Genomic DNA, 57,671 nt, shown 5'->3' on the forward strand with positions numbered 1-57,671 from the left:
GATACTAATAGATCGAGGACTTAACCTTTATTCTAATGTGAAGTTTGAACATTGTTATCTAGTTTTGAGAGAACATTCTCTCCATCAGGTTTGGTGGCGATAGCGAAGAGGTCACACCCGTTCCCATACCGAACACGGAAGTTAAGCTCTTCAGCGCCGATGGTAGTTGGGGGTCTCCCCCTGTGAGAGTAGGACGCCGCCAAGCTTTTTGTTTATATCCTTCCAATGGAAGAAGTTACTTTATCATTCCGCAGTAGCTCAGTGGTAGAGCTATCGGCTGTTAACCGATCGGTCGTAGGTTCGAGTCCTACCTGCGGAGCCATGCTTCCATAGCTCAGTAGGTAGAGCACTTCCATGGTAAGGAAGAGGTCAGCGGTTCGAGCCCGCTTGGAAGCTTTCCTCTAAATTATAATGATGAATGTTTAAGGTTTCTCGATGATGAGAAGGCTTTTTTTGTTTGTTTTAAAAATGTTGAGCTTGCTCAGTGACAAGTAGACTCATGAAAATGGAATAAATCGATTGATAAGGAAGCTTTGTATCAATTTTCTACGCATTCCTTCTTTTTGTTCTTGATTCCTTAGTTCCTTTCTTATATTCTTACTAAAGTGATGATATCCTCTCTAACAAAAGACTCTGTACGTTCCTCTTTTTCCCCGAAAGTGAAGCATTTTTTATTTTCCTTTCTTCATCCCAGGTTTGATTGATCTTCTTTTCCGTGTACGGTATGTATATAAAAAGGAGTAGATGGTTTGAAAGATTTATTTGTAAAGCAAGAATGGTTTGGGCATGTGCGTCAGGATGTGCTTGCGGGTATTTTAGTGGCTCTCGCTTTAATTCCTGAGGCGATTGCGTTTTCGATTATTGCGGGCGTTGATCCGAAGATTGGGTTGTATGCTTCGTTTTGTATTGCCATTGTGATTTCGTTTGTTGGTGGACGACCTGGTATGATTTCGGCCGCTACAGGGGCTATGGCTCTAGTTATGGTTAATTTGGTAGCCGATCACGGACTGCAGTATTTGTTTGCGGCTACAATTTTAACAGGTCTGATTCAAATAGTGTTTGGACTTTGCCGAGTGTCTCGTCTGATGAAATTTATTCCGAGATCCGTGATGGTTGGTTTTGTGAATGCGTTGGCTATTATGATCTTTATGGCTCAGCTTCCGCATTTCGTTGGGGAATCGATGGCTATGTATATCATGACGGGTGGTGCTTTGCTAATCATTTATTTATTGCCGATGGTGATAAAAGTGATACCTTCTCCTCTCATTGCCATTATTGTCATGACGATCCTTGCTGTATTTGGACATATTGATGTGAGAACGGTTGGAGATATGGGAGAGCTTCCTAGTTCTTTGCCTGCTTTTCTGATTCCTCAAGTACCGTTTAGCTGGGAGACACTTGCTATCATTTTTCCTTATTCTTTAGCGCTAGCGATGGTTGGTTTACTTGAGTCTCTTTTAACTGCACAGATTGTTGATGATATGACGGAGACGTCTAGTCGTAAGAACAAGGAAGCGAGAGGTCAAGGGATTGCCAATGTGGTTGCAGGATTCTTTGGTGGTATGGCTGGTTGCGCGATGATTGGTCAATCAGTGATTAACACGAAGGCAGGCGGGCGTGGCCGTCTTTCTACCTTTGTGGCAGGTGCATTTCTAATGGTACTGATTTTTGTACTCGGAGATGTGGTGGTTCAAATTCCAATGGCTGCTCTTGTGGCTGTGATGATCATGGTCTCCGTTGGGACATTCGATTGGAGTTCCTTTCAGCAGCTAAAAAAGAATCCGAAAACAGATTCTATTGTGATGATTGTCACGGTGGTGACGGTGGTGTTAACTCATGATTTATCAAAAGGTGTTTTTGCAGGTGTGCTGCTTAGTGCGGTATTCTTTGTGGCCAAAATATCGAAGCTTCATATTACCTCTACAGAAAGACAAGCAGGGACTTGGGTTTATCGAATTAAAGGGCAAATTTTCTTTGCTTCTGTCACTGATTTCATCCAAGCGTTCGATCAGAAAAAAGATCTACAAGCTGTTGTCATTGATTTGTCTGAAGCGCGTATATGGGATGAATCTGGCGTGGCAGCGATAGAACGTGTAAAGGAAAAGTATCAGGCAGCTGGTGTACAGGTAGACGTAATTGGAATGGATACATCAAGTCAAAAGCTTGTGAATCAGGTAAATGGTTCATAATAAGTTCTTTCTGTTTGTTACAATAGAAAAGGTAAGAAAGTGAAGGATGGGGGTGGCCGGCATGCTTGTGCGTTTGAACCAAGTGCTCGGCCGGATGATGCCGCTTATTACGCCCATTAGTGTGTTACTTGGTGTTTTATTAGCGGCTTATTTAAAGGATTTTACGTTTATGGTGCCTTGGGTATTTGCCATTATGACATTTTCAGGGAGCTTATCGTCTACTTTTTCATCTTTAAAACATACGGTGATGCATCCATTGCCTTTGATTTTATCGTTTATGATTTTGCATGTGCTGATGCCTCTTTATGCATGGTCAGCGGGGCATTTGATCTTTGCGGGTGATTCCATGACGATCACCGGTTTGACGCTTGCGATGGTGATTCCGACAGGTGTGTCTAGTTTAATATGGGCGGCGATGTATAAAGGAAATGTCGGGTTAACATTATCTATTATTTTAATTGATACATTGCTTTCGCCATTGATTGTGCCAGTAAGCTTGTCACTCTTCGTTGGTACACAGGTCCATATGGACATGTTTGCAATCATGAAAGGGCTGTTCGGTATGGTGGTGCTGCCCTCTATTTTAGGGATGCTCGTTCGTCAGTATGCAAAGCCATCGGTGACGAAAACATTGAGTCAGACCTTGGCTCCCTTTTCAAAATTAGGCTTGTTTGTTGTCGTATCGATTAACAGTTCTGTTGTCGCCCCATATTTGCGTGAACTGGATGCTGCATTTTTTAGCAAAGCAGCGACTGTCTTTTTCATTGCGATGAGTGGGTATGCTTTTGCGTGGTTGATTGGAAAGGTAATGAAATGTACTCAAGGAGAGATTGTGGCCATTGTGTATACAGGCGGCATGAGAAATATTAGTGCGGGAGCTGTGCTTGCTATTAGCTTTTTCCCGCCTGCTGTTGCGGTCCCTGTTGTGATTGGTATGCTGTTTCAGCAAGTACTTGCTGCCTTGTTTGGTTTCTTACTCAATCGCTTTGAGCTGAAAGCACCTGCTGTGACTAAATCTTTATCATGAAAAGACCTCCATCCTATGAGATGGAGGTCTTTTTTCGAATTAATAGATGAGATATTTCTTCCGTTTCTTTTCGAATGATTTGAGGTCATGATGATAGTGCTTCATGATGTGTTTGACAGAGTTACCTTGATTGATTTCTTCTTTGATCCAACCATTTCCGATGAGTTTATCAAAGCTGCCAGTTTGAAGGAACTGAAAGTCTTTTGGATATAAATCATGTATGGCTTTGATGATGGATAACCCTGTTTTTACCGCTTCGAATGAAGAGCGGTCTGTGACGTATAGCTGCACACCGTGTGATAGCTTCCCTGCATGTTTAGAAAAAGTGGGGGTGAATGATACAGGTCTAAATTTTACACCCTTTAGTTTTAATTGATTTAAATGATCTGCTAGCTCATTGCTATTGATATATGGAGCGCCAATGAGCTCGAACGGTTTTGTTGTTCCTCTTCCTTCAGAGACATTTGTGCCTTCAATTAATCCTGTGGCGGGATAGACAAAGGTACTATCCACTGTCGGCATATTAGGTGAAGGAAGGACGAATGGCAGCTTCGTGTCTTCAAACGTCATGGAACGCTTCCAATTTTTCATTTTGATGACTGTGACATCAGCATTGATATGAAACTCTTTGTTAAAGAATGTTGCTAGTTCACCAGTTGTCATCCCATGTCTTAATGGTATTGGATAGAGCCCTACAAAAGAAGCGTGCTCAGGTTCTAAGACAGGGCCTTCTACTTTTAGTCCGCCAATGGGGTTTGGACGGTCTAGGACAACAAAGGGAATGTTGTTTTCTTTCGCAGCCTCCATCGCATAGGCCATCGTGTAAATATAGGTGTAATAACGAGCGCCAACATCTTGGATATCAAACAGCAAGACATCTACATTTTTAAGCATGTCAGGCGTTGGTTTTCTTGTTTTTCCATAGAGAGAGTATACAGGAAGACCTGTTTTTTCATCGGTATAGGATTCGACGCCTTCTCCTGCTTGTGCATCTCCGCGCACACCATGTTCAGGTCCATATAGAGCAGTAAGCTTGATATTTGGATGCTCAAATAGGAGATCGACACTGCTTTTCATATTTGCATCAATACCAGTTGGGTTCGTAATGAGGCCGATCCTTTTCCCTTTTAACCATGAAAGATTGCCTGAGAGCAGTGTTTCAATCCCTGTTTTGACTGTTGCTTTTTTTCCTTTTGTATCTGTTCGTTCTTGGTTTGCGGGGGAGGCGGCAGTCAATGTACTCATTATGAGAATGCTTGCGAGTATGAAGCTTGCTGTTTTTTTCAAGAGAATCCCTCCTATTTGATCTGTTTCCCTTTCAAGTTAAGTCCATAGCCGAATGGATACAGGATTTGATTTTGATGAGTGACAGATGGGATATCTACAGGCAGTTTGCCTTTAGGTGATGCAGTGCCAAATATGACTTCTAACCCAGCAGGAATATTTGGCTGGTTAAATTGTCCGTTTGAGTAGCCTTTAAAACCGTAAACAGCTAGTAAGGCATCCGCCTCCTCAAAATTTGCTGCATCGTAAGGGTTTCTTAGGCTCATGATGACCATTTTTTTGTTTTGTGCTGCAGCTTCTTTCATGACAGCACGCGGGAAAGCCGTCGCCCATTTTTTCGGGTCCTGTACATTGTCATCAATTACACCATCATTCACAGCTGGGTCATTTTGGACAACGTAAGAGCCAGTAATCACATATTCAGCACCTTGTATGAGTTTGGCTGTTTCTTTGGTGAAGGTCTTTTCCGCAAAAGCATATGATTGGATACGTACAGGCTTGATCTTTTTTTGTTTGATCAGAGAGTCAATTGTGACAGACATAGCTTTTGTCTGATCTTCGTAAGGTGCCATGACCAAGATTTTGTCATTCTTTTTAGGCTTGAAAGGGAGGGTCTTATTGTTGTTTTTAAGCAGGGTGATCCCTTCACGTGCCATTTTTTGTTCTGCGTTCCGGTGCGACTTTTTCCCAACGACTTGAGTGGCTTTTTTGATTTTTTTCTCAAGGATGATGGGTTTTTTGGAAGAGATGATGCCTCGTTTGATCTTCAATTGAAGGATTTTTTCAACAGATTCGTTGATTTGAGACATCGGAATTTCTTTCTTTACAATTGCCTGTTTTACAGCATTGAACACATTCTCAAGGTTTTTCTCTGTTTTAAGAGAAGTGACTGGTGCTGGCATGAGGGCGATGTCGACGCCAGCCTTAATGGCCATCACTACAGCTTCCTCCTGTCCAAAGTTATCTGCAATCGCTTTCATATTTAGGGCATCTGTTACAACAACTCCTTGAAAGCCCATCTCTTCTTTTAATAAGTTTGTGATGACTTTTTTTGATAAGGTTGCTGGAACCATGATGTCCTCGCCATCTTTTTTGCTTTTATACGTTGTATCATCAATAGCAGGAAATTGAACATGAGCGGTCATGACCATATCTGCACCAGCGTTGATCGCTTGTTGAAACGGATAAAGCTCCACCTTTTTAAGACGATCTAGATCATGTTCTACGAGCGGCAAGCCGTAGTGACTATCGACGGCTGTATCACCATGTCCCGGGAAATGCTTAAGTGTCGAAATGGTCTTTTCCTTTTGAAGTCCCTTCATGGTTTGAAGACCAAGCCTTGTGACAAGAGCAGGATCGGAGCTAAAGGAACGGACACCGATGACGGGGTTGTTTGGGTTATTATTCACATCTAGAACAGGAGAGAAGTTTGTATTGATCCCTAGTGCGTTTAATTCTTTACCGATGATTTTTCCTGTGTCGTATGCGTTTTTCTTGCTTCTTGAGGCACCAATCGACATATTTCCTGGGAAATGTGTTCCCTTTTGTAATCTTGTGACGATTCCACCTTCTTGATCAATTGAAATGAGTAATGGAATCTTTGGTGATGCTTTTTGAAATTCATGGGTGAGTTTGACGGTTTGTTTCGTATCAACGACATTCTCCGCAAATAAGATGACACCGCCCAGATGATATTTTTCTACAAGATGGGATACTTCTTTATTCATCTTTGTTAAGCCTGTAGGTGCGGATTCATCTTTTGTCTGCCAATTACGAAAGTCTGGCATAAGCATTTGACCTATCTTTTCATCCAAAGACATGTTTTGTACCATTTGTTTTGCGGTTGGAAAAGGCGCAGAGCTAACCTTTTCCGTTGGAAGGGAAGAGGTTAGTAGAGCTAAAACCAAAGCAGCGGGGAAAAGTGCTTTTAACATCGAATTCCTCCTTTTACTTAAAAGATTCGTAGATGGCGGTCATGATGCTTCCGTAAGTGCCAGTTGGGAAAAGGTCACCTTCAAATTGATTTGGGTTGGTTTCAGGTGAAACGACAGGCGAATGTTTCTTATTTGTCAGCAAGACGATACCTAGATTATGTTTTGGATCAATCAAAGTCATGGTTCCGGTCCAGCCAGTATGTCCATAGGCTTCGTTACTAGCATATTTTCCAAACATCCATTCCATGTCAGTATGACCGTTTTTACGCCAGCCTAGCCCGTATGTTGGGTTTGTATCAGAAGAGGCTGTAAAGAGATCGATAGAAGCTTGATCAAAGATGGTGGTTTTTCCATAGCCTCCTTTGTTCAGCATGAGCTGGAGCAGCACGGCCATATCGGATATGTTAGAGAAAAGTCCAGCATGACCAGAAATTCCTGCCATTGAGTAATATGCTTTCTCATCGTGGACTTCGCCTAGCAGGGTGTACCTGCGAATGTTTTCAAAATCAATGACACCATCTCGCGAATTACCTAAACGTTCGGTTGCTGCAAAATGCTTCGGTTTGAATCCTTTTTGCAGTGGATTGAACATTGTGTGTTTGAGACCTAGCGGCCGATAGATTGTCGACTCTACATATTGATCAAGAGGCATACCTGTTTTTTTCTCAATGATCATGCCTAACAGCATGTAATCAATGTCACTATAAATGTGCTGGGTGCCTGGTTTGTATTGTAGAGGCACCTTCGGCAGCCATTTCATCGTTGTCTTTCTATCTTGAGAGTAAAAGGTGCCGGCTGCTTCTTTGCTATAAAATAAGACACTGGAAGGGAGTCCGGCAGAATGGGTCAGAAGATCTTTTACACGGAGCTGATCTTTGCCGGTTACCTTTGCATCTGGTTCATCTTTAAAATCTGGCAGGATGGCTTGTATTTTTTCGTTCACATTCAGTTTTTTCTCGTAGACAAGCTTTTGCAGGGCATAGTTGGTCGCATACATTTTGGTATTGGATGCTAAGTCGAACAGAGTATTCTTTTTCATTTTCTTATAGGATTTGAGTTCCGTTGTGCCTTCGTATTTTTGTCTGTAGCCATAGGCTTTTTGATGAACGATTTTTCCGTCTTTGATAATGATGAGTGCAGCTCCTGGAAAACCTGCTTTGATATCGTTTTGAATCATGTGATCAACCTTCCTAAGCTGCCTAGAAGAAAAACCAACTTGTTCCGGTCGTTTTGCCTTTTTTAAGACGGGATATTCTTCAGGTGCTGTTTTAGACAAAGACGATACAGGATGGGAGCTAGTTGCAAATGTTTGTGCTGGTAATCCAAGGAGCATGAGCAGACTTGTTATTAAGAGAAAGTATTTCTTCAAGAGTTAGACCTCCTATTGCTTATTTTTCCTCAAATTCAACAGCCATATCATCATGAAAACCAAATAAGTATGTGAAAATAAATCCAGCGACATATGCAATGAAGAGTCCGATTAAGTAAAGAAGCATTTGATGTGTGTGAACAATAAAGGTTAATGGAAGACCTGATACACCAATCGCTTTGGTTGCAATTTGAAAGTAGGCTTGAAATGCGCCGCCGATTCCAGCGCCAAGACAAGCGGTGAGAAATGGTCGTCCCAGCGGGAGTGTGACACCGAAAATGAGTGGTTCACCAATGCCGAGCATCCCTGAAGGAAGTCCACCGGCGATAGCTCTTTTGAGTTTTTTCTTTTTTGTTTTCATATAAATGGCGAATGCTGCACCTACCTGTCCGGCACCGCCCATAGCGAGAATCGGCAAAAGCGGGTCATCTCCTATGGAATTGATGAGTTCCATATGAATCGGTGTCAGTCCTTGGTGAAGTCCTGTTACAACAAGTGGAAGGAAGGTCGCACCAAGAACAAATCCAGCGAAGATTCCGCCCATATTTAATAGATAAGTTAATCCTGAGGTAATGGCATCCGATATAAATCCGCCGACTGGCATGAAGACAACGTACGTAAAAATGCCTGTAATAAGTAGTGTGATGGTTGGTGTGACGATGATATCAAGTGATTGCGGGACGAAGCGTCTGATTCTTGTTTCCACAAGTGCCATAAAGATGGCGGCTAGAAGAACACCGATAAGTCCGCCTCTGCCTGGTAGAATATTTGTGCCAAATAGCATAATCTCTGCGGAGGCTGGGTTAATAATGAGGATTCCAGCTAATGCGCCTAATGCAGGAGAGCCCCCAAACTCCTTTGCGGCATTTGTTCCAACTAATATACCGAGATAAGCGAACAACCCTGAACCAATAACGGTTAAAATGATCGCCGCTTGGGATTTTCCATCAAGCCAGCCCGCTTGCACGATTGCTTTTGTAATCCCAGTAATAAGACCTGATGCAACAAGTGCTGGAATGATAGGAATAAAAATGCTGGCAATTCGTCGTAAGAACAGCTTGAACGGTGTGCGGTTCTTTTGTGAAATGACTTGCTTGTTTTTTTGTGCTTCGTTGTTTAAATCATAGGAGCCAGAGGCATTTAGCAGTTGTTCAAATGCACTTGATACTTGGTTGACAACACCAGTACCTAAGATAATTTGCAGCGTTTCTGCCTCAACGACTCCAATGACGCCATCGAGTTCTTTGATTGCATTGATCTGAACTTGTTCATTGTCAATCGGTGTAATTCGGAGACGCGTCATACAATGTGTATGGGAAGAAATGTTTTCAGAACCACCACAGAGAGAAAGAATGTCTTTCGCCAACTGCTGATATTTCGTTTGATGACTCATGTTGAATCCCCCTTTGTTTTTCGTTTCATGGAGCGGATGGCATGTCTTGTTTTGTCAATATATTGCGCTGTCTCTTCATATTGACGGGAAGCTAAGCTGAGGAACAAGACATCAATTAAGTAGAGCTGTGCCATTCTAGAGGAAGTGGCTGCACTGCGAAAAGGTGCTTCATTGGAACCGGACGTCGATAGATGAACGTCACATAAGGCAGAAACGCTTGTTTGACCTGGATGCGTCAAGGCAATGGTTTTCACTTGATTGTCTTTTGCGAGCTGAAGGGCTTGAATGATGTCTAATGTTTCTCCTGAAAAGGATATACCGAACACGATGTCATTCTTTCCTGCATTTGCGATGACCGTTGATGCGATGTGCATGTCAGTGAAGGCAGTCGCTGCATAATTGATTCTGAGAAATTTCTGCTGGGCATCCGCTGCGACGATGCCGGATGCACCGACGCCGATAAAATGGATTTGGTTTGCATGCAGCAGTAATTGAACAGCCTTTTCTAACGCATCTGCATTTAAAATAGAAGCAGTGTCCTTAATCGATTGAATCGAGTTTCCTGCTGTTTTTTGAATAATGGATTGAATCGGTTCATCTTGTTCGATATCACGGTAGCCTTGTTTATCGCTATGCATCAAGTCGCCTGCGATTCGCATTTTTAAATCGTGATAGCCATCCAGCCCGAGAGATTTACAAAGGCGGATGACTGCAGAGCTGCTTGCACCGGCTGCCTGACTGATCTCGTGTACTGTGCTTTTAATGACTTTGTCAGGATGGGCAAGGATATAGTCTGCAATGATTTTTTCAGATTGGGGGAGCTTTGCTTTCATTGTGTGTAGTAGGGTGAGTCCACCTGCTGACATGAGCTCTGCCTCCTTTAGGATTGATGATGTGCGATGGCTTTGTCGATATGACCATTCGTTTTGTTGAGTAAATCCTTGGCTGCTTTCTTGTCTGTGTTTGTTTGGAGCATGACGATGGCAGTTTTGACTTCTAAGTCTGCCGAATCAAGCGTTTTCACGGCTTGTTCGTAGGAAGCGTTTGTCACATGTTGAATGATGGTGATGGCGCGTTCTTTTAATTTATGATTGCTGACTTTTACATCAACCATCAAGTTTTCATATACTTTCCCTTGTCTGATCATGACAGAGGTGGAAAGCATATTTAAAATCATTTTATGAGCGGATGCGGCTTTCATTCGTGTTGACCCTGTGATAGCTTCTGGTCCTACAACGACTTCAATGGCGCAGTCTGCCAGTTCGCTAATTTTTGCCTGTTCATTACAGCTGAGGGCTACTGTTTTTGCGCCGATGGATTTAGCATAGTTTAAAGCGCCAATGATGTAGGGTGTCCTGCCGCTTGCGGCGATACCGACGACTGTATCTTTTGATGTTAGGTGAATGTGTACTAAATCCTGTTTGCCAGCTTCTTCACTGTCTTCCACATCTTCGGCAGCATGTGAAAAAGCAGAGTCTCCGCCTGCCATGATGCCGACAATCACATCAGGTGAGACGCTATAGGTAGGAGGACATTCGACAGCATCCATCACGCCAAGTCTGCCGCTTGTCCCGGCCCCTAAATAAACGAGTCTGCCCCCATTTGAAATGGATTCATAGGCGAAGTCACTTGCTGTTTTGACATGTGGTAGGACACGGTTCACAGCTTGAGCGACCTTCATATCTTCTTCATTGATCATCTGGAGTATTTCAAGCGGATCTGCTTGTGATATTCCTATTGTGTTAGGATTTCTTGATTCTGTTGTCAAAGAACGCAATTGAGATGGCTGCATGCGACATTCCTCCTTATTTCTTCATTTTCAGTATATTCAGTATGATATGAAATTTCAACATTATATTTAAATACTGAAATTATATTTCAAACAAAAAGTAGTGCTAATTGAAGGTAAATAGTTAGAAAATAAAAAAAATAAAAATCCCCTTTACAAAAGGGGGACAACCTGTATATAATAACTTTTGTCAGCTTCACGGAAACAGTCAAACTTGACAAATTGGCCCGTTGGTCAAGCGGTTAAGACACCGCCCTTTCACGGCGGTAACACGGGTTCGAATCCCGTACGGGTCACCATGATGTGGAGGATTAGCTCAGCTGGGAGAGCATCTGCCTTACAAGCAGAGGGTCGGCGGTTCGAGCCCGTCATCCTCCACCATATGCCGGTGTAGCTCAACTGGTAGAGCAACTGACTTGTAATCAGTAGGTTGGGGGTTCAAGTCCTCTTGCCGGCACTGTTTTTTCTTTATCAATTCCATATGTGGAGGGGTAGCGAAGTGGCTAAACGCGGCGGACTGTAAATCCGCTCCCTCCGGGTTCGGCGGTTCGAATCCGCCCCCCTCCACCATTTTTGGGCTATAGCCAAGCGGTAAGGCAACGGACTTTGACTCCGTCATGCGTTGGTTCGAATCCAGCTAGCCCAGTTAAGACACCTTTTTTAAAAAGGTGTCTTTTTTTTATGTTGGCAGGCGGAATGTATAACTATTCAAAATATTGTTGAGTTGAGTCAGAAGGCATCAAGAAAGTAAACTATAAGCATGAACGGAAAGGGGATGTACATATGGGAGATCAAAAGAAGGTCACGATTATCGGGGTGCCGATGGATTTAGGGCAAATGAGAAGGGGCGTCGACATGGGACCGAGTGCGATTCGGTGTGCAGGCGTAAAAGAAAAATTGGAATCGCTTTCATTTGATGTGGAGGATCTCGGAGATATTCCGGTTGAACAAAGAGATGATGAAAAGGGTTTATATACAAGTGAAAAGCTAAAAAATTTAACGGAGAATGCTGGTGCAAATCAGCTGCTCGCTGAGAAGGTTGACAGTATTGTGCAATCAGGTTCATTCCCGCTCATTTTAGGCGGTGATCATAGCATTGCCATTGGCACACTTGCAGGTGTATCCAAGCATTATGAAAACTTAGGTGTCATTTGGTATGATGCACACGGTGATTTAAATACAGAGGAAACCTCTCCTTCTGGAAATATACATGGTATGCCGCTTGCAGTCAGTCTCGGCCTTGGCCATGCTGATTTGACGAACATTGGCGGTTATTCTCCAAAATTGAAGCCTGAGAATGTTGTTTTAATTGGTGCTCGATCCTTAGATGAAGGAGAGCGGGCATTGATAAGAGAGAAAGGCATTAAAGTGTATACGATGCATGAAATAGATCGTTTAGGAATGACAAGGGTGATGGAGGATGCCATTTCATATTTAAAGGAAAGAACGGATGGTGTCCACCTGTCGCTTGATTTAGATGGATTAGATCCAGCGGAGTGTCCTGGTGTAGGAACTCCTGTGGCGGGCGGCATTAGTTATCGGGAGAGTCATCTTGCTATGGAGCTTTTAGAGGAAGCGGGTATTTTGACTTCTGCTGAATTTGTTGAGGTGAATCCGGTTTTGGATGAAAAAAATAAAACAGCCGAGGCAGCTGTTGCGTTGATTGGTTCGTTAATGGGCGAAAAGCTATTGTAGAGCGGGACTTGTTCCCGTTCTTTTTTGTTTTGGATAAATTTAAGGATATATTAAGGTTTTTACTGGTGGATATGCGTAACACGCTGTCAAAAATTTGTTACACTATTTTTTAGAGGAGAATGAAACCTTTTGGAAAGAGGTTCGTATACATAAAGACCGGTGAAGGCAGAGGTTGAATATACTATGGACACAATGATTAAAAAGAGAATTAAGCAATTGAAAAAAGGCGACCAGAACGCATTTGCAGACATCGTAGACCTGTATAAAGACAAAATTTATCAGCTGTGCTATCGTATGCTTGGGAATGCACACGAAGCAGAGGATATTGCACAGGAGGCGTTTATTCGTGCCTATGTGAATATTGAAAGCTTTGATGTGAATCGTAAGTTTTCTACGTGGCTGTACCGCATTGCAACCAACCTGACCATCGATCGTATTCGCAAAAAAAAGCCGGATTATTATTTAGATGCAGAGGTGGCAGGAACAGAAGGATTGAATATGTATTCTCAAATTGCTGCTGATGGCATTTTGCCAGAGGAAGAGGTGGTGTCTCTTGAATTATCGAGTACCATTCAGCAAAAAATTCTAAGATTACCCGATAAATATCGTTCGGTCATCGTATTAAAGTATATTGATGAACTCTCGTTAAAAGAAATTAGTGAGATTCTAAATATACCAGTTGGTACGGTGAAAACGAGAATACACAGGGGTAGAGAGGCTCTCCGGAAACAGTTGAGAGACCTTTGAGTGAGGTGATTTTGATGAGCTGTCAGGAAAAAATCGTCCTGCTTATGCATCAGTATTTAGACGGGGACATTGAGCCCCAAGACGAAAAAGAATTAAAAAGCCACCTGCAATCGTGTGAGGAGTGCCGTACTCATTTTCAACAAATTGAGAAATCCATCGCGCTTGTGCAGAGTACATCTCATATAGAAGCACCAACTGATTTCACTGCAAAGGTGATGGCAGGTCTTCCAAAGGAAAAAAAGCGTGTGTCGATTCAAAGGTGGATCAAAGCTCATCCGCTGATGGTGGCCGCTGCCCTCTTTCTCATTTTGATGGGAGGCAGTTTGTTTACAAGCTGGAATACCGATCATAATTTCAGTGTGTCGAAGCAGCCGAATCTCGTTGTTGTAAATGATACAGTGACCGTACCTAAAGGGGAAACCGTAAAAGGTGATGTCACTGTCAAAAATGGCAAGCTGATTGTAGAAGGCAAGGTTGATGGAAATGTCACCGTCGTCAATGGGGAACAGCTGACTGCTTCTGCCGGACAAGTCACTGGTCAAATTAATGAAATTAATGAAGTGTTTGATTGGATTTGGTACAAAATGAAATCCACAGCACAAAATGTGATGCGGGTCATTGGACCAGAGGAGCAAAAGTAATCATACGGGTCGAGAGCAGTCTCTTTAGGGACTGCTCTTTTTCTATATAATAGGTCAGAATGTATGCGAACTAGCACGCCAGCCATATATGGCAACTGTTTTCCTTGCTGAAACAAAATGTGATATAATAGCCACGCTATGTATTTACACATAGGTTCTTTTTTTATTAAAAATGCATCAAACGAAGAATAACTGAAAATTCTGGAGGACGAGGAAATGGCTTTAGGGGATATTCCTTTTTTGCAGTACCTCGGTAATGCTGTTGATATTCTCGTTGTTTGGTATGTGATATATAAATTAATGATGGTCATCCGCGGAACAAAAGCGGTTCAGCTTTTAAAGGGAATTGTGGTCATTGTTCTCGTCAGGATGGGAAGTGCGTATCTCGGTCTTAACACACTTCAATGGCTGATGGATCAAGCGATTACGTGGGGATTCCTTGCGATCATTATTATTTTTCAGCCAGAGCTAAGGAGAGCGCTTGAGCAGCTTGGGCGCGGCCGTTTCTTCTCAAGAAGCGGGACACCTGTAGAGGAACAGCAGCAGAAAACGATCGAGGCAATTACAAAAGCAATTAACTATATGGCAAAACGCAGAATCGGCGCGCTGCTGACAATTGAGCGTGATACTGGGATGAATGATTACATAGAGACTGGAATTCCTTTGAATGCAAAGGTGAGTTCAGAGCTGCTCATTAATATTTTCATTCCAAATACACCGCTTCATGACGGTGCTGTCATTATGAAGCGTGATGAAATTGCAGCTGCAGCTTGTTATTTACCGCTGTCAGAAAGTCCTTTTATTTCTAAGGAACTAGGGACGCGTCATAGGGCGGCAGTCGGAATTAGCGAAGTGACAGACAGCTTGACCGTCATCGTTTCTGAGGAGACAGGCGGCATTTCTGTCGCAAGAAATGGTGATCTCCACCGAGAATTGACAGAAGAAGCGCTTGAAGAAATGCTGATTGCTGAATTTAGTAAGAACAGCAAAGATGCTTCCTCGACCAAATGGTATTGGAGGGGCAAGAAAAATGGATAAGATTTTGAATAATCGCTGGGCCGTAAAGCTTCTTGCATTGGTCTTCGCTTTATTGCTGTATGGTGCAGTCAATTCAGCGCAAGCGCCCACGCCGAAAAAAATCGGTGAATCCTTTTTCCCAACATCGACGACAGATGAAGCAACCCTGACTGACATTCCTGTTAAAGCGTATTATGATGATGAGAAGTACGTCGTCACTGGTGTGCCGCAAACAGTTAATGTGACGATTAAAGGGTCAACGAGTGCTGTGAAAACAGCAAGACAAACAAAGAATTTTGAAATATATGCAGATATGCAGAATTTATCCACTGGTACCCATAAAGTGGAGCTGAAGGCAAGAGATGTATCAAAAGGACTCACGCTATCGATCAATCCATCTGTGACGACGGTGACGATACAAGAAAAAACAACAGCAGAATTTCCTGTTGAAACCGAATTTTATAATCAAAATAAAATCAAAGACGGCTATTCACCTGAACAGCCTATTGTGAATCCGAAAAAAGTCACAGTCACTGGTTCTAAGGACGTGATCGACAAAATTTCTGTCATTAAAGCATTTGTGAACTTAGAGGATGTCGATCAGCAGATTGAGAAAGAAGCGAAGCTCACTGTGTATGATAGCAGCGGGAATGAGCTGCCGGTCGAAGTGAGTCCGTCTGTGGTAGATATTACGGTCCCAATTACGAGTCCGAGCAAGAAGGTCCCGTTTAAGATTGAGCGGACGGGCAGCTTACCGGACGGGATCAGTATCTCAAGCATTGAGACAAGCCCGAGTGAGGTTACAGTGTACGGCTCTCAAAAAGTGCTGGATTCGCTTGATTTTATTGATGGCGTCGAGCTGGACCTAAGCAAGATCAAAGATGATACGGAGATTGATGCCGACATTCCCCTGCCAGATGGTGTGAAAAAGGTATCGCCCGAAACAGTGAAGATCAAAGTAAAGGTTGCAACAGCGCAAGAAAAAAAGATCGATAATGTACCAATCTCTGTCGTAGGTCTGAGCAAGGATCTCACCTCTGAATTTGTGAGCCCATCTTCTGGACGGCTCACATTAACAGCAAAGGGATCAAAGAGTGCGATTGATAAACTAAAGGCTTCAGATGTTGAAGCCTATATCAATGTCGGGGACTTGAACGAAGGAACACATGAGGTAACAGTTCAAGTGAACGGTCCTCAAAATGTGACGTGGACATTATCGAGATCAAAGGTCAAAGTGAAACTGACTTCTACTGAGACAGAAGATCAGCCAGCGTCTACAAATGATCAGAAGAAGCCATCTTCTGATGACGGTGATCAGGAAGAGAAGAGTAAAGAAGAAACCACGCAAGATAAAGCAAAGAAAGAATCAAGTCAAAGACAGCGGATCAAAGAAGATAAAAAAGAGGACGAAGCGTCCTCTTGAATGGTAAAAAAGGAGCGATTGAAACATGGGCAAGTACTTTGGAACTGATGGTGTAAGGGGTGTGGCGAATAGCGAATTAACGCCAGAGCTCGCATTTAAAATTGGGAGATTTGGCGGCTATGTGCTCACGAAGGATAAAGAACGTCCAAAGGTACTCGTTGGGCGAGACACACGTGTATCCGGTCATATGCTAGAAGGAGCGCTCGTTGCAGGCTTACTTTCAATTGGGGCTGAAGTGATGCGTTTAGGTGTGATCTCAACACCTGGCGTGTCTTATTTGACGAAAGCAATGGATGCAGAAGCAGGTGTCATGATCTCTGCTTCTCACAACCCAGTTCAAGACAACGGGATTAAATTCTTTGGCGGTGACGGCTTTAAGCTGTCTGATGAACAGGAGAATGAAATCGAGCAGCTGATGGATCAGCCGGTCGATCAATTGCCACGCCCAGTTGGAGCGGATCTTGGAACAGTAAATGACTACTTTGAAGGCGGTCAGAAATACTTGCAATTCTTGAAGCAGACAGCAGACGAGGATTTCACAGGTATTCACGTAGCGCTTGACTGTGCACATGGTGCAACATCTTCTCTTGCAACACATTTATTTGCGGATTTAGATGCGGATGTGTCCACAATGGGGACATCACCAAACGGATTGAATATCAATGATGGTGTAGGCTCAACTCATCCAGAGGCGCTTTCTGCTTTTGTAAGGGAGAAGGGTGCAGATATTGGTCTTGCGTTTGATGGTGACGGCGACCGTTTAATTGCGGTCGATGAAAAAGGTGATATTGTAGACGGCGATCAAATTATGTACATATGTGCACGTTATTTGAAGGGCGAAGGCCGATTAAAGGATGACACTGTCGTTTCGACGGTCATGAGTAACCTAGGTTTCTATAAAGCGCTCGAGAAACAAGGCATTAAGAGCATCCAAACCGCTGTTGGTGACCGTTATGTGGTTGAAGCGATGAAAAAGGATGGGTATAATGTCGGTGGTGAGCAATCAGGCCACTTGATTTTCCTTGATTACAATACGACAGGTGATGGCATGCTTTCTGCGATCATGCTTGTCAATACACTCAAAGCAACAGGAAAAACATTGTCAGAGCTAGCAGCTGAAATGGAGAAATTCCCGCAGCTTCTAGTGAATGTGAAAGTGTCTGATAAATATAAAGTAGAAGAAAATGAAAAAGTAAAAGCAGTGATTCAAGAGGTTGAAAAAGAGATGAACGGTGACGGCCGTATTCTTGTTCGTCCATCTGGAACAGAGCCGCTTGTACGTGTCATGGCAGAGGCGAAAACAAAAGAGCTATGTGATGAATATGTGACTAGAATTACCGCTGTTGTGAAGGAAGAAATGGGTATTGAGTAATAGATAGCAAAGCAAATCGCTAGCAGCGGTTTGCTTTTTTTTCGAATAAACGTCATAAATGGATGGATTTGTACGAATCTTATACGCGAGGGCAATTAACTGTTGTCTTCATACATAAGAGAGCACATCAAAGGTAGAACGAGACAAGCCTCATCGCATATAGTGTATGGAGGTCTTACTTTCTTGAAAGGGATCACCCGCTACATTGTGATTGACGGAGGTCAGACCTTATAGTACAATCATCCTTGTGTTACTGGATTTTTATTCTATCAGGAAAGGCAGGGTAGATGTTCAGAAACTCTCTTATAATTATAGCGCCCGAACTAAGCGATCGGACGAAAGATGCTTAGTTGACGAGGATGGAGGTTATCGAATTTTCGGCGGATGCCTCCCGGCTGATCAAAAAAGAGATCACAGCCGTAAGTGTTTCTTTAAAGCAAAGAGGTGACTCTTTGTACAAAGGGAATACACATGATCTCCCAAATTAAACATGTAGAGAGGGACGAAGAAATGTCCCTTCTATTGTAGTAGGCTTTCTTTGTCCCTTTTACATGATCGGGAGGAAGAATATTTATGTGTGGAATCGTAGGTTATATTGGTCAGAATGATGCGAAGGAAATCTTATTAAAGGGTTTAGAGAAGCTTGAGTACCGTGGGTATGACTCAGCTGGTATCGCTGTGGCAAACGAAGAAGGCGTGCATGTGTTCAAAGAAAAAGGACGTATCGCTGAGCTTCGTGAAGTTGTTGATGCAAACGTAGCATCTTCAGCTGGAATCGGACATACACGCTGGGCAACACACGGTGTACCAAGCCATCTAAATGCGCATCCGCATCAAAGTGCTTCTGGCCGTTTTACGCTTGTTCATAACGGTGTCATCGAGAACTATGTACAATTGACACGCGAATATTTACAAGACGTCACACTAAAAAGCGACACAGATACAGAGGTTGTTGTTCAAGTCATCGAACAATTTGTGAACAGAGGTCTTGATACAGAGGAAGCTTTCCGTCAAACGCTTCTTCAACTAAAAGGCTCTTACGCAATTGCTCTTTTCGATAACGAAAACAAAGAAACAATCTATGTGGCGAAAAACAAAAGCCCATTATTGGTTGGTTTCGGAGAAGATTTCAACGTTGTCGCTTCTGACGCAATGGCGATGCTTCAAGTAACAAACGAATATGCGGAATTAATGGATAAAGAAATGGTCATTGTCACAAAAGACGAGGTTATCATCAAAAACCTTGACGGTGATATCATGACACGTCCTTCTTATATCGCTGAGCTAGATGCAAGCGACATCGAGAAAGGCACATATCCTCACTACATGTTAAAAGAAACGGATGAGCAGCCGCTTGTCATGCGCAAAATCATCCAAGAATATCAAGACGAAAACGGCAAGCTGTCAGTCGCTGGCGATATCGCAAGCGCAGTAGCAGAAGCAGACCGCATTTACATCGTGGCTTGTGGAACGAGCTACCATGCAGGGCTTGTTGGTAAACAATATATTGAAGACTGGGCGAAAGTACCTGTAGAAGTCCATGTAGCAAGTGAATTCTCTTACAACATGCCGCTTCTATCGAAAAAGCCGTTGTTCATCTTCCTTTCTCAATCTGGGGAGACTGCGGACAGCCGTGCTGTACTTGTTCAAGTCAAAGAGCTTGATCATAAAGCATTAACGATCACAAACGTACCAGGATCTACGCTATCTCGTGAAGCGGACTTCACATTGCTTCTTCATGCAGGACCAGAAATCGCAGTGGCTTCAACAAAAGCCTACACAGCGCAAATCGCTGTTCTTGCGATTCTTGCATCCGTTGCAGCTGAATTAAATGGTCAATCTCTTGACTTTGATCTTGTGAAAGAGCTTGGGATTGTGGCAAATGCAATGGAAGCCCTTGTCGATCAAAAGGATGAAATGGAACAAATCGCTCGTGACTTCTTCACAGTGACACGTAACGCATTCTTTATCGGAAGAGGACTTGATTACTATGTGTGCCTTGAAGGCTCACTAAAACTAAAAGAGATCTCTTACATCCAAGCAGAAGGATTTGCTGGCGGAGAACTCAAACACGGCACAATTGCTTTAATTGAAGAAGGCACACCGGTCATTGCCCTTGCAACACAAGAGCACGTGAACCTCAGCATTCGCGGGAACGTCAAAGAAGTCGTTGCACGTGGTGCAAACCCATGTGTCATCTCACTAAAAGGCCTAGAAGACGAAGGCGACCGTTTCGTCCTTCCAGCTGTACATCCAGCACTTGCACCACTTGCATCTGTTGTTCCATTACAGCTGATCGCTTACTACGCAGCTCTTCACCGCGGGTGTGATGTGGATAAACCGCGTAACCTTGCGAAGAGTGTGACGGTGGAGTAACGTTAGGTTTTAATTGAAATTTGATGTTAATGAATAACAAAGTTGTTTAGATATAGAAGTTTAGCACTCGTTCGCTTATAATTGAAATAAGCGAACGAGTGTTTTTGTTTGGGGGGATTTTAATGAGATTATCAATTGAAAATATAGATTTTATTAACTTAGATAAAAAATTAGGCCATTTATCTAAAAAGAAGATTGTAGAATTAATAGTAGCATATTATGATGGAGAAAAAGTTAAAGATCTTTTGTCAAAATATGAAATAAAAACAACTGTTTCAAATCTAGTGAAGATATTTCCTACGGTGTTAAATGGTGAGTATTGTATAAAATGTGAATCGCCTATTGTTATGCAACTAGAATCTAGATCTTACTCCAATTATCATCAGAAATATTGTTCTAGTTGTGGACATCAAGAAACATCTTTTTGCAGCTGTGAATTTTGTGTAAACGAAAGAATGCAAGCAAAAAAATTAGAGAATGAGCGCCAAAAAAGGTTATTAGTTAAGAAAAGACAATTAATATGTGATTATTATGAAGAAGACACTTGGGTGAAGATTTCAGAGAAAGATTTAAGCTTAGAAGATAGACTTTATTTAGCGGTTATATTACGAGGCGCTCTTTCAGAAGATACAAGCTATATTGAACCTCTAGAAAATATTATGGGGAAAATAGCACCTACATCAGAATATGAGAGAGAGATAATAAAGACATTAACAGGTAGAAACATTTTAGTTCCTAGCTTGAAATCAAAATTAAATGACTTTGAGATTGAATTTATTTCAGAAGGTGAAGAACAATATAAAATTTCTTACTATATCTATAAAGTTCATTATCGCTTGAATGTCGCGCCAAAAGAAGACAACTACGATGCTATGATTAAGCGATTAATGTATCCTCTTTTAGATAATGAAGAAGGATTCAAAGATTTTTCTTATGGAATATGGAGACAAGTTGCACTTAATGAATGCTTACAGTATTTGTTATATCAAATGGATAAAGTGGGCTACACATTTAATCCTGGAGAGAAGACAATAAAGGTTTTTGAGGAGCTTTTAGAACATTTTTCAGTCTCGCAGATTTATAGCATTATTTATCGATCAGTTGCTAATAGCACTCAAAGATATCAAGCTAGAGAAATAACGAAAATCCATGCTCAGAATTCAGTTATCACTTCATGTGAAAGTTATGGTCAAAGAGCAATAGCACAGGGATGGAAATTGACTCATTATGCACGCTTAAGAGATTTACCGGAGACGTACATTAGCAATGTTTTATTTACATCAATTATGCAAATAGCAGAACTTGGTTTTTCAGAAAAACCTACGCCAGAGTTCTAAATGAAATTAAATCTATCTAAATATTTTCTGTGAATTTGCTAGAAGTTATTTTAGACGATAATTTAGCTAGAAATGGAGAAATACATTAATATGAATATAAAAGAAAGAATTATGATAGAGCAACCAAAAAAGTTTGAAAATTTAAAATTATGCACTAGAGAATTTGTAAATATAAAGCTAGAAGAAGTATATAGTAAAGAATTATGTTACTCAAAAGTAAAACAATCAGATGTAAATTTTATTGAGCCATATATGATTTATACTATCTTTGTACGCCTTTTAGAATTTGACTATAGATATAAACCTATGGAAAAAATATTATATGAAATACCCTTTAAATACAAAGATATTTATGGTGTTTTCTCTATGGAGAAATTTGGACTGAGATTGAGTATTACAAATAATAATGAGGAATTATTGAAAGATTTATTTAAAAAATTAAATAGTGCTTGTAAAATTGTAGAAAGTATTTTAAAGCCTCTTATTACCGAAGTGATAGCTAATGGGGAAATAACTATTGAGAACCAAACTGGTATACTTAGACAAAGGTATTTATATTTTAGAAATAAAGTTGAGGAAATTTATAATGAAATAGAAAATAATGAAAATTTTCCTGTTCGAAACTTAGTTGATGAGTTAAATAGAAAAATGAATCTTGAAAAAGAAGTTATATTTAATACACAAGCAATGCTTGACGCATATTTTAGTTTCCAAGAACATCTTTTAATTTTGTTGTTACCTTTCACGAAAGTAGATTATAGGGTAGAACCAATTCCTCGTATAATTAATTATAATTGGAGTGATAAATTTAAAAAAATATTCGATATAAATAATAATCGCAATTTATTGCCTTACTATGAAAAATTAAGAGAATTAAAAGAAATAAGAAATAAATACGCTCATGGAGGATTCCAAAAAGAAGCCGGATCTTTATTTGCTCATATTAAAGGGGTAGGCGCTATCCCGGTAGAGGTAACATCTCAACCAAATGAAACATTCTCATTAGTATTAATTAGAGATGTGAATTATAAAGAAATATGCGAAGTGATAGATAAATTTGAAAAATATTTATATAACTCAGAATGGAAAAGGGCTATTAAGATTGTCGAGTTTATTACGGATATGAGATTTGATACTGAATATATTTCAGAACTTAAAATGGCTATTTCTTCTGATGAAAATTTAGAGTGTTTTCTAGAAAAAGAGTCATATATATATGAACGAACAGTTAATATGGAGTGGTAACAATGAAGAGGTACGAGCGCAAGGCAAGATGTTAAAGAAAATTAAAAGGCATCAAACTTTCAAGATAAAGATGACATAGTGACTTTTATTAGTCTGGAAACATTTGAGACTTACATCAGTGGTAAATATGAATCAGAAGATGGAGGATCTATTGTTCGTCCAACATATAAGATTTAATATAAAAGTTGATTGTAAATTAGATAAACTGAAAATTTCAGGAGATTATAATGGATAACTACATTCTTAATATGCAGGTTAAAGAGTTTAAATTAAAATTATTTATGAGTGATGGGCAGGTCTTTGAAGATTTATTTTGTGAGTTAATGTCAACAGTTAATCCAGACTTTAGGAAAGTAAGAGCTTTTGGTAGACAGGGAGATGAAAAGAATGATGGATTCGTTCCTTCAAAAGGAGAATACTTTCAATGTTACGGTCCTGAAGATATATCAAAAGAAACAACAGAAAAATATGCTAAAAAAAAGTTAAAAGAAGATTTTAAGAAATTATTGGACAAATGGAATGGTAGATGGAAGTTAAATAGATTTTCTTACGTAATTAATGACAAATATAAGGGTACCCCTGTATCAGTTTTGAAAGAATTAACAATGTTGAAAAATGAATATAGTGAAATTTCATTTGATATCCTTGATTCCCAAGGATTAGAAAATTTATTTATAAGTAAACTAAATAAAATGCAGAGAGGGCAGATTGTAGGTATTAACCCAGCGGAAGTAATATTAGAAATGAATAAATATATTATAAACCAACCTATTAATGACTTAGATATGTTAGGTTGGTTTAAAGTTATTAATAATAATATTCAAGAAAAAATAATAAAGCTAACAAAATTACGAGTTGAAAATTGGTATAATTTTGAACAAAATTACATCGTTAGAGATGGATATATCGGAGATTTAATAAATTTTATGTCTAAACAAGAAGAGATGAAAAATGAATTTTTAGAATTTCTGAAAGGTAAATATACTTCTTTGTTCTATGTATGGTCTAAATACTTTAATAATGAGAAAGAGATTGTTATTAGATTAATTAATAAAATGCAACTAGATGAATTTGTTATATTTAAGGTTACCGGATTTGATTATCAATCATTTGTAGATGAATCGATTACAGGTATAGTGAGGATGTTTAATGAAATTGTTAAAATTAATAACAGTACATTTGGTTTAGATTCCTTAAATGTTATACAACAAAGTTTTGATAAAGTTAATCAAGTGATATTTTATAATAAAAATCAGAAAAATCATAAGATTAATGAAATAATGAGAAGTATTTTGGAATCCCAAAATTATAATTCCGTAACTGTTTTTCAAAATTCTAAAAAAGGATTTGAATTGGATTTAGATATAAAAAAATTCTTTGAATCATATCCTGGTAACATTTTAAATGGAGATATGTTAGTAGGAGATAAAATTGTTAAAATTTTAATAAGTAGGTATGAATCGATTACAGAAGATGCTAAAGTACAATTTTCACCACATGTAAGAACAAATCATATAATTTTTCTGGAAGAATTCTTAAACAATAATGATAAATTAGAAATAAAGAAACTACAAAAAAGAAGTAATATAGCAATATACTACTTTGAAGAGTATAACAATTAAACAACTTTATTAGCTAATTACATCAAACTTTTGAACCCTTTTAGATATAATTGTTTAAAGGGATATTTTTGGGTTAAAAGAAATAGAATTAGATTTGATTAATGATTTTTTAGGGGATTAGATTATGTTTATTCGATACTTAAAAAAGGAGAAATGGGGATTTGTTTTTTTCTTGATCGGCTATATCGTATTGTTTATTAGCTCTTATTTATTAATTGGCGGTCCTGCAACGATTGAAGGACCGATTTGTGTATTCATTGGATTTTGTATTGTTCAATTTCTTAAATATAGGGGTTTCAAAAAAGATAAAGAGAATAAAAAGGGGAATAGTAAAGGTTGATATATCGTTTATAAGTTGTATTTATAGCCATAACTTTAAAGGCACCTTGCCTAGGTAATACATGACAAATATTTAATAAAGAAAGAGAGAAGAACACATGACGAAACCTAAAATTTACACAATGAGCTTTGCAAAAGTCTATCCTCTCTACATCGCAAAGGCAGAGAGAAAAGGACGAACAAAGGCTGAAGTCGATACGATTATTTGTTGGTTGACGGGGTACAGTCCAGAAGAGCTGCAGAAACAGGTGGATCAACAGATAGACATTGAAACCTTTTTTGCCGAGGCTCCTGAGCTTCATCCTTCCCGCAGCTTCATCAAAGGAGTCATCTGTGGTGTTCGGGTAGAGGACATTGAGGAAGAAACCATGAAGAACATTCGTTATCTAGATAAGCTGATTGATGAGTTAGCGAAAGGAAAGAAGATGGAAAAGATTTTTCGAGGTTCATCATGAGAATAACAAGCAAGCCCAGTGAAATAATCTTCACTGGGCTTTTTTATATCTTATAGATCATTCGACCAATAAAAATAAAATCCATTTGAACGAATTCACTTTTCATGTCGTCAAAAGAAGTAATACCAAAACAAATTGGCGTTTGAAAAGGGAGTGGCGTGGATGGATATGAAGATGATATTACCTCTTATTTTGCTGCAAGCGATTTTGATGGTGATTGGTTTGTTTGATTTGCTTAAAAGAGATCCATCAAGGATCAGAGGAGAGGTGAAGTGGGTTTGGGCTTTGGTGATTGTGTTTGTGGCGAGTGCCGGTCCTATTGCGTATTTCATTTTTGGTCGTAAACAATCTTAGTAGGGGGGATTCGCTTGAATATGTTGGAGTGTCATGGGCTGACGAAATCGTATGGACGACATGAAGTGTTAAAAGATGTTTCGTTTTCTGTTGGGGAGGTTGGATGTGTCGGTTTTTTAGGAGCCAATGGAGCGGGGAAGACAACGACGATTCGGATTCTGACGGGGCTTGCTCGTCCTACGTCTGGTGTCGTGAAGGTGGCGGGTATGGATGTAACAAAGGACATGGATGACATCAGTCATGTGATTGGCTATTGTCCGCAGCAGCCTGCATTTTATCAAGATATGACGGGGCAGGAGTGGATGCATTGGGTTGGCGGGTTATTTCATTTAGAGAAAAACATCATTCGATCCAAAACAGAGGAATTGTTGAAGCTTTGCCGCATATATGAGGCGAAGGATCGTGCCATTGGCAGCTATAGCGGAGGGATGAAGCAGAGGCTTGCCATTGCGCAGGCACTGATCAACAGCCCGAAGGTTCTGATCTTGGATGAGCCTGTGTCTGCACTTGATCCCATGGGGAGAAAAGACGTCCTGACGTTGATTGAGCGTTTAAAGCATGAGATGCTGATCTTTATGTCGACCCATATTTTAGATGACATTGAACGAGTGGCCGATCATATTATCATGATCAACAGCGGCAAAATTGAGATGTCCTCTTCGATGAAACAGATCAAAGAAGACTATATCCAGCCAGTGATTGAATTTCAATTAGAACAACAGAATACGAAATTAGTGGCTTTGTTAAAAGAACGGGATTGGGTGGAGGATTGCATTGAGACAGGGGACGGTTATCAGGTGCGAGTGAGCAATCAACAAAGGGCATTGAAGGAGTTGCCTCGTCTGATCACTGAATCTGGCGGTGTTCTCCTCCATTATCGCCTATCTGAGCTGACGCTTGAAGATATTTTCATGAAGGTTGTGACGGCATGATGATGTTGAAAAAGGAATTTAGGGAGTTATTCACTAGTTATAAAATCTTATTTGTGCCAATCATTTTTACGATTTTAATGATCACACAACCTATTACGCTCAAAATGCTGCCGGATCTTTTGTCGAAATCAGCTAATTTACCAGAAGGGTCTTCATTTTATATACCAGAGCCTAGTGCTGGAGAGGCTTTAGCCAGTGCTTTGAGTAAATTTGATTCGCTTGGCGTGTTTATCCTGATTATGATCGTGATGGGGACGATCGCTGGTGAGCGTGCCTCTGGGGTGACGGCGATGATTATGGTGAAACCGATCAGTCGAACGAGTTATTATGTCTCGAAACTATGTGCCTATGCTTGCTTGACTTTGTTTAGTTTGGTGGTGGCGATGCTTGTCTCCGTTTATTATGTGGACATTCAATTTGGGCATCTGGATTGGGTCAATGTGTTAAAAGGAACACTTCTTTATTATCAAAATTTATTGCTGATTGTGGTATCGACCATTTGTGCTTCGGCGTTCTTTCAACGTTCTGTCACAGCTGGCGGTGTATCGCTTTTGATCAACCTTATTCTGTTTACCGTTCCCTCATTTTATGAAGAGACATTAGGGAAGTTTGCGCCTAAAGGCGTGACAAGTGCAGCCGAAGAGATGATTCATAAAGGGACTTATTCGGATCAGGCACTTACAAGCTTTCTAGGTGTATCGGTATTGATTGGTTTCTTTTTTCTCATCGGATGGTTTCTTTTTAGAAAACAAGAATTATAGCAGGCGATTGTTTCTTCAGGTTTACTATGAGCATAAAAATCTGAATACCGTTGAAAGTTTGATATGATGATAAAAATTGACTGTATTTTCAGAAAATTAGTTTTTATTAATGAAAACATCACGTAATCCGGAGGCCATTCACCCGCCAGTTGCACCGTACATCCATCAAATAGAGACAACAGGGCCGCAGCGGTGGTTAACCTTGTCAGGGCAAGTGGGGATGGAAGTCGATGGGACCATCCCAGCAAGCCCGATGAAACAGCTCGAGCTAGCGTTAGAGAATGTACAACGCAATCTAGAAGCGGCAGATATGAAAGTAGAAGATATAACGAAGCTAGTGTTTTATTTGGTAGGTGAGTTCGATGCGGAGAGCAGAAAACGAATCATGGGGCAGTTTTTAGGTGATCAACTGCCTTGTATGACGTTGATTTATGTGGTGGCATTGGCATCCCCAGCATTAAAGGTAGAGGTGGATGCGTGGGCGTGTCGGGAGATTTAATCGGTAGAAGATTGGGTAATTGATGCTCAATCTTTTTTGTTTTGTGAGATTTTAAGAGTTCTTGTTGAATAAATTACCTTTATGCCCTTATCTTGTAATTCTTTGTATGGTAATATCAGGGTAAATATTGAGTGGGTCTAAGTACATTTACATATAACATCGTAAAAAACACCATTGATAAGCATACATCACTCTAATAGTAAGGGAGAGATTTGATGCCATTCATGGAGGTTCAGAATGTAAGCAAACGATATAACAATGGTGATGGGATAGAGGATTTGTCGTTTTCCATCGAAGCAGGTGAGGTTGTGGCACTGCTTGGGCCTAATGGTGCCGGGAAGACGACAACGATTCGATGTTTAACGGGTCTATATAAACCAGATGGAGGGGAAATTCTCATAGAGGGTTTCCCGCCTGGTCATTCCCATGTTCAAAAACAAGTCGCGCTTATTCCTGATCACCCCTATTTGTATCCAGACCTAACGGCTGCTGAACATGTTCAATTCCGTGCACGTGGATATCATAAAGGCTTAAAACAGATCAAGGAAAAGGTATATGGAGCGTTGAAAGAAGTAAATATGGAAAAAAAGATGAATGAACTGTGCGGAAGGCTGTCAAGAGGCCAAAAGCAGCGTGTTGTCTTAGCAGGGGCCATTGTTCAAGATGCCTCCCTTTTTATATTAGATGAACCGACTGTTGGGTTAGATATACCGTCAAAACAGTGGCTGTCGGATTGGCTGAGACAAAAAAGCAGTCAAGGTGGGTCGGTCTTTGTGTCGACTCATAGTCTGGAGTTCGTTCTCGATACGGCCAGCAGGGTGGTATTGATTCGAGACGGTGCCATCATGAAGAACATGGATGTTCCTCAATTAAAGGAAGAACAGAGTGAGTGGAGGGCAGAAGTCATTCAACTTCTGGGGGAGTGGTCAAGTGAATAACACACTCTCCCTATTATGGATGAAATCTCAAAGGCGCTTTATCAGTAAAAATCAAGAAAAGAAAATGCCTTTTCTGATCTTACTTCTCTTTATTACGGCAATTGGTTTTCAGCTTAGCACGGTTTCAAGTATGGGTGATTGGGATACGAGTGCAGCAGGATGGATCATTGTCTGTTTGTTTGTTCTTTATACGGGGGTTGGTTTGTTTACGAATCGGCTGCCTAGTCAGATGAACGATATCATTTGGTTATATGGAAATGGCGCTTCTTTATGGACGGTTGTTATCAGTGTGTGGATGTATCACCTTTTCTGGCGAGGTGCTCTTCTTATTATCTCTGCTTTGGCTGCGGATCTTCTTCTGTTTTTTATGACGCAGCAGTACCCGTTTCTGCTTGGCAAATCACTCATCCTGACAGGGCTGTTATGTTTGGTCGAAACTTGGATGATTGCGGTGTCTTGTGCTAGAACCATTCGAGTATACAAGCGACTGCTCTTACTCGGCTTTGTATTGATGTTTTTCAGCTTTGCACTGCTTGTTTTGAATCAGTTGATGATGAAACAGCCCTCTTTGATGAACTTTGCTGATTCTTTGATGTTTCAAGCTGGACGTATGATTGTACAGTTTTCCATCCTTTCTTTCTTCATTTTTGTGGGAGTGATGTTCCTATCTTTCACGATGATGTACAGGGCTAGTCATCGTTTAGAGATGAAGGAGTCTTTAGTCAAGGAAGCAGTATTTTGGGAGGAATTTGAGGGGAAACATATTCAATCAAGTCCAATCGTTCAAAAAAAGAGCAGGACATGGTGGGGACTTCCGGCATTAACGGGCATTTGGGCATTTCTTTGGATTGAATTATTGCTGATAAAAAAATATATCACCTTCCATGTGCTATTTACCATGCTGTTAATTGGTACTTACTATGTTGTCTTTACTTATTTTTCAGATTGGCTGAATCTATTCTTGATCGTCATTGCGGCATCCGTTCTTTTTAGTTCATATTATGCAGGGATTGTAAGACACGCACAAACAGGAGTGCTCTACCTCTTTCCAGGCGCTTTATATCAAAAAATCATTCTGTTAGAAGTGTTTCAAACCTTTTGGCTGTATGCGTTCTACTTGGTTTCTCTTTTATTGGCTGGTATTCAGGATGTATTGTATGGGACCTTATTTGGTGGAGGAGTTTATATATGGTTTTTGGCCATACGGCTCTTTGCCTTTATGCAGCCTCTGAGACGAGAAAGGAGTTTTGCTTTGGCCGCCTATTATCGATCCTTACTATTTGCGTCTGTGATGAGTGCTATGGTCATTATTAGCATTCATCTCATCACTGATGGCTTGTTGACTACAATTGTATCCCTAGTGGCTGGAGCTGGATTTTATGTGCTTTGTTATCGATACCGTGCGGTTCATTAAAAAGAGGAGTTGATTGTAAATGAAACCAGAAAATAAGCTGTCTCAATCCGTTCAACAATTGGCCAATACAAATGAAGTAACGATCGTTCAAGCAATAGGAGATTTAAGAAAATATGGAAAAGATGCAGTGCCCGTCCTTGTTGAGGCTTTAAAAGAAAAAGGCTCTCTGCGGAACATTGCAGCAGCTGTACTTGGTGAATTTGGAGCAGATGCGGGGGACGCAGCAGAACCGCTAGCTCGGCTATTAGAAAGTGACGAAGAAGATACAAGAATGGCCGCTGCCATGTCACTCATGAGGATTGGGCAGCCTAGCTTGCCATTCCTTCTGGCACTGGCTAAACGTTATGAGGGACCTACTTGTTTCTGGGCATCATGGTGTATCTCTTGGATTGATCCATCAAAAATTGAAAAAAACATGTACGAGTGCTTAAAACAAGAACAAGAAAATCCAACAGGCAGCGTTACTCCTTTTGCAGCAGAGGAAGCATTAGGGAAGATTATTGCTTTTCAGCTAAAGGAAAAGGGGGATGAATAGTGGAAACGCAGAAACTCAACTGGCCTGAGAATCTACCTTGGATTTACCCTTCAGATCAAAGGAGTTTACCTAAGGGACAGCATCAGCTTCTTTATTTTTGGTCAGTCAACTGTCCTAATTGTGAAGAATTAACCAATCATATTCTACAACGTGTGAATGAGCTGGGTATTCATTTAACCTGTGTCCATGTTCCATATACAGAAGAGGAAAAATCGGAATATGTTGTTTCAGAGTATGCAGAGGAAAAGAATATGACCGCTCCTATTGTATTGGATCAGGATTATGAGATTGTTGCAAAGTATAAGATTCAAGGATTACCTAGCTTTTGCCTCTTTAATCAAGAGGGGCAGTTAATAGATCGGAAAATGGGAGATACCGGCTGGGAAAGAATATTGAAAAAGTTAGAAAAACATTCAATTGGATAAATAGTGGAGGAGAGAGTGTTGTTTCAATCAAACAAAGAATTAAAAAGAAACGTCATTTTTTTCGCAGGGGTTGGAGCGGTTTTGTTGATTTTAATGATGCTAAAATGGTTGCCGATTTCTGCAGACTTGGAAATGGCGTTGATTTTATTCGGTTTGGGAATTTTGTTTTATTTGAAGCGTGTGCTGCGGGAAGAAGAAGAAAATCATCATTCATAATTCATCAGTATGATACCTAGAATGTATATTCTAGGTTTTTTTATTAAATTTACCTTAAAACATACCTTTTCACATGGGGATATGAACCAATTTTTTAAAAGTGTGGTAGGATAAATATGCTTTATCTTTATATTGTCTGAAGGAGCTGTCGTGTTGAAGGGATCTAGGGTTGAGTTAATTGATAGTTTGCGTGGTTTTAGTTTATTAGGTATTTTGATCGTGAATATGCTTAATTTTCAATATGATTATGATTTTGAGAAAATGTTTGATTCGAGCTTTTGGGGGCAGGAATTTGGCGTTTATGTAACGGAAATTTTGTTCCAGGGGTCGTTTTATCCGATTTTCTCCTTTTTGTTTGGGTATTCTTTTATCAAACTGATTGAATCCACTAAGGCCAAGGGGCTGAATACGAATGCTATTGTCGTTCGCCGCGGCTTTGGTCTTATTGTGCTTGGGATGCTGCATTACATATTTATTTGGAATGGTGACATTCTCATGTATTACGGTGCATGTATGTTTTTCTTGCTGATGTTTTTAAGCAGCCGGATCAAAACGATGCTGATTTGGTCAGGGGTGTTAGGTGCCTTGTCATTGGTGGTTTTACCATATCTGATGACCTTTGTTTATGGAAATGATGATTTGTTAACTGATGTGTATGCGAAGGGTGGATACGGTGATATTTTGTTGAGCCGGATTACGATTGAAGACGATATGATGATTGTGACCATTATTATGGCGATCGTGACCATTACGCTGATGCCAATCCTAGGTTTTCTATTCGGTACGATCATGGTGGGTCCATTTGCACTGCTTGGCATGGCCATTGGGAAAAAAGGTCATTTGACAGAAGAAGATCGAGGCATGGCTTATCGTAAAGGCTGGGTTGGGATGATTATCATCGGGCTCGCCTTAAAATGTGCGACGTTCATTGATGCCCCTTGGAGTGAAATGGTGATGACGTTAGGTGCCTATGTGCTGGCGATCGGGTATATTCAAGCTTTTATTGTGTTTTACTATTCGAAGGCAGCCCAAGGCCTCAAACGTCTGCTTGCAGGGCTTGGCCGTTTGTCCCTATCAAATTATTTGGCGCAGTCGATCATTTGTACAACGATTTTCTATTCTTATGGACTTGGTCTATTTGGACAGATGGGGTCAATGTTTGGACTGCTGCTCGCTGTCGGACTTTACACAGCACAGCTGTTCATCAGCTATCTCTATTTGAAAAAATGGAGAAGAGGTCCGGTGGAGTGGATGATGGGAAAATGGGTGTATTGGAGATAATTTTTTGGGGAAAGCCGCATAGCTGAAGAGCTGTGCGGTTTTTTTAGTTGAATTGCAATCAAAAAATGGTTGATTATTCTCCTAGTGTGTATATAATGTATATATAGTGTATATACAATATTTTGTTCCAAACACCAGTACAGAAAAAAAGAGGTTTTTATATGCAAATTACGATTTCAAACCACTCTAAGGAGCCCATCTATGAGCAAATTACGAATCAAATTAAATCGATGATTTTAACGGGTGAGCTGGCGGAGGGCGCGGCGCTGCCGTCTATTCGAAAGCTGGCGAAGGATTTACAAATCAGCGTCATCACAACAAAGCGTGCATATGAAGAGTTAGAGAAGGCAGGATTTATTTATTCGATTGTCGGTAAGGGATCATTTGTTGCCGAGCAAAACCTAGAGGTCATGAGAGAGAAAAAATTGAAGGTGATTGAGGAACAGCTTGGAGCGGTTGTTACAAACGGCAAGGAATTAGGCTTATCTTTTGATGAATTGCAGCAGTTATTAAAGTTCTTGTATGAGGAGTGAGATGAGTGGAGCATGTGATTGAATTCAAAGGAGTATCAAAACGGTTCAAAGACTTTTCTGTGCAGAATCTTGATTTACAGGTCAAAAAGGGCTTTGTTACTGGGTTTATTGGAGAAAATGGAGCCGGTAAGTCGACCACGATTAAAATGATCATGAATTTGTTAAAACCAGATTCGGGTGAGGTTAAAATTTTTGGATTAGATTATCGCACCCATGAAAAAGAGATTAAGGAACGAATCGGCTTTGTTTACGATGCTAACGTTTTTTTCCCAGGATTGAATTTAAAAGACATCAAACGAATTGTGGCACCTGCCTATAAACGCTGGGATGACCAGCTTTTTTATCAATATATTGAACAGTTTGGTCTGCCGCTGAATAAAGCGATCAAAACATTTTCAAAAGGGATGCAGATGAAGGCGTCACTTGCGATTGCGCTGTCGCATCATGCCGAGCTGATTATTATGGATGAACCTACTGCTGGGTTAGATCCGGTCTTTAGAAGAGAGCTGCTCGGCACGTTACAAGAATTGATGATTGATGGAAATCGAACGATTTTTTTCTCAACGCATATGACGACTGATTTAGATCGCATCGCGGATTATATTGCGTTTATACAAAATGGAAGATTGGTCTTTCAACAGTCGATTCATGAGGTGGCGGAGAATTATGCGCTGGTGAAGGGGAGCCTGGATTTATTGGATCGAGACACAGAAAAGGCGTTTATCCATATTCAGCGTACGGCAGCCGGATTTGAAGCATTAACAGATCGGATTGATGAGGTGAAACTTATTTTTGGGGATGCTGTTGTGATTGAACCGGCGTCGCTTGAGGATATCATGTTTTATTTGAAAGGCGGGGTTGCGCATGTTTCATTTAATTAAGCGTGATGTGATTTTGCAAAAGAAGCAGTTACTTATTTTTATTCCGTTTATCTTGTTTTTTATTTTCATGGATGTCCATCCAGTATTAACGTTTCTAGTCGCTAGTGTCTTCATTCCATTTAACACATATGCTTATGATGAGAAGGCAGAAACGAATATCCTCTTAAATTCTTTGCCTTATACACGGAATGAAATTATTGCATCCCGTTATCTTGGTGCCGTTTTTTATATGGTCATTGCGATCGGGCTGACAAGTGCTGCTTTCTTTAGTTTTGGGAAGCTGTTTTCGATAACGGATATTGCTCTTGGCAGCGGGTTGTTTTTATTGTTTGCGGCGTGTACCTTTCCATTATTTTATATCTTAAAGCCTGGTTATATCACAACGGTAGTGCTCATTGGCTTTATTCTATTATCTGCTATGGGACCGCCTGTTGTTCTCTATTTAGCAGAGCAATTCAGTGGGATCACTGATTTTATCATGAATTTATCGATCCCTATTGTATATACGGGGTCAACTGTACTGATTATGCTCATCTACTTGCTGTCTTGGGGACTTTCTACTGCGATTTACCAGAGGAAAGTGTTTTAAATCAGATGATCACATCATTTATAGAGAATCATTCATTTTGAGGTAGGCCTTTCAAAATGGATGATTCTTTTTTTGCATCCGGTGAAATTGACATACAGAAGAAAAGAGGTTATTGTTAATTAACATAATGTTAATTATTTTTAACATATTGTTAAATAAATCATCCTTTAAGAAAGGAATTTGAAATGGAGATTAAAAATAGAATTAAGGTATTACGGGCAGAAAGAGACTGGACACAAAAGGATTTGGCAGAGAAGTTAGGTGTGACTCGTCAAACTGTGGCAGCGATTGAAAATGGTAAATATTCTTTGTCTTTAAAATTAGCCTTTCAAATTGCTAGGACATTTGAAGTTGATTTGTATGACGTATTTCAAGAGGTCGACAAGGAGGAACAACAATGATAACGACGATCATACTTTATTCTCTGATTACCCTTTCTGTTTTAAGCACGGCCTTTCAATTTAAGAAAAACCGTGAATATAAACATGATGAACGAGGTCAATTTATTTTAGCGAAAGCAGGAAGTTTTTCCATTATAGGTGTGGCTTTAGCCTATATATTGGTTGCTGTCGTTCAATCTTTGGTCCATCAATTCTCATCTCCAACAGAGTGGTTTTATATAGCGATTACGTTTATGTATGTATCAAGTGTTTGCGCAAATACAATCGGCATCATCTATTGTGAAAGAAAATATTAATTTTCATCGATGGATGTAAGCTAGAGTTCTTCATCATGAAGGGAAGAGAAAACCAATGAAAAAAATATTGAGAATCATGTTGATCTCCATAGGCACCATTATCACGGTCATGGTTGTTTTTCTAGCTACTGTTTATTTTGTAAACCTCATTAGTAATGAATGGGAGAAAGGGAAAATAGAAGCTTATGGGCAAAAGGTCTTGGTGGATGGGAAGCAAATGAATGTGCTCATTCAAGGTGATGGGAAAGAAACGATTGTTCTTCTCCCAGGCTATGGAACTGCTTCACCAGTGCTAGATTTCAAGCCTCTAGTAGATGAATTATCACCTTATTATAGAGTCGTAGTGATTGAACCATTTGGATATGGTTTAAGTGACGATACAGATAAAGTACGGACAAGTCAAAACATTGTAGATGAGATTCATGAATGTTTGCAGAAGCTCAACATTAAAAAGTATACGATGATGGGTCATTCGATCTCTGGCATTTATGGATTAGAATATGTGAATCAATATGAAAAAGAAGTCAAAGCTTTTGTTGGAATTGATAATAGTGTTCCTAAGCAGGATACGGGTGAAGAATTGCCAGTCTCCAGCTTACAGCTGCTTCATCAATCCGGCTTATATAGATTGATAGTGAAAATGAATCCAGATCAACTGTTGATGCCCAAAGTGGATGATCAAACGAAAGATCAGATCAAAATGCTGACCTTTCCGAAATTTCTTGGATGAAAGCCAAGCTAGTGAGGCAGAAAACTTCACGAATAATTTTAAACACGCAGAGCGCTTACATTTCCCTAAGAATCTCCCTGTTGTTTTCTATCTAGCAGATCAAACGGAAGAAGAAACACCAAGCTGGAAACCAATGCATGAAGATCTCCTGAAAAATGTAGATCACGGAAAAGTAGTTACTTTCAAAGGCGGCCATTATTTGCATCATACGAAATCAAAGGAAATAGCAGCTGATTTTGGAGAATTTCTATCTAACATCGAGAGTCACCGTTAGTCATATACCTTCCCGGCATCATCTAGTTACCCAAGTTTATTGAACAATATTTTCATTTTCTCGTGTTAAAAAAAGAGACCGTGTGAGCGGTCTTTTTTTTATATACAGAACCTATATTGACAGTTTATCATGAAGTAGATTAAAATACATACCAACGGTCGGTATGTAAAAAGGAGGCGTTTTATTTGGCTAGAAATAAATACCCAGAAAAGACAATCAAGCAAATTTTAGATGTGTCGACGAAGCTGTTTCAGGAAAAAGGATTTGAAAAGACGAGTTTGCAGGATATCATCCAAGAATTGAACATGTCTAAAGGGGCTATTTATCATCATTTCAAATCGAAGGAAGAAATATTACGTGCCGTGATGGAGAGGCAATTTCGTCATGCGACTGAGAAGCTTGAAGATCTGATTAAGCATACAGAGGCAGCGCATGCGAAAGAGAAGCTGCAGCGTATTTTAGAGCAGCTAGTGGCAGATCCAACATCTCATTCGATTGATGGGATCTTGGTTGACCAGATCAAAAATCCGCAATTTGTGGTTGAGGGAATGAAGGCAGGCGTCAATCAGGATGCGCTTAAAATCAAACATCTTATTCTTGAAGGAATTGATGATGGTTCGATAAAGACTACATTTCCTGGGGAGGTGGCAGAAGTGTTTATGCTACTCGTCAATATATGGCTGAACCCTACGCTATTTGCTCGTGATGAGCAGGAAACTAGTCAGCGTTTACTGTTTTTACAACAGATGATGAAAGGTCTCGGAGTGGATGTGGTGAGTGATCTATTTATTCAAAAGGTCACAGCGCATTATGCTGGGATTGGTGGATATGATCAGCCTGGAACCTAAATGGTCAGATAAGAGACAAAAGGAAAATTCATTTCATAGGAGGATGCCTTATGCTTCACTTCGTAAAACTCGAGCTAAGAAAAAGCCATATGAAACATTATATTCAAGCTAGTATGATTGTCAGTATTGTACTGCTGGTGTTTATTTATTTTGTTGCGTTTGTTGCACAGGTTGAACAGGAAATCGGTTTTCAGCAATATCCGAATATCTATTTGTTGACCAGTATAGTATGGATGATCTTTTTTTCGATCGTCACAGCCATGATGTATTGTCGAGAAATAGTGGCTGCATTGAAAAAACAAGAACCTCATTCATCCAGTATGAGGTCATCCCTCCTTTCGAGAGTGGTTTGGATGCTCTGCTTTTCTACAATTGTCATGCTGTGTAGTATCATTCCTTCATTTGTTGTGTTTAGTGTCACTGAAACGTTCTTCCCCATTGTTCAGGATGCGCTGACAGCGGATGTGATGTTCACTGTGATCAAAACGTACCTAGTGTTTACTTGTTGTATCAATGGTATTGGCATGATTGCGATGAGAGTGGGGGTCATGAAAAGGTCTATTTTCATGACCATTCTGACTGCGATTGTTCTATGTGCTGTTTTAGGAAACGTATTAATCGCTGTTTATGGAAATGATCAAATGAATGTCATTTTGTCAGGAGTCATGATGATAGCTGTCCTCATAGTGATCTTGGAATTATGGGGCCGCATGACCCGGATTCAAGCGAGATAAGCGAGTACACAAGGAGGGAGACATATGGAGCATACAATTCTAATTGAAGAGTTGGTCGAAGAATTATCGCTGGATTGGCTGCTCGGAGAGGTGTTTATTCAACACCATGATCATCCTTATCTCATCATTCGTCAAACGGCCAATCAAGTGTTCCCAAATCGTTATTTGATGCATCATCAGGTAAGAGATGGACGATTGTTCATTAAAGATAGACGGAAAAAAATACTCAGCTTAGGGCTTCAACTTTATAAAACCGATGTCGCTATTATTCTCCCTAAACGACAATTACAGTCCATTTCCATTCGTTGTAAAGGAGCAAATCTTCAGGCAGAGAGATTGAAGGTGGAACATGTCTCTTGTCATTTAACGTCTGGAAAAACGATGCTATCAGGTGACATCAAGCATCTCCATTTAGAGACTGTAGGTGGGCTTATTTCTAGTCGGGAACTTACCGTACAAAGATTATTACTGCACGCCACATCGTCAAAAATTGAGTTGACGGGTGCCTTTTCGGACGTTGATCTGCATGTAACAGGTAGAAGGATGCAGATTCATTCTACAAACATGCTAAATTCACTTAAATCTACTTCAACTGGAGCAAATGTCAAAGTGGTGATACCGAAAAATGATGGATTTACTTGTTATGTAAAGAAAAGATCCGGCGCTTTCCGGAATGACTTTTCTTGTCATCGAGAGAAGGACAAAATGGTGCATAAAAATGGACTGTGTTCCTTTGAAGTTGATGTAAGGGGCGGTCAGTTCCTATTAAGTGATCAGCTTTAAAGTGACTTACATCCTTTGATTCAATATATCAATATAAAACAATTTGAGTATCTTCTTATGTCGGAATATTTTGATAATAGTGTTTCCCTCAAAAAAACAATTGTTTTTTAAGGGTAGATTTATTATGATAATATACATCGAAAGATTGATGTTTCTCAATCAGAATGAATATTCTGATTTTCATTTTTTTTTATGTTGTTTGTTGATGAGGGGGAAGAAAAGTGGCTCAAAAGGAATTAAAAAGAGGGTTAAGTGCCCGCCATATTCAAATGATCGCACTCGGCGGCACGATTGGTGTTGGCTTATTTATGGGGTCAGCCAAGGCCATTCAATGGACAGGTCCATCGGTTCTTCTCGCGTACGCAGTATGTGGTATCTTTATCTTTTTTATTATGCGTGCGATGGGAGAAATGTTATACGTTGAACCAAGTACAGGTTCATTTGCTACATTTGGTCATCAATATATTCATCCGCTTGCGGGTTATATGACAGCTTGGAGTAACTGGTTCCAGTGGGTCATTGTCGGGATGTCGGAAATTATTGCCGTAGGCGCTTATATGAAATATTGGTTCCCAGACCTGCCAGCGTGGATTCCAGGATTAATTGCGATGATTATTTTGGGAGCTGCCAATTTGATTTCGGTTAAATCGTTCGGTGAGTTCGAATTTTGGTTTGCAATGATCAAGATTGTGACGATTATTTTAATGATTATTGCAGGTCTAGGCATTATTTTCTTTGGATTTGGAAATGGCGGGACGCCTATTGGCTTGTCTAATCTGTGGGCGCACGGCGGGTTCTTTACAGGTGGATTTACCGGATTCTTGTTTGCATTGTCGCTCGTCATTGCTGCCTATCAGGGTGTAGAGCTGATTGGGATTACAGCAGGTGAAGCGCAAAATCCAGAAAAGACGCTGACCAATGCCATCAAAAGTATCATCTGGCGTATTTTGATTTTTTATATCGGTGCGATCTTTGTCATTGTGACAGTGTATCCTTGGGATCAGTTGAATACCCTTGGCAGTCCATTTGTGGCGACGTTTGCGAAAATTGGGATTACAGCCGCCGCTGGTATTATTAACTTTGTTGTCATTACAGCAGCGATGTCCGGCTGTAATAGTGGGATTTTCAGTGCGGGACGTATGCTTTATACATTAGGTGTGAACGGGCAGGCGCCTGCTTTCTTCACCAAAATTTCGAAGAATGGTGTGCCGTATTTTGGAACATTCGCTGTGCTGATTGGTTTAGCAATAGGAGTTGTCCTCAATTATGTTGCGCCACCAAACATTTTCGTCTATGTGTATAGTGCGAGTGTACTTCCTGGTATGGTGCCATGGTTTGTGATTTTGATTAGTCATATAGGCTTTAGAAAGGCGAAGGGAGCTGCGCTTGATCAGCATCCATTTAAGATGCCACTAGCTCCATTTTCTAATTATCTGACAATCGGTTTCTTACTGATGGTGCTTGTATTTATGCTCATTAATCAGGATACGCGTATTTCTCTGATTGTGGCAATTGGGTTCTTAATTGTAGTAGCGCTTAGCTTCTATGTTTTTGGGATCGGGAAACGGAAGCCGATTGAAACAGCTTCTTCTGATCAAACGGTAAAATAATCAAAGGCCTTGCGGTCCATCCCGCAAGGCTTTTTTGTTTAGAGTGAAGCTTTTACACGGTTAAAGACATCTGGAAAGTTGGTGAAAAGACCGGTGATGCCGTATTGCAGTAGACGATTCATGTCTGCTTCGCTGTTGACTGTATAGGGGTGGAGGAGGAGTCCGTGGCTTCTGACCTGTTGTACGTTTTCAAGTGTCAATGCTCTGAAATTCGGACCGACACCCACTGCATAAGATTTGATGAAATTGAGCTGATCATCTGTGATGGACGTCATTTGGTTTCTGTCTAAAAGCTGTACTTTTGGAAGGCGCGGAGCTAATTTCTGTAGCTTTAGCAGGCTGTCTTGGCTAAAGGATTGAATGATGACCTGCCCTTTTCTTGTGTGTTTCCCGAGAAGATGATGTTTTTTTAGGGTCGCCAATAGCTTTTCTTCCATTTGCGGATAGATGTCTGGTTTTTTTGTTTCAATATAATAATTTTCTCGTTTGCCAAAATAGCGCAGTACTTCATCTAATGTGAGGACTCGCTGCCCGATATAGTTTACATTTTGTCTGTCGGGATTCGCTTCGTTAAACCATGTACCGGCATCAAGCTGTTTGATTTCGGCAAGTGTGAGGTCTTTGACCCAACCTGTTCCGTTTGTGGTTCGGTCAACGGTTTCATCATGCATCACGATGAGATGACCATCCTTTGTCATTTGAAGATCGAGTTCGAGGTAATCGGCATTCATTTTTGTGGCGAGTTTGTAAGAAGCCAGGGTATGCTCTGGTGCATACCCTGATGCTCCGCGATGTGCAACGGTTAGAATACGATCTGGAGATAAAAGGTTTTCATGTGCCGATACGGTGGCCGGCACCCATGCAATAGACAGTAAAGCAAAAGAGAGCAACACGAAAGCAAGTAATCTACTTTTCTTCATATTTTATCCTCCTTTTACGGTAACTGCCTTCATCATAAGAAATAGATGTAAAGGGCATGTTGGGCGGATATGAATCTTTTATGTGATTTTCATTAAGCTTGCTCTACGCGCTTCCCTGTATTCCAAGTCATCGCTAGGAAGACAATCGCGAGCACACAAGAACTAACCAATAAAATAAAGCCTCCTGTCCAGTCGTAATGGTCTACGACGACGCCCATCATCGCATTGGCGAAGGCAGAGCCGCCAATATAACCGAAAAATCCTGTGAGTCCGGCCGCAGTGCCAGCCGCTTTTTTAGGAGCAAGGTCAATGGCTTGAAGTCCAATGAGCATGACAGGTCCGTAAATTAAAAAGCCGATGCTGATGAGGGCGATGTTATCGACCATTGGATTGCCAGCAGGGTTTAACCAGTAAACAAGCACCGCAATTAACACACCAGCCATAAAGAGGACGCCTGCTGGTGCGCGGCGGCTTCTAAAGAATCGGTCACTAATCCACCCGCACAATAATGTGCCGGGAATGCCTGCATATTCATAAAGAAAATATGACCAGCGTGAATGCTCTGGTGAAAAGCCCTTTGCTTCTGTTAAGTAGGTCGGCGCCCAGTCCACGACACCGTAACGAACGAAGTACACAAAGACGTTGGCGATGGCGATATACCAAAGGAATTTATTGTTGAGTACATACTTAAATAAAATCTCTTTCACTGTTAATTCTTTTTCTTGATCTTCGTACTGCTGTGCCGGATAGTCATTGCGATATTCCTCGATTGGCGGAAGACCAGCGGATTGCGGGGTATCCCGGACGAGAAGAATGATCACGAAGGAGACGATAATGGCAATGATGGCAGGGAAGAAAAAGATACTTTTCCACGTTGCAAACAGCACGATCCCTAAGGTGATGAGCGGTGCCAGAATCCCCCCGCCGATATTGTGAGCGACGTTCCAAATGGACATTTTCGTTCCACGTTCACTAACCGAAAACCAATGCGCCATCGTCCGTCCGCATGGCGGCCACCCCATGCCTTGGAACCAGCCGTTTAAAAACATGAATAAGAACATGATCCATACACTTGACGTCACCCATGGAAATGAGACAAATAGGATATTGATAAGGGCTGATAGAAAGAGTCCGGTGGCTAAAAAATATCTTGGGTTACAGCGGTCTGAGATCATCCCCATGATGAATTTACTAAAGCCATAGGCGATAGACACAGCTGCGAGTACAAAGCCTAATTCACTTTTCGTGAACCCTTCTTCTTGTAGATAAGGAATAGCAAAAGCGAAATTTTTCCGCAGCAAATAGTAGCCCGCATACCCGATAAAGATCCCTAAAAAGACTTGAAGCCGCAGCCGCTTATACGTCTCATCTGTTTTGGCATCATCGAGCCTGTCGATATGCGGAGCGGGTTTAAACCATTTGAACATAAAGATCCTCCTCTTGTCGTTGTCCGACTGACTGAATCAAAAGTACGAGATCGGCGTTTGATCTTGTACTTTTTAAGAGACAAAAGAATTGATAACGCTTTCTTTTGTACTCCCATCATATCGGATGGAAGAGACGTTTATGATGAGGCTTTTGTCATTATTTTGGAAAAACAGTTCATCAAGTAACGAAAAAAATCCGCACAATGGCGGATTTTCCTTAGCTGTTACAGAGACACATTAATTTTCGCAGATTTCTTAAGCTTTTCAATTTCTTTTTGAACTTCTTTCTGCTTTTCTTGGGATTCTAGCTGCTTTTTAATTTGTGATTTAACTTCTTTGTACTCTGGTGCTTTTTGCTTTTGTTTTTTCATTTCATCTGCGTATTGATCATAGTACGCTTTAACATCCTTTTCAGAGACGGACGCTGATTTGATTTCTTTGTCGACATACTGGCTGTATTTGATGCTGTCAGCAATGTCACTTTTCAGCTGATCCATGGTGAGTCCGCTTTTCTTAAGGGCTTCTTCAAACTGAGCGTTGTCTTTGAATTGTTTCTTTTCTTCTTTTAGCTGTTTATCTACCTGTTTGTCAGAGGCTTTAATGCCCTTCTTCTCAGCATCTTGCAGGATGAGTTCTTGACCTACGAGCGCATCAATGGTTTGTTTCTTGACTGCTTTTGCGCCTTCTTTAGATGTTGGGTCTTGCCCAGATTGCTGAAGCTGTCCTTGAATGGTTGATAGAGCGCTATTATATTCATTACCTGTGATTTTGTCTTGGTTGACGGTCGCAACGACCTTTTGATCATCGATTTTTTGTGCGTCTAATTTCTTTTGCATCTCTTCCATTTGCTTTTGCTGTTCTTTTTGGTCAGCCTGTGTTGTTTCCTTGTTTTTGGCTGAATCGTTTTGCTTATCTTGTTTGGCATCGTTTGACGAGCAGGCTGCAAGCCCAACAGATAACAAACATGCGATGAGTGTGTATGATACCTTTTTCATCATTTTCTCTCCCTTCGGTATGAGAACATCTAGTGCGCATTCTAACCGTTTTTTAGGAAAAATAAAACCGTACAGACAATTTGTTAGCGGATTGACATGTTTTTTATCTGTTTGTCCTCATTTTGTCTTCTCATAGTCATCTCATGACAAACTCAATCGTGGAATAATTGTTCCATCGCTTCGTCGAGATTGGTGATTGGCTGGCGGCAGCTGTAGTTTTCACAAATATACACGGTGGTTTTGCCATCCATTGTTTTGTAATCTTTTGTAAAGGGCGCGAGCTTCGCTAATTCTTCCCCTGTTTCGGCAGTCAATATGATATCAAATGGCATGAAGCGTTTTTGAAGCGCCTGTAAAAGCTGTTCTTTTTGAGGATCGCCGTTTTTTCCGAGAATGATGATTTCTCTTTTCGTTGCATATTGAGCAAGGAGTCCTTGCAGAAACGCTGTGTGCCCGCTTGGATAGGAAGAGATATCGACATAAAAGGCTTTGAACATTAACTCTAATGTGTCCAGCCAATCCTGACGTCCGGTCAATCTGCTTAGCATGAGAAGGTGCTTGAGTGCGGTGCTGTTGCCAGAAGGCATGGCGCCGTCGTACACTTCTTTTTCTCGAACGATGAGCGCTTCCGCATCTGAACCTGAGAAGAAAAAGCCCCCTTTTTCCTTGTCCCAAAACAGCTCAAACATGTTCTCGGCAATGGCTGTCGCCTTTTCCAGCCATGCTAATTCAAAGGTCGCTTCGTATAATGACATATACGCTTTTAGCATATGCGCATAATCCTCGATAAAGCCAAGATGCTTTACGTCACCTTCTCTATATCGGACCATGAGCCGCTCATGTTGGACGAGGTGTGTTTCTAGAAAAGACATCGCCTGTTTCGCCATACCGATCGCTTCCTCTGCATCAAATACTCTTCCAGCTTTGGCGAGAGATGAGATCATGAGCGCATTCCAGGATGTGAGCACCTTGTCATCGATAAGCGGTGCAGGTCGCTGCTGTCTGACAGATTGTAAAATGTGCCGAGCTTCTTGCAGCTTAGACTGAAGCGTATGGTCATCAATTGAAAAAGAGGCTTTGATGTCATCAAAAGAGGTGGAAATGGTATGAGGGATGTTCGCCCCTTCAAAGTTCCCCTCATCTGTGATGTGATAGACAGCGCAGAATAATGCGCCGAGATCCTCGCCTAAATGAGTCATGATCTCATCTTTTGACCAGACGTAATATTGCCCTTCTTTCCCCTCAGAATCTGCATCTATCGCCGAATAAAAGGAGCCATCCGGATTCATCATATCTCGCTTGATAAAGTGAATCAGGCGGTGGACAAGCTTTTCATATGCAGGTTGTTGAGTGAGCTGATACGCTTCTGTGTAAGCCTCCATCAGCAAGGCGTTATCATACAGCATCTTTTCAAAATGCGGTACAAGCCATTTTTCGTCTGTTGAATAACGAGAAAAACCTGAACCCACATGGTCGTATATACCGCCATTTGCCATTCCATCTAACGTTTTCGTGACTGCATATAAAGCATTCTCCTGCCCAGTCCATTCATAATAGCGCATCAAGAATGAAAGCATATGAGGTGCAGGAAATTTTGGCGCGGAACCGAATCCGCCGTGCAGCGTATCAAAGCTGCTCATGAGCTGATAATAGGCTTTATGGATCGCCTCTTGGGTGAGCGTATTTTCCGTCTGCCCTGCTGCTTTAATCCGCAAGTTATTTGTCGCTTTCTCAGCCAATGATTCAATATGATCCCGGTCGTTGTGATACGCATCCAGCAGTTGTGTCAGTGCCTCGATAAAGCCAGGACGTCCGTAAGCACTCCTTTTTGGAAAATACGTCCCCGCATAAAAAGGCTTTTGATCAGGCGTGACAAACACGTTGAGCGGCCAGCCGCCTTGTCCCGTCATCATCTGACAAACAGACATATACATAGAGTCGATGTCTGGACGCTCCTCACGATCGACTTTAATGGAAATGAAATGCTCATTTAAGATGTCAGCAACTTGTTGATCTTCGAAGCTTTCGTGTGCCATGACGTGGCACCAGTGGCAAGTTCCTTTGGCTATCCATACCCAATCGATACGAAAACAGGTTTGTTTTCAAGTTTCGCTTTTTTAAATGCTTCATCTGACCATGTGTACCAGTTGACTGGATTATATGCGTGTTGGAGTAGGTAGGGGGATTTTTCAGCGATTAATCGGTTGGGTATTTTTTTGTTTGGCATGGGATCACCTTCTTTCGTATAGAAAAATTATTATTTAATCAATTATGTGCGATCTTCCTAATTTTATAAAGTAATTCCAACGATAACTTTCCTGAGGGTATTCTTTACTTAAATCTTTGCATATTATGTCTAATAGCGTGAAAGTTCTTCTATAAGTAAAATTCCAATAAAATTTACTGAAAAAAAGCAGTCTAAAAGCAAAAACGCTATGGAAATTATTATCGATGTTTTCAATCCATTTAAGCAACTCAAAACATTTTTTCCTACGGTTACCATGTACTCTGATAGCAAAGTTAGAAAAATTATAGAGATTGTCATCAATTGCACTAACACCGCACTTATTTAGAATCTGATAAAAGTGAAAATGAAATATTATATCTTCTGTTATTTCAGGCATTTTTATTTTTAAGTCATTAGATATTTTATTAAAGTTTTTGCAAAACTCGTACAATAATATGAATTTCAAGTGGTTGGCTTGCATCCAATTTTCACACTGGTGGAAATTTCTTGTGATATGAAATTGACTTATTAAATCATGTTCAGCATATTTTAAATTTTGACTAATGATTTTCATTATTCCTTGGAATTTTTCATTTGGATCATTAAGTTTGTGAATTTCTTCTTCTGTAACTCTATCTAAATTCATAAGTTTACTTTTATAAATAAAGAAACGATATTCGTGAAATGTCAGCTAAAAAAAATTAAAGCACATGATTAAGGTCTAATTTCTTTACCGATCGTTCTCAAATTTGATATACTTCAAACATGTTAGATCTAACTGTTTTGCTACTCAAAAGAGAATGATCATTCTTTAATTATTTCAGAATGAGGGAGGGATGAATGTATAAGATTGTGCTTCTAGTACATCAATGATTCTCAGTCCTTTCCCTGAATATGTTCGAAGGTGGGATTATATGGCTAGAAATAAAGAATTTGATGAAAAGAAGGCATTAAGAAAAGCAATGATTCTTTTTTGGGAACAGGGCTATGAAAAAACATCCATTCAAGACTTGGTGGATCATATGGGCGTTCACCGCAGAAGTATTTATGATACATTTGGCGACAAACATACTTTATTTATGCGAGTCTTAAATCATTATGTAGAAATAATGGAAGGCCGAATGAAGAATGAAGTGAAAACAGAATTAACAGTGAAGCAGTCGATACGAAAATTATTTGAAATGGTGATTGATTCGACACAACAGCAGCCAAAAGGGTGTTTAGCTGTTAATGCAGCTGTTGAGTTATCCCTAATTGATGAAGAAGTAGCGAAAAAAACGACAGAGATTTTTATAAATACAGAAGCCTTATTATTTGATTTGCTAAAACATGGTCAAGATCAAGGTGAAATTCCTAAACACAATGACATCAAAGGGCTTTCTCAATTTATTCATAATTCACTCGTAGGAATACGAGTATTAACAAAAACGACAAATGATAAAGAGAAATTAGAAAGTATTATTAATTTCACTTTGTCGACACTAGACTAAATCTATTTTGTGATATCGATTAGTTAATTAAAAATATGGTTTCGAGGAGAGAATGATATGAAATACACAGTTATTACAGGAGCAAGTTCAGGTATAGGATATGAAACTGCATTGGAATTTGCTGCTCGCGGCAAAAACTTAATTATTGTAGCTAGAAGATTAGAGAAATTAGAAGGGCTTAAATCAGTAATTCATAATATAAATCCTGATTTAGATGTTATTATTCATACAAGTGACCTATCGATAACAGATCAGGCATACACACTGTATAACAGTTTAAAGGAGTATCAAATTGAGACGTGGATTAATAATGCTGGTCTTGGTGAATCTTCTTCTGTGACGGACCAGAATTTAGAGAAAGTAGAATCCATGTTACGTCTTAATATAGAGTCGTTGGCGATTCTTTCCACACTATTTGTGCGAGATTATTCTCATGTAGAGGGAACACAATTAATTAATGTATCCTCCGCACTTGGATATGCGACTTATATTGGTGGTATTACCTATTCTGCATCTAAATATTTTGTTAGTGCATTTACAGAAGGGCTTGCAAAAGAACTAGAGCTTAAAAGTGCAAAAATGAAGGCAAAAGTTTTAGCACCAGCAGTGACTGAAACAGAATTTGAGAAAACTGCACAGGATGTAGAAGAATTTGATTACAAAAACTTTATGCCAATGTATCACACAGCTAAGCAAATGGCTGGTTTTATGATGGAACTTTATGACAACGATAAAGTCGTAGGTATTGTAGATGAAAGCTACAATTTCAATTTAAGAGATCAAATCTATCCAATACTAGGCGTTTAATGTATTAACAGAAAATAACTTGTTGGGGGTGGCTGATAAACATAGGTTCTTTGCAGTAGCGATTCAAAAAATTTAATTATTTGAGAATGATCGTTCTAAAAAACAGTACCAATTGAATAAAAGATAATGTTGTGAGTATTTAAGGTTTGGGTGGTGGGTTGATCTTAAAATAAGGTTCCCTCCACCTAAACGATTGGAATAATATAAGATCTTTATAAAAAGAATTATATTGAGGGTAGAAAAATGAAGTAGACAGTGAAAATAATAAAAATAAGGTAAAGAAACTTAATTAAAGCAACTCAACGGAAGGGTGCTAATAAAAATGGAAACACTCATGAGAGCAGCTCAGATCACCAAATATTCAAAAAAACCCCATGTCCAAATTAATGACATTCCAATTCCAGAGATCGCTGACAATGAAGTCTTGGTAAAGGTCAAAGCTGCGGCGGTCAATCCACTCGAAATGTTAATTATTACAGGTAGCGTGAAACTGATTCAAGATTATGAATTCCCATTAACGCTTGGTAATGAATTGACAGGTGTTATCGAAAAAGTCGGAAAAAATGTGACAGAATTTCACGTAGGAGATGCCATCTATACACGTCTCCCTCTCGAAAAAATTGGTGCTTTTGCGGAATATGCCGCAATTGATGCTGCCGCAATTTCACCCATGCCAAAAAATTTGTCTTACGTGGAAGCCGCTGCTGCACCACTGGCTGGACTCACAGCGTTTCAAGGTCTACATGAAGAACTTGAGGCACAGTCAGGTAAATCTGTTTTTATTCCAGGTGGATCAGGCAGCTTTGGTCAAATGGCAGTACCAATCGCAAAGGCAATGGGCCTAAATGTCATTGTTAGTGGCAGCTCAGAAGCGCGCGAACGCACATTGGAAATGGGTGCAGTCCAATATTTGGATTATACAATAGAAAACTATGTTGACTTGTTGTCGAATGTGAATTACGTAATTGATACATTGGGACCTAAAGAATTTGACCGTGAATTGAGTATAATCAAACCGGGTGGAAAATTGCTCTCCCTTCGGACAGGTCCGAATAAACGTTTCGGGAAAGATCGAAATTTCCCAAGATGGAAACAAATATTATTTTCTCTTGCTGGTGCAAAGTATGACCGCAAAGCCAAGAAACAAAACGTGGAATACCATTTTATTTTCGTTCGTTCTGACGGCGCACAACTTAAAGATATTACAAAAATCATTGAAGAAAACAACATTGTTCCAGCGATTCATCGGACATTATTTACCATCGACAACGTAAATGAAGCGCTAAAACTAGTCGCAAATGGACGACCAAAAGGGAAAGTGATTATTCAATTTTAAGGGGAATATGAAGAAAGCAGTCAAAAGTTGAGATCATTTATGTAAATGTAAAGGATTTTGAAACAAACCGAGAGTTTTGCTGAATTAAGAAATGGAAAAGATAAAAAGCCAGGTCAGATCATAGAAAAACTTCAGCAAGTCGGAGTCCTGTATGATAAAACATGGAGAACTAACCATTTCAAAATGTTGGAATGAAAATTGAGACAGATGGTTATTTTAAAAGACATGCCACAAGTGGCAAGTGGCATAGCCAATACTGACAAGCACGGGTTTATTTTCACGCTTGGCTTTGTCGAAGGCTTCTTGCCCCCACGGGTACCAGTGAACTGGGTTGTGAGCGTGTTGAAGGAGGTATGGTGATTTTTCCGTGATGAGTGGGTTGGGTGTTTGGTTGTTTGGCATGGGTCACCTGCTTTCTAAATGTTTTTTCGTATTTTCTTTTCTCCATTTAATATATCAGATTGCTGAGGCACGTCATAATTTGTCTGTGAGGTATTCCCAAAATGAAAAAACAAGGGCTATAAACCCTTGATAGATTCATTACTTCATCTTTTAACTACTTCAATCGTAATGTTTTAACAAGATGGCTGAATTATGTCCTCCAAAACCAAAAGAATTGGATAGCCCGTATTTCAAAGGAAGCTGTCTCGCTTCTAATACAACGTCTAAGTTGCAATCTGGATCTTGCTTCTCTACATTAATAGTGGGTGGAATCATTCCTCGTCTCAAACTTTCCACTAAAGCAATGGCTTCTACTCCACCGGCAGCACCAAACATATGCCCAGTCATTGACTTGTTCGCTGTTGTTGGAATTTCACGGGAACGTTCACCAAATAATGTCTTAATAGCTAGAACTTCTGAACGATCCCCTACTTGTGTACTTGTTGCATGAGCGCTAATAACATCGATTTCATCCGTTGATATATTTGCACTTCTCAATGCTTTTTTCATGGCTAAGTAGGCACCCTTACCTTCTGGGTGTGATGCTACCATATGGTGAGCATCTGAACTAGCTCCGTACCCCACAACTTCACATAGTATCGGCGCATCTCTAAGAATAGCGTTTTCTAATGATTCTAATACTAAGATACCTGCACCTTCACTCATAACAAATCCATCTCTATCTGTATCGAATGGACGGCTGGCTCGACTTGGATCTTGGTTTCTAGTAGATAGTGCATGTGCGTTTCCAAAACTAGCTAACGATATCTGTGAGACGGCAGCTTCTGCTCCACCGGCAAATATAATATCTGCATCATCATTTCGGATCGCATTGAAAGCTTCACCGATAGAGGTGTTCCCAATAGAACAAGCAGTGACTGGTGACATTGATGGCCCTTGTGCCCCTAATTTTATGCTGATTTGGGCAGCAGCTGCATTTGAAATCATCATGGGTACAAGGCTGGGGCTTACTCTCGAGGGGCCTCGTTTATCTAATACATTCACGTTATCAACAAGCGATTGGATGCCCCCGATTCCTGAACCAACATATACGCCTAAACGTTCAAGATCAACATGGTCTAACTGTAATTTTGAATTTTTTAATGCTTGTTCGGCTGCTGCTAAGGCAAACTGACTAAAACGATCTAATCGTTTTGCTTCTTTTCTCCCCAATATTTCATCTGCATCGAAATCACGAACGATTCCAGCTATTTTTGTTTTATAATCAGTCGTATCAAAAGAATCAATGAGAGATATTCCCGATTGTCCTTTCACTAGTTGATTCCAAAAGCTATCTATATCATTTCCTAGTGGAGAAATAACTCCCATTCCAGTAATGACAACTCTTTTCATGATCATTCCCTCCTTGTTATTATTAACTTTAGCCATTGTGTTATCCTATTACAAGTTGTTGTTTATCCTAGTATAATTAATAATATTTTAAAGGGAGATCTTCATGAAACCTGAAACAAGACTTCAAGCACTATCAGAATTTCTAAAGAATCAGCGTTCAAAAATCACGCCTCAAATGGTTGGTTTACCTGTAGGAACACGCAGAAGAACACCAGGACTCAGAAGAGAAGAAGTGGCTCAACTAGCCGGTGTGAGTCTTACTTGGTATACATGGTTAGAACAAGGCAGAGATATAAAAGTATCTACTTCGGTATTGGATGCTATTTCTCGAGCATTACAATTAAATAACGATGAAAGAAGATATTTGTACGCTTTAGCGCTAGAGGAAGGTGTGAAACAATCCTTTATCATTGAGGATGAGAAGGAAATCAGTCCGGCTTTAGTGAAAATGTTGCAGGAACTTCGTTATTGCCCAACGATTATTTCTGATAGAAGAAGTCAGATTGTGGGGTGGAATCAAGCAGCAGCTAATGTCTTTTTGGACTTTGAACAGATCATCCCGGCAGAAAGGAATATCATACGCTTACTATTCGCAAGAAAGGAATTTAAAAGTTTAGCCGTGAATTGGGAGCATTTTGTTAGAGGATATATCGCCATATTTAGAACGTATTATGGACAGTATGTGGCTGATGACTGGTATGAGCAATTTATAGAAGAAATGGAGCAGGCATATCCTGAGTTTCGTAAAATATGGAATGAAAATGAGATCAGCTATGCGCCTGAAGTATTAATTGAATTTCGTCATGCTAAGGTAGGGAAAATGTTGTTTAATCTCACTTCATTACAAGTGTATGGGGATACTGATTTAAGATGCAGTGTCTATACTCCAGTTGAGGATACTGAAACGGAGCTAAAGTTAAAACGTTTAATCGAAGGCTAGTTATTGTTGAGAGTGTATAATTGATTTGAGGGATACTTCCTTAATTTGCTATAATTTAAATAAATTAAGTATTTATGGTAGAAATTATTTCGTGCTCTTTAAACTTAATCATGACATTTAGCTTCTTTGGGTATCGCTGATTGAGACATGCATCTATTCGCTTATCAGAAAAAGGAGAAGAAAAACGGTAATTGTGTTATTTCCGTTAGAGATAGATGGGAGAATTCAATAATTGAATTTGAAAAAAAGCAACATCATATCGATATAGTGGTTAATTACCGTAATGATAAGACAACGAAGTATTCAATACCAATAGAGATTTTTGAAAAAGTTTACGATGATCTGCAAAGAGGTAATTGAGGGGATGTTTGGGTTCCTTCAACTACCTCCGCGTTAAATGTATTTCACTTTTTTTGATCTTTGCTTAACCAATGTCCTTCAGCCATAAACTTCATAACGCTTCTAAAAACTTTAATAACACATCATTTTGAAGTTCCATGTCGACTATCCTCTACTTCTTCACCAACACATATTGTAAGTTTTCTAATTCAAACATATCAATCAGTTCATCGATCCCTTTAAAATTGATGTGTTTTCCAAACCGTTTTTTGCTTAGGTCAATTTCTACATCTAATTGATCATCCTTTTCTTTCGTTTCGAGTTCATTTAGACAAGAATAGATTTCGATGGTTTCTCCTGTTGACAGCTCTTTTTCAATGAATTGAAAAAGTGCACGAAGAGAATGAATGATTTCTAATTCATAAACAAAAGGATGCGTGAATTTGTTTCTTACCGCTTCATAGAAAGGATCTAGATAATCAATGTGATGCCTTCGAAATCCTCTTCTGTTTCAAATACTTCTATCAAAGGATCTTCTTTTTGATAGGTTTTGTGCTTTTTTTGTATTTTATCAAACAATTCGATATTGAGTTCAGAGAGTGGTTTATAGGTAGGATTTTGACCAATGGTACCAAGCGGCAGTTCTTTGCCTGATCCAATATAATGATGTAAAGTCATGGGTCGTCCTCTTTTCTTCAATGATTTCTTATTCGTTGATTATTTACTTTTTATCAATAAATGGTGGAATGTGCAATTCTTTTCACATTCGTTTTCTATAAAAGAAAAGGGCAAGTCGTTTGACTAAATACCTCTTAGGGTATACTATCTGTCATAGAAAGGAGTGCTTAAATTGGAATATAATCAGCAGATGAAGAATCGTCTTCGCCGGATTGAAGGGCAGATTAAAGGGGTTCTTGCGATGATGGAGCAAGGCAAGGATTGCCGCGAGGTGGTCACGCAGCTGTCTGCATCACGTAATGCCATTGATCGGGCAATGGGTGTGATTGTGAGTACAAACCTTGAGCAATGTGTTCGTGAAAGTCTTGAACAAGGCAAGGATACGGAAGGTCTTGTGAAAGAGGCAGTTGAGCTATTGGTGAAAAGCCGGTAAGAAATTCCTCAGCCTTTGGAGGTTGACGGATTTTTTTACTTGATGTAATATACCCTTACCGGTATATGTATATATTTCTGTATACCCCCATAGGTAATTGTTGAAGGAGGAGCAAAATGGAAGAACAGAAAAAACGCACGACGATTGTGTTATTCAGTGGAGATTATGATAAAGCGATGGCAGCTTACATTATTGCCAATGGTGCAGCAGCTTATGATCATGAGGTGACCATTTTCCATACGTTTTGGGGACTGAATGCCTTGCGTAAGGATGAGATGGTACCGATGAAAAAAGGATTTTTAGAAAAAATGTTCGGAAAGATGATGCCGCGCGGGGCTGATCGCATGGGGATTTCCAAGATGAATTTTGCGGGAATGGGGCCGAAAATGATCAAGCATGTGATTAAAAAGCACAATGCCATGACCTTGCCGCAGCTCATTGAGATGGCGAAGGAGCAGGATATTAACCTCGTTGCATGTACAATGACGATGGATCTTTTAGGATTACAGGAGAAAGAATTATTAGATGACATTCAATATGCTGGTGTAGCGGCATATTTAGCAGAGGCTGAAATCGGACGTGTGAATTTATTTATCTAGTGAGGTGAAGCAGGATGGTGCAGACGATTTTACTTATCATCGTAATTGGATTACTCGTGAGCCGCTTTCTGCCGGTACGAGGTGTGAAGCAAATAGATGCAGCTCATATGAAAAAGAAGCTGAAAAGCAAAGGTCAACAGCTCATTGATGTGCGATCTCCTAGTGAATTTCAAACAAATCATATCAAAGGCTTTCAAAACATCCCGTTGTCTCATTTGAAGAAACGAGCTTCTCAGCTTGAGAAAAATGAAGAGGTCTATGTGATATGTCAAAGCGGAATGAGAAGTATGCAGGCGGCTAAAATATTGAAGAAGCAGGGATTTACTCAGATTACAAACATCAAGGGTGGCATGAATGCTTGGCATTAAATGCGCAATAAAATATACCCCCATCCCTATTTGAAGGAGGAGAAGACATGCAGCAACCAACTGTCATTTTAGATGCAAAAGGACTGGCATGCCCGATGCCGATTGTAAAAACAAAAAAACAAATGAATGAGCTCTTGCCAGGAGACGTACTGGAAGTGCAAGCCACTGATAAAGGATCAGCAGCGGATCTAGCGGCATGGTCAAAAAGCGCAGGCCACGAATTTTTAGGAACAAAAGTAGAAGGCCAGGTGCTTCATCATTTGATTCGTAAGGGCGGAGAACAAGAGAAAGAAGGGAAGTCCATGATTTCGGAAATGTCTTTGGAGACTTTTCAACAGAAAGTAAAAGAAGATCCATCTTTGTTTATTTTAGATGTACGAGAGCTGGATGAATACGAGGCGGGGCATATTCCAGGAGCTGTTCATATTCCTCTTGGTGAGGTTGAACAACGTGCGGAGGAATTGAGCCGGGAGACGGACATTTACCTGATCTGTCATTCAGGCAGAAGAAGTGAATTAGCTGCGCAAAAGTTAAAAGAAAAAGGATTTCATCAATTGATGAATATCGTACCAGGCATGAATAGCTGGACAGGAGCGATTGAAAAATAGGAGCTGAATGAAACATGACGGTAAAAGCGATGACTGCAGAACAGTTAACAAAAAAGATCGTGAACAAGGAGCCGCTCTTTTTACTAGATGTGCGAAATCAAGCGGATGTGCAGGATTGGAAGATCGAAGGGGAAGCAATCGTTCATATGAATGTGCCTTATTTTGATCTCCTTGAAGGAGTAGAGGGCATTTTGCATGACATTCCTCATGATCGTGAAGTGTTGGTGGTTTGTGCCAAGGAAGGCTCCTCTATCATGGTCGCGGAGATGCTGTCAGAGGCGGGCAGAACGGTCCATTATTTAGAAGGCGGCATGAAGGCGTGGAGTGAGCATCTGGAGCCAGTGAAGATTGGTGATTTAAGCGGCGGTGGAGAGCTCTATCAATTTGTACGGATGGGCAAGGGATGCCTGTCTTATATGATCATGTCGAACGGAGAAGCCGCAATTGTAGATGCAGCTAGAATGACAGATGTTTATATCCGTTTTGCTAAAAAGCATGATGTCTCTATCACCGAAGTGTTGGACACTCATCTTCATGCAGATCATATTTCTGGCGGGAAGAAGCTGGCTGAACAGACTGGTGCTAGCTACTGGCTGCCGCCAAAAGATGCTGAAGAAGTGATCTTTGAATATAACCGTCTTGAAGAAGGACAGCGCATAACGATTGGAGCGGCTCCCATTGATATTCATCCTCTTTACTCACCGGGGCATACAATCGGTTCAACATCTTTTATCGTGGATGATCAATATCTTCTTTCAGGTGATATTTTGTTCGTGGATTCGATTGGAAGACCTGACCTTGCTGGAATGGCGGAGGACTGGGTAAGTGATTTGAGGGAAACACTTTATGAGCGATATGGAGCACTTTCGAAAGAATTGATTGTGTTGCCAGCGCATTTCATGATTATGGATGAAATCAATGAAGACGGAAGTGTTTGGAAGGAGCTAGGCGTTCTATTTGAAGAAAATCATGGACTGAACATAGAAGATGAAGCCGTATTTAGAGAAATGGTCACGAAGAATCTACCCGCACAGCCAAACGCTTATCAAGACATTCGTCAAACCAATATGGGGAAGCTGAGCCCAGACGAAGAAGCGCAGCGTGAAATGGAAATTGGTCCAAACCGTTGTGCGATTCGGTAATGTCCAATAAAATAAGAGGAGAGGAACAATCAAATGACATCAGATCAAATGTTAGACGTAACGGGGCTTGCATGCCCAATGCCGATTATTCGAACGAAGAAAAAAATGAATGACTTGACGGAGGGTCAAGTATTAGAAATACATGCAACAGATAAAGGGGCTAAAGCTGACTTAGCAGCATGGGCGAAGTCAAGCGGACATGAATTGATCACGCAGACGGAAGAAGGACATGTGCTGAAGTTCTGGGTGAGAAAAGGGTCCTAAAGGATGTAGGGGTATCTGCTGAAGATCCCCTTTTCCTTTTGCAAAGGAGGAGACCAGCGTGGATTTTGCGTTTTTGATTACACTTTTTATCATCGGATGTATTGGTTCCTTCTTATCAGGAATGGTGGGGATCGGGGGATCTGTGATTAACTACCCTATGCTGCTTTATATCCCGCCACTTGTCGGTGTGATGGCACTATCGGCACACGAGGTATCAGGAATTGGCGCCATTCAAGTGCTTTTTTCGACGCTCGGTGGGGTATTGGCCTATCGTAAAAGCGGATTTTTACATCGGTCGTTGATTGTATATATGGGGAGCAGTATATTGGCGGGCAGCTTACTAGGCAGTTATGTATCTCACTTTATGCCAGAGAATGGGATGAATCTCGTCTATGGATTGCTCGCGATTGTGGCTGTGATCCTCATGCTGATTCCAAAAAAGGGACAGCGTGCAGACGCAGAGGGAGAAGTCACTTTTCATAAAGGACTTGCGGCAGGTATTGCCTTTGTGATTGGTAGTGTTTCCGGTGTGCTAGGCGCGGGCGGAGCATTTATATTGGTACCGGTGATGCTGTCTATTTTAAAAATTCCTGTCCGGATGACGATTGCGTCCTCACTTGCAATTACGTTTTTATCTGCGATCGGTGCATCGACTGGAAAGGTATTGACGGGTCAAGTTATGCTTGTTCCTGCGGTTGTGCTGATGCTGGCAAGTTTAATCGCCGCTCCGATTGGTGCTAAGGTCGGTCAGAAAATCAACGCCGTCTACTTACAATGGGCACTTGCTGTGATGATTACGGCGACAGCGGTCAAAATTTGGCTTGATTTATTATAAAGAAAAGATCAACAAAGCAAACGTGTTGGTCTTTTTTATTTGATGTCATCGTGCTCGATATATGTTTCAAGGGCTGGGTGATACTCTTTTTGATAATGAAGGTTGGGGCATGTTTTCACGACTTTGCCTTGCAGGGCATTGGACTTAGAGACTTCTAATGCTGTTTTACATTTAGGGCAGC

The 57,671-nt window shown here is 40.3% G+C and carries 58 protein-coding genes, 7 tRNA genes, 1 rRNA gene and 4 pseudogenes (1 of these 70 running past the window's edge); 54 read left to right on the forward strand and 16 right to left on the reverse strand.

The genetic code is table 11. The features are described 5' to 3' along the window. The first annotated feature begins 89 nt into the window (after positions 1 to 89). The 5 genes from rrf to SB660_RS05220 all read left to right on the forward strand — a co-directional run bounded on the left by rrf (position 90) and on the right by SB660_RS05220 (position 3,216). Positions 90 to 205: ribosomal RNA gene (gene rrf / locus SB660_RS05200) — 5S ribosomal RNA — on the forward strand. A gap of 42 nt (positions 206 to 247) precedes the next feature. After that, a tRNA-Asn gene (locus SB660_RS05205) sits at positions 248 to 322 on the forward strand. 1 nt (position 323) lies between these two features. Then, positions 324 to 396, forward strand: a tRNA-Thr gene (locus SB660_RS05210). Between the two features lie 353 nt (positions 397 to 749). Then, positions 750 to 2,189 (forward strand): SulP family inorganic anion transporter, encoded by a 1,440-nt coding sequence (locus SB660_RS05215; RefSeq protein ID WP_410581657.1) that lies wholly within the window; start codon positions 750 to 752, stop codon positions 2,187 to 2,189. 61 nt (positions 2,190 to 2,250) lie between these two features. Continuing rightward, positions 2,251 to 3,216, forward strand: a complete 966-nt coding sequence (locus tag SB660_RS05220) for a bile acid:sodium symporter family protein (protein ID WP_058015143.1) — start codon at positions 2,251 to 2,253, stop codon at positions 3,214 to 3,216. Between the two features lie 39 nt (positions 3,217 to 3,255). Here SB660_RS05220 and SB660_RS05225 read toward each other — a convergent pair whose 3' ends face one another. The 6 genes from SB660_RS05225 to murQ are packed head-to-tail and all read right to left on the reverse strand — an operon-like array spanning position 3,256 to position 10,988. Further along, positions 3,256 to 4,503 (reverse strand): exo-beta-N-acetylmuramidase NamZ family protein, encoded by a 1,248-nt coding sequence (locus SB660_RS05225; RefSeq protein ID WP_410581659.1) that lies wholly within the window; start codon positions 4,501 to 4,503, stop codon positions 3,256 to 3,258. An 11-nt stretch (positions 4,504 to 4,514) separates the two neighbouring features. Continuing rightward, complete coding sequence (locus SB660_RS05230) at positions 4,515 to 6,434, reverse strand: glycoside hydrolase family 3 protein (protein WP_410581661.1); 1,920 nt, start codon at positions 6,432 to 6,434, stop codon at positions 4,515 to 4,517. A 13-nt stretch (positions 6,435 to 6,447) separates the two neighbouring features. Beyond that, the gene (pbp4b, locus tag SB660_RS05235; protein ID WP_058015146.1) at positions 6,448 to 7,803 is read right to left on the reverse strand and encodes a penicillin binding protein PBP4B; all 1,356 of its coding nucleotides are present in this window, start codon (positions 7,801 to 7,803) and stop codon (positions 6,448 to 6,450) included. Positions 7,804 to 7,822: 19 nt separating this feature from the next. After that, on the reverse strand, positions 7,823 to 9,196 hold the full coding sequence (locus SB660_RS05240; protein WP_410581664.1) for a PTS transporter subunit EIIC: 1,374 nt from the start codon (positions 9,194 to 9,196) through the stop codon (positions 7,823 to 7,825). Then, a complete protein-coding gene (locus SB660_RS05245; protein WP_061406532.1) occupies positions 9,193 to 10,062 on the reverse strand; it encodes a MurR/RpiR family transcriptional regulator in 870 nt (289 codons plus the stop codon). The genes SB660_RS05240 and SB660_RS05245 overlap by 4 nt, the downstream gene beginning before the upstream one ends. Positions 10,063 to 10,076: 14 nt before the next feature. After that, on the reverse strand, positions 10,077 to 10,988 hold the full coding sequence (murQ, locus tag SB660_RS05250) for an N-acetylmuramic acid 6-phosphate etherase (RefSeq protein ID WP_061406534.1): 912 nt from the start codon (positions 10,986 to 10,988) through the stop codon (positions 10,077 to 10,079). Between the two features lie 221 nt (positions 10,989 to 11,209). On the opposite strand from murQ, the gene SB660_RS05255 reads away from it, so the two are divergent. The 37 genes and pseudogenes from SB660_RS05255 (at position 11,210) to SB660_RS05435 (ending at position 40,288) form a co-directional block, all read left to right on the forward strand. Beyond that, positions 11,210 to 11,284 (forward strand) — tRNA-Glu (locus SB660_RS05255). A 6-nt stretch (positions 11,285 to 11,290) separates the two neighbouring features. Then, positions 11,291 to 11,366: transfer RNA gene (locus SB660_RS05260), tRNA-Val, on the forward strand. Positions 11,367 to 11,369: 3 nt separating this feature from the next. Further along, positions 11,370 to 11,442: transfer RNA gene (locus tag SB660_RS05265), tRNA-Thr, on the forward strand. A 28-nt stretch (positions 11,443 to 11,470) separates the two neighbouring features. Next, positions 11,471 to 11,555 (forward strand) — tRNA-Tyr (locus tag SB660_RS05270). Between the two features lie 4 nt (positions 11,556 to 11,559). Beyond that, positions 11,560 to 11,631 (forward strand) — tRNA-Gln (locus SB660_RS05275). A 137-nt stretch (positions 11,632 to 11,768) separates the two neighbouring features. Beyond that, positions 11,769 to 12,680, forward strand: a complete 912-nt coding sequence (rocF, locus tag SB660_RS05280) for an arginase (protein WP_180309693.1) — start codon at positions 11,769 to 11,771, stop codon at positions 12,678 to 12,680. A 183-nt stretch (positions 12,681 to 12,863) separates the two neighbouring features. Further along, on the forward strand, positions 12,864 to 13,427 hold the full coding sequence (gene sigW, locus SB660_RS05285; RefSeq protein ID WP_003217112.1) for an RNA polymerase sigma factor SigW: 564 nt from the start codon (positions 12,864 to 12,866) through the stop codon (positions 13,425 to 13,427). A gap of 14 nt (positions 13,428 to 13,441) precedes the next feature. Next, positions 13,442 to 14,068, forward strand: a complete 627-nt coding sequence (gene rsiW, locus SB660_RS05290) for an anti-sigma-W factor RsiW (RefSeq protein ID WP_044139276.1) — start codon at positions 13,442 to 13,444, stop codon at positions 14,066 to 14,068. A 216-nt stretch (positions 14,069 to 14,284) separates the two neighbouring features. Then, positions 14,285 to 15,106, forward strand: coding sequence for a diadenylate cyclase CdaA (cdaA, locus tag SB660_RS05295; protein ID WP_008344027.1), 822 nt, complete (start codon positions 14,285 to 14,287; stop codon positions 15,104 to 15,106). Next, positions 15,099 to 16,508: a CdaR family protein gene (locus SB660_RS05300; protein ID WP_410581668.1), complete on the forward strand. Its 1,410-nt coding sequence runs from the start codon at positions 15,099 to 15,101 to the stop codon at positions 16,506 to 16,508. Before cdaA ends, SB660_RS05300 begins: the two co-directional genes overlap by 8 nt. 25 nt (positions 16,509 to 16,533) lie before the next feature. After that, positions 16,534 to 17,880, forward strand: a complete 1,347-nt coding sequence (gene glmM, locus SB660_RS05305; RefSeq protein ID WP_061406538.1) for a phosphoglucosamine mutase — start codon at positions 16,534 to 16,536, stop codon at positions 17,878 to 17,880. Between the two features lie 573 nt (positions 17,881 to 18,453). Next, entirely contained in the window at positions 18,454 to 20,256 is a 1,803-nt protein-coding gene (gene glmS / locus SB660_RS05310) for a glutamine--fructose-6-phosphate transaminase (isomerizing) (RefSeq protein ID WP_410581671.1), read from the forward strand. Positions 20,257 to 20,378: 122 nt separating this feature from the next. Continuing rightward, complete coding sequence (locus SB660_RS05315; RefSeq protein ID WP_144463216.1) at positions 20,379 to 21,593, forward strand: hypothetical protein; 1,215 nt, start codon at positions 20,379 to 20,381, stop codon at positions 21,591 to 21,593. 90 nt (positions 21,594 to 21,683) lie between these two features. Beyond that, a complete protein-coding gene (locus SB660_RS05320; RefSeq protein ID WP_410581673.1) occupies positions 21,684 to 22,838 on the forward strand; it encodes a hypothetical protein in 1,155 nt (384 codons plus the stop codon). 227 nt (positions 22,839 to 23,065) lie between these two features. Continuing rightward, positions 23,066 to 24,460, forward strand: a complete 1,395-nt coding sequence (locus SB660_RS05325; protein ID WP_144463214.1) for a hypothetical protein — start codon at positions 23,066 to 23,068, stop codon at positions 24,458 to 24,460. Between the two features lie 124 nt (positions 24,461 to 24,584). Then, positions 24,585 to 24,800, forward strand: a complete 216-nt coding sequence (locus tag SB660_RS05330) for a hypothetical protein (protein ID WP_061406548.1) — start codon at positions 24,585 to 24,587, stop codon at positions 24,798 to 24,800. Positions 24,801 to 24,897: 97 nt separating this feature from the next. Beyond that, a complete protein-coding gene (locus tag SB660_RS05335) occupies positions 24,898 to 25,254 on the forward strand; it encodes a DUF2200 domain-containing protein (RefSeq protein ID WP_061406550.1) in 357 nt (118 codons plus the stop codon). Positions 25,255 to 25,416: 162 nt separating this feature from the next. Further along, complete coding sequence (locus tag SB660_RS05340; protein WP_003217265.1) at positions 25,417 to 25,608, forward strand: PLD nuclease N-terminal domain-containing protein; 192 nt, start codon at positions 25,417 to 25,419, stop codon at positions 25,606 to 25,608. A gap of 14 nt (positions 25,609 to 25,622) precedes the next feature. Next, positions 25,623 to 26,540 carry an ABC transporter ATP-binding protein gene (locus SB660_RS05345; protein WP_410581675.1) on the forward strand — a complete coding sequence of 306 codons (918 nt, stop codon included), beginning with the start codon at positions 25,623 to 25,625 and terminating at the stop codon, positions 26,538 to 26,540. Further along, positions 26,537 to 27,301 carry an ABC transporter permease gene (locus SB660_RS05350; protein WP_410581677.1) on the forward strand — a complete coding sequence of 255 codons (765 nt, stop codon included), beginning with the start codon at positions 26,537 to 26,539 and terminating at the stop codon, positions 27,299 to 27,301. The genes SB660_RS05345 and SB660_RS05350 overlap by 4 nt, the downstream gene beginning before the upstream one ends. Before the next feature lie 109 nt (positions 27,302 to 27,410). Beyond that, positions 27,411 to 27,800 (forward strand): RidA family protein, encoded by a 390-nt coding sequence (locus SB660_RS05355; protein WP_410581679.1) that lies wholly within the window; start codon positions 27,411 to 27,413, stop codon positions 27,798 to 27,800. A gap of 215 nt (positions 27,801 to 28,015) precedes the next feature. After that, positions 28,016 to 28,738, forward strand: coding sequence for an ABC transporter ATP-binding protein (locus SB660_RS05360; RefSeq protein ID WP_410581681.1), 723 nt, complete (start codon positions 28,016 to 28,018; stop codon positions 28,736 to 28,738). Next, positions 28,731 to 30,152, forward strand: a complete 1,422-nt coding sequence (skfF, locus tag SB660_RS05365) for a sporulation killing factor system integral membrane protein (RefSeq protein WP_410581683.1) — start codon at positions 28,731 to 28,733, stop codon at positions 30,150 to 30,152. Before SB660_RS05360 ends, skfF begins: the two co-directional genes overlap by 8 nt. A 19-nt stretch (positions 30,153 to 30,171) precedes the next feature. Next, on the forward strand, positions 30,172 to 30,687 hold the full coding sequence (locus SB660_RS05370; RefSeq protein ID WP_064498196.1) for a HEAT repeat domain-containing protein: 516 nt from the start codon (positions 30,172 to 30,174) through the stop codon (positions 30,685 to 30,687). Further along, on the forward strand, positions 30,687 to 31,112 hold the full coding sequence (locus tag SB660_RS05375) for a TlpA family protein disulfide reductase (RefSeq protein ID WP_061406562.1): 426 nt from the start codon (positions 30,687 to 30,689) through the stop codon (positions 31,110 to 31,112). Before SB660_RS05370 ends, SB660_RS05375 begins: the two co-directional genes overlap by 1 nt. A gap of 15 nt (positions 31,113 to 31,127) precedes the next feature. Further along, positions 31,128 to 31,328, forward strand: a complete 201-nt coding sequence (locus SB660_RS05380; protein WP_244270769.1) for a hypothetical protein — start codon at positions 31,128 to 31,130, stop codon at positions 31,326 to 31,328. Between the two features lie 150 nt (positions 31,329 to 31,478). Continuing rightward, entirely contained in the window at positions 31,479 to 32,609 is a 1,131-nt protein-coding gene (locus tag SB660_RS05385; RefSeq protein WP_410581686.1) for a DUF418 domain-containing protein, read from the forward strand. Between the two features lie 161 nt (positions 32,610 to 32,770). Further along, on the forward strand, positions 32,771 to 33,142 hold the full coding sequence (locus tag SB660_RS05390) for a GntR family transcriptional regulator (RefSeq protein ID WP_003217079.1): 372 nt from the start codon (positions 32,771 to 32,773) through the stop codon (positions 33,140 to 33,142). 5 nt (positions 33,143 to 33,147) lie between these two features. Beyond that, positions 33,148 to 34,023, forward strand: coding sequence for an ABC transporter ATP-binding protein (locus SB660_RS05395; protein ID WP_025206645.1), 876 nt, complete (start codon positions 33,148 to 33,150; stop codon positions 34,021 to 34,023). Beyond that, positions 34,007 to 34,612, forward strand: coding sequence for an ABC-2 transporter permease (locus tag SB660_RS05400; protein WP_058015162.1), 606 nt, complete (start codon positions 34,007 to 34,009; stop codon positions 34,610 to 34,612). Before SB660_RS05395 ends, SB660_RS05400 begins: the two co-directional genes overlap by 17 nt. Before the next feature lie 185 nt (positions 34,613 to 34,797). Next, entirely contained in the window at positions 34,798 to 35,013 is a 216-nt protein-coding gene (locus SB660_RS05405; RefSeq protein WP_012008754.1) for a helix-turn-helix transcriptional regulator, read from the forward strand. Then, positions 35,010 to 35,309 carry a hypothetical protein gene (locus SB660_RS05410; protein WP_144472485.1) on the forward strand — a complete coding sequence of 100 codons (300 nt, stop codon included), beginning with the start codon at positions 35,010 to 35,012 and terminating at the stop codon, positions 35,307 to 35,309. Before SB660_RS05405 ends, SB660_RS05410 begins: the two co-directional genes overlap by 4 nt. A gap of 55 nt (positions 35,310 to 35,364) precedes the next feature. Beyond that, positions 35,365 to 36,313: pseudogene (locus SB660_RS05415) on the forward strand (alpha/beta fold hydrolase). Positions 36,314 to 36,498: 185 nt separating this feature from the next. Further along, the gene (locus SB660_RS05420; RefSeq protein WP_339164756.1) at positions 36,499 to 37,161 is read left to right on the forward strand and encodes a TetR/AcrR family transcriptional regulator; all 663 of its coding nucleotides are present in this window, start codon (positions 36,499 to 36,501) and stop codon (positions 37,159 to 37,161) included. A gap of 50 nt (positions 37,162 to 37,211) precedes the next feature. Continuing rightward, positions 37,212 to 37,895: a bacitracin ABC transporter permease gene (locus SB660_RS05425; protein ID WP_410581689.1), complete on the forward strand. Its 684-nt coding sequence runs from the start codon at positions 37,212 to 37,214 to the stop codon at positions 37,893 to 37,895. Positions 37,896 to 37,919: 24 nt separating this feature from the next. Then, positions 37,920 to 38,678, forward strand: coding sequence for a DUF4097 family beta strand repeat-containing protein (locus tag SB660_RS05430; protein ID WP_410581690.1), 759 nt, complete (start codon positions 37,920 to 37,922; stop codon positions 38,676 to 38,678). 221 nt (positions 38,679 to 38,899) lie between these two features. Next, positions 38,900 to 40,288 (forward strand): amino acid permease, encoded by a 1,389-nt coding sequence (locus tag SB660_RS05435; RefSeq protein WP_058015168.1) that lies wholly within the window; start codon positions 38,900 to 38,902, stop codon positions 40,286 to 40,288. Positions 40,289 to 40,326: 38 nt separating this feature from the next. Here SB660_RS05435 and SB660_RS05440 read toward each other — a convergent pair whose 3' ends face one another. The 6 genes and pseudogenes from SB660_RS05440 to SB660_RS05465 form a co-directional block, all read right to left on the reverse strand. Further along, positions 40,327 to 41,208 (reverse strand): glycerophosphodiester phosphodiesterase, encoded by an 882-nt coding sequence (locus SB660_RS05440; RefSeq protein WP_180309676.1) that lies wholly within the window; start codon positions 41,206 to 41,208, stop codon positions 40,327 to 40,329. A 92-nt stretch (positions 41,209 to 41,300) separates the two neighbouring features. Continuing rightward, positions 41,301 to 42,635: a glycerol-3-phosphate transporter gene (glpT, locus tag SB660_RS05445; protein WP_061406579.1), complete on the reverse strand. Its 1,335-nt coding sequence runs from the start codon at positions 42,633 to 42,635 to the stop codon at positions 41,301 to 41,303. A gap of 224 nt (positions 42,636 to 42,859) precedes the next feature. Then, a complete protein-coding gene (locus SB660_RS05450; protein WP_061406581.1) occupies positions 42,860 to 43,630 on the reverse strand; it encodes a SurA N-terminal domain-containing protein in 771 nt (256 codons plus the stop codon). Positions 43,631 to 43,782: 152 nt separating this feature from the next. Further along, positions 43,783 to 45,666, reverse strand: a complete 1,884-nt coding sequence (locus SB660_RS05455; protein WP_339164771.1) for a thioredoxin domain-containing protein — start codon at positions 45,664 to 45,666, stop codon at positions 43,783 to 43,785. A gap of 35 nt (positions 45,667 to 45,701) precedes the next feature. After that, positions 45,702 to 45,857, reverse strand: a pseudogene (locus SB660_RS05460) (DUF255 domain-containing protein); the annotation flags it as partial. A 34-nt stretch (positions 45,858 to 45,891) separates the two neighbouring features. Further along, positions 45,892 to 46,503, reverse strand: coding sequence for a hypothetical protein (locus SB660_RS05465; protein WP_410581693.1), 612 nt, complete (start codon positions 46,501 to 46,503; stop codon positions 45,892 to 45,894). A 268-nt stretch (positions 46,504 to 46,771) separates the two neighbouring features. Between SB660_RS05465 and SB660_RS05470 the strand changes: the two genes are divergently transcribed. The 3 genes from SB660_RS05470 (at position 46,772) to SB660_RS05480 (ending at position 49,490) form a co-directional block, all read left to right on the forward strand. Next, positions 46,772 to 47,347: a TetR/AcrR family transcriptional regulator gene (locus SB660_RS05470; RefSeq protein WP_058015174.1), complete on the forward strand. Its 576-nt coding sequence runs from the start codon at positions 46,772 to 46,774 to the stop codon at positions 47,345 to 47,347. Between the two features lie 57 nt (positions 47,348 to 47,404). Further along, positions 47,405 to 48,154 carry an SDR family NAD(P)-dependent oxidoreductase gene (locus tag SB660_RS05475; RefSeq protein WP_061406587.1) on the forward strand — a complete coding sequence of 250 codons (750 nt, stop codon included), beginning with the start codon at positions 47,405 to 47,407 and terminating at the stop codon, positions 48,152 to 48,154. A 322-nt stretch (positions 48,155 to 48,476) separates the two neighbouring features. Next, complete coding sequence (locus tag SB660_RS05480) at positions 48,477 to 49,490, forward strand: NADP-dependent oxidoreductase (RefSeq protein ID WP_410581696.1); 1,014 nt, start codon at positions 48,477 to 48,479, stop codon at positions 49,488 to 49,490. 222 nt (positions 49,491 to 49,712) lie between these two features. Here SB660_RS05480 and SB660_RS05485 read toward each other — a convergent pair. Then, positions 49,713 to 49,892, reverse strand: a pseudogene (locus SB660_RS05485) (DUF255 domain-containing protein); the annotation flags it as partial. A 159-nt stretch (positions 49,893 to 50,051) separates the two neighbouring features. Then, positions 50,052 to 51,284 carry a beta-ketoacyl-ACP synthase II gene (gene fabF, locus SB660_RS05490; RefSeq protein WP_410581698.1) on the reverse strand — a complete coding sequence of 411 codons (1,233 nt, stop codon included), beginning with the start codon at positions 51,282 to 51,284 and terminating at the stop codon, positions 50,052 to 50,054. 103 nt (positions 51,285 to 51,387) lie between these two features. On the opposite strand from fabF, the gene SB660_RS05495 reads away from it, so the two are divergent. Then, a complete protein-coding gene (locus SB660_RS05495) occupies positions 51,388 to 52,224 on the forward strand; it encodes a helix-turn-helix transcriptional regulator (RefSeq protein WP_169057493.1) in 837 nt (278 codons plus the stop codon). Positions 52,225 to 52,371: 147 nt separating this feature from the next. Further along, positions 52,372 to 52,584 carry a hypothetical protein gene (locus tag SB660_RS05500; protein WP_058015180.1) on the forward strand — a complete coding sequence of 71 codons (213 nt, stop codon included), beginning with the start codon at positions 52,372 to 52,374 and terminating at the stop codon, positions 52,582 to 52,584. A gap of 151 nt (positions 52,585 to 52,735) precedes the next feature. Here the strand turns inward: SB660_RS05500 and SB660_RS05505 are convergent. After that, positions 52,736 to 53,241 (reverse strand): annotated as a pseudogene (locus tag SB660_RS05505) (hypothetical protein). 172 nt (positions 53,242 to 53,413) lie between these two features. Between SB660_RS05505 and SB660_RS05510 the strand changes: the two are divergent. The 7 genes from SB660_RS05510 to SB660_RS05540 all read left to right on the forward strand — a co-directional run bounded on the left by SB660_RS05510 (position 53,414) and on the right by SB660_RS05540 (position 57,490). Then, a complete protein-coding gene (locus SB660_RS05510; protein ID WP_003217059.1) occupies positions 53,414 to 53,674 on the forward strand; it encodes a metal-sensitive transcriptional regulator in 261 nt (86 codons plus the stop codon). 116 nt (positions 53,675 to 53,790) lie between these two features. Beyond that, positions 53,791 to 54,273 (forward strand): DsrE/DsrF/DrsH-like family protein, encoded by a 483-nt coding sequence (locus SB660_RS05515; protein ID WP_012008766.1) that lies wholly within the window; start codon positions 53,791 to 53,793, stop codon positions 54,271 to 54,273. A gap of 14 nt (positions 54,274 to 54,287) precedes the next feature. Further along, positions 54,288 to 54,641, forward strand: coding sequence for a rhodanese-like domain-containing protein (locus SB660_RS05520; protein ID WP_119124344.1), 354 nt, complete (start codon positions 54,288 to 54,290; stop codon positions 54,639 to 54,641). Between the two features lie 47 nt (positions 54,642 to 54,688). Then, positions 54,689 to 55,249 (forward strand): sulfurtransferase TusA family protein, encoded by a 561-nt coding sequence (locus SB660_RS05525; protein WP_058015183.1) that lies wholly within the window; start codon positions 54,689 to 54,691, stop codon positions 55,247 to 55,249. A gap of 14 nt (positions 55,250 to 55,263) precedes the next feature. Next, the gene (locus SB660_RS05530; protein WP_058015184.1) at positions 55,264 to 56,391 is read left to right on the forward strand and encodes an MBL fold metallo-hydrolase; all 1,128 of its coding nucleotides are present in this window, start codon (positions 55,264 to 55,266) and stop codon (positions 56,389 to 56,391) included. A 33-nt stretch (positions 56,392 to 56,424) separates the two neighbouring features. Further along, positions 56,425 to 56,655: a sulfurtransferase TusA family protein gene (locus tag SB660_RS05535; protein WP_058015185.1), complete on the forward strand. Its 231-nt coding sequence runs from the start codon at positions 56,425 to 56,427 to the stop codon at positions 56,653 to 56,655. A gap of 58 nt (positions 56,656 to 56,713) precedes the next feature. Then, entirely contained in the window at positions 56,714 to 57,490 is a 777-nt protein-coding gene (locus SB660_RS05540; RefSeq protein WP_058015186.1) for a sulfite exporter TauE/SafE family protein, read from the forward strand. Between the two features lie 35 nt (positions 57,491 to 57,525). Here SB660_RS05540 and SB660_RS05545 read toward each other — a convergent pair whose 3' ends face one another. Then, positions 57,526 to 57,671, reverse strand: the 3' portion of a protein-coding gene (locus tag SB660_RS05545; RefSeq protein WP_012008772.1) for a hypothetical protein. 31 nt of this gene lie beyond the right edge of the window; only the last 146 of its 177 coding nucleotides appear in the window; its start codon lies beyond the right edge, outside the window — the gene reads right to left on this strand; its stop codon occupies positions 57,526 to 57,528.

Origin of the sequence: Bacillus sp. SIMBA_005 (genome assembly GCF_046535585.1) — a bacterium.
Lineage (GTDB): Bacteria > Bacillota > Bacilli > Bacillales > Bacillaceae > Bacillus > Bacillus pumilus.

Excerpts from the sequence above, each read along its gene's own strand:
- SB660_RS05530 (WP_058015184.1), top strand. The coding sequence starts at position 55,264 with ATGACGGTAAAAGCGATGACTGCAGAACAGTTAACAAAAAAGATCGTG.
- SB660_RS05300 (WP_410581668.1), top strand. The coding sequence starts at position 15,099 with ATGGATAAGATTTTGAATAATCGCTGGGCCGTAAAGCTTCTTGCATTG.
- rocF (WP_180309693.1), top strand. The coding sequence starts at position 11,769 with ATGGGAGATCAAAAGAAGGTCACGATTATCGGGGTGCCGATGGATTTA.
- SB660_RS05220 (WP_058015143.1), top strand. The coding sequence starts at position 2,251 with ATGCTTGTGCGTTTGAACCAAGTGCTCGGCCGGATGATGCCGCTTATT.
- SB660_RS05520 (WP_119124344.1), top strand. The coding sequence starts at position 54,288 with ATGGTGCAGACGATTTTACTTATCATCGTAATTGGATTACTCGTGAGC.
- SB660_RS05390 (WP_003217079.1), top strand. The coding sequence starts at position 32,771 with ATGCAAATTACGATTTCAAACCACTCTAAGGAGCCCATCTATGAGCAA.
- SB660_RS05355 (WP_410581679.1), top strand. The coding sequence starts at position 27,411 with ATGAAAACATCACGTAATCCGGAGGCCATTCACCCGCCAGTTGCACCG.
- murQ (WP_061406534.1), bottom strand. The coding sequence starts at position 10,988 with ATGCAGCCATCTCAATTGCGTTCTTTGACAACAGAATCAAGAAATCCT.
- SB660_RS05340 (WP_003217265.1), top strand. The coding sequence starts at position 25,417 with ATGGATATGAAGATGATATTACCTCTTATTTTGCTGCAAGCGATTTTG.
- SB660_RS05350 (WP_410581677.1), top strand. The coding sequence starts at position 26,537 with ATGATGATGTTGAAAAAGGAATTTAGGGAGTTATTCACTAGTTATAAA.
- SB660_RS05325 (WP_144463214.1), top strand. The coding sequence starts at position 23,066 with ATGGATAACTACATTCTTAATATGCAGGTTAAAGAGTTTAAATTAAAA.
- SB660_RS05470 (WP_058015174.1), top strand. The coding sequence starts at position 46,772 with ATGGCTAGAAATAAAGAATTTGATGAAAAGAAGGCATTAAGAAAAGCA.
- SB660_RS05480 (WP_410581696.1), top strand. The coding sequence starts at position 48,477 with ATGGAAACACTCATGAGAGCAGCTCAGATCACCAAATATTCAAAAAAA.
- SB660_RS05360 (WP_410581681.1), top strand. The coding sequence starts at position 28,016 with ATGCCATTCATGGAGGTTCAGAATGTAAGCAAACGATATAACAATGGT.
- SB660_RS05475 (WP_061406587.1), top strand. The coding sequence starts at position 47,405 with ATGAAATACACAGTTATTACAGGAGCAAGTTCAGGTATAGGATATGAA.
- SB660_RS05370 (WP_064498196.1), top strand. The coding sequence starts at position 30,172 with ATGAAACCAGAAAATAAGCTGTCTCAATCCGTTCAACAATTGGCCAAT.
- SB660_RS05405 (WP_012008754.1), top strand. The coding sequence starts at position 34,798 with ATGGAGATTAAAAATAGAATTAAGGTATTACGGGCAGAAAGAGACTGG.
- SB660_RS05240 (WP_410581664.1), bottom strand. The coding sequence starts at position 9,196 with ATGAGTCATCAAACGAAATATCAGCAGTTGGCGAAAGACATTCTTTCT.
- rsiW (WP_044139276.1), top strand. The coding sequence starts at position 13,442 with ATGAGCTGTCAGGAAAAAATCGTCCTGCTTATGCATCAGTATTTAGAC.
- SB660_RS05440 (WP_180309676.1), bottom strand. The coding sequence starts at position 41,208 with ATGAAGAAAAGTAGATTACTTGCTTTCGTGTTGCTCTCTTTTGCTTTA.
- SB660_RS05515 (WP_012008766.1), top strand. The coding sequence starts at position 53,791 with ATGGAAGAACAGAAAAAACGCACGACGATTGTGTTATTCAGTGGAGAT.
- glpT (WP_061406579.1), bottom strand. The coding sequence starts at position 42,635 with ATGTTCAAATGGTTTAAACCCGCTCCGCATATCGACAGGCTCGATGAT.
- fabF (WP_410581698.1), bottom strand. The coding sequence starts at position 51,284 with ATGAAAAGAGTTGTCATTACTGGAATGGGAGTTATTTCTCCACTAGGA.
- glmS (WP_410581671.1), top strand. The coding sequence starts at position 18,454 with ATGTGTGGAATCGTAGGTTATATTGGTCAGAATGATGCGAAGGAAATC.
- SB660_RS05535 (WP_058015185.1), top strand. The coding sequence starts at position 56,425 with ATGACATCAGATCAAATGTTAGACGTAACGGGGCTTGCATGCCCAATG.
- SB660_RS05320 (WP_410581673.1), top strand. The coding sequence starts at position 21,684 with ATGAATATAAAAGAAAGAATTATGATAGAGCAACCAAAAAAGTTTGAA.
- SB660_RS05230 (WP_410581661.1), bottom strand. The coding sequence starts at position 6,434 with ATGTTAAAAGCACTTTTCCCCGCTGCTTTGGTTTTAGCTCTACTAACC.
- SB660_RS05245 (WP_061406532.1), bottom strand. The coding sequence starts at position 10,062 with ATGTCAGCAGGTGGACTCACCCTACTACACACAATGAAAGCAAAGCTC.
- SB660_RS05465 (WP_410581693.1), bottom strand. The coding sequence starts at position 46,503 with ATGAATTTAGATAGAGTTACAGAAGAAGAAATTCACAAACTTAATGAT.
- sigW (WP_003217112.1), top strand. The coding sequence starts at position 12,864 with ATGGACACAATGATTAAAAAGAGAATTAAGCAATTGAAAAAAGGCGAC.
- SB660_RS05450 (WP_061406581.1), bottom strand. The coding sequence starts at position 43,630 with ATGAAAAAGGTATCATACACACTCATCGCATGTTTGTTATCTGTTGGG.
- glmM (WP_061406538.1), top strand. The coding sequence starts at position 16,534 with ATGGGCAAGTACTTTGGAACTGATGGTGTAAGGGGTGTGGCGAATAGC.
- SB660_RS05500 (WP_058015180.1), top strand. The coding sequence starts at position 52,372 with ATGCATCTATTCGCTTATCAGAAAAAGGAGAAGAAAAACGGTAATTGT.
- SB660_RS05425 (WP_410581689.1), top strand. The coding sequence starts at position 37,212 with ATGCTTCACTTCGTAAAACTCGAGCTAAGAAAAAGCCATATGAAACAT.
- SB660_RS05525 (WP_058015183.1), top strand. The coding sequence starts at position 54,689 with ATGCAGCAACCAACTGTCATTTTAGATGCAAAAGGACTGGCATGCCCG.
- SB660_RS05315 (WP_144463216.1), top strand. The coding sequence starts at position 20,379 with ATGAGATTATCAATTGAAAATATAGATTTTATTAACTTAGATAAAAAA.
- SB660_RS05400 (WP_058015162.1), top strand. The coding sequence starts at position 34,007 with ATGTTTCATTTAATTAAGCGTGATGTGATTTTGCAAAAGAAGCAGTTA.
- SB660_RS05455 (WP_339164771.1), bottom strand. The coding sequence starts at position 45,666 with ATGGCACACGAAAGCTTCGAAGATCAACAAGTTGCTGACATCTTAAAT.
- SB660_RS05330 (WP_061406548.1), top strand. The coding sequence starts at position 24,585 with ATGTTTATTCGATACTTAAAAAAGGAGAAATGGGGATTTGTTTTTTTC.
- SB660_RS05495 (WP_169057493.1), top strand. The coding sequence starts at position 51,388 with ATGAAACCTGAAACAAGACTTCAAGCACTATCAGAATTTCTAAAGAAT.
- SB660_RS05410 (WP_144472485.1), top strand. The coding sequence starts at position 35,010 with ATGATAACGACGATCATACTTTATTCTCTGATTACCCTTTCTGTTTTA.
- cdaA (WP_008344027.1), top strand. The coding sequence starts at position 14,285 with ATGGCTTTAGGGGATATTCCTTTTTTGCAGTACCTCGGTAATGCTGTT.
- SB660_RS05430 (WP_410581690.1), top strand. The coding sequence starts at position 37,920 with ATGGAGCATACAATTCTAATTGAAGAGTTGGTCGAAGAATTATCGCTG.
- SB660_RS05335 (WP_061406550.1), top strand. The coding sequence starts at position 24,898 with ATGACGAAACCTAAAATTTACACAATGAGCTTTGCAAAAGTCTATCCT.